The sequence below is a fragment of the Wolbachia endosymbiont (group B) of Pammene fasciana genome, assembly GCF_947251495.1.
GTDB lineage: Bacteria > Pseudomonadota > Alphaproteobacteria > Rickettsiales > Anaplasmataceae > Wolbachia.
Genome location: NZ_OX366360.1, coordinates 461,372 through 519,042 on the forward strand (window position 1 = coordinate 461,372; position 57,671 = coordinate 519,042).

43 protein-coding genes and 3 pseudogenes (2 of these 46 running past the window's edge) are annotated in these 57,671 nt (G+C 33.4%); 23 read left to right on the forward strand and 23 right to left on the reverse strand.

The annotated features are described in order from the left end of the window. Positions 1-68, forward strand: the final stretch of a protein-coding gene (locus tag OPR29_RS02105) for a porin (protein WP_265025370.1). The gene continues 1,093 nt to the left of window position 1, outside the view; only the last 68 of its 1,161 coding nucleotides appear in the window; its start codon lies beyond the left edge, outside the window; the stop codon is at positions 66-68. 273 nt (positions 69-341) lie between these two features. Next, positions 342-1,682 (forward strand): DNA recombination protein RmuC, encoded by a 1,341-nt coding sequence (locus OPR29_RS02110; protein WP_007302846.1) that lies wholly within the window; start codon positions 342-344, stop codon positions 1,680-1,682. A gap of 32 nt (positions 1,683-1,714) precedes the next feature. Here OPR29_RS02110 and OPR29_RS02115 read toward each other — a convergent pair whose 3' ends face one another. Beyond that, positions 1,715-2,821, reverse strand: coding sequence for a D-alanyl-D-alanine carboxypeptidase family protein (locus tag OPR29_RS02115; RefSeq protein WP_254229785.1), 1,107 nt, complete (start codon positions 2,819-2,821; stop codon positions 1,715-1,717). Positions 2,822-3,574: 753 nt separating this feature from the next. Here OPR29_RS02115 and radC point away from each other — a divergent pair. Continuing rightward, positions 3,575-4,255 carry a RadC family protein gene (radC, locus tag OPR29_RS02120; RefSeq protein WP_019078756.1) on the forward strand — a complete coding sequence of 227 codons (681 nt, stop codon included), beginning with the start codon at positions 3,575-3,577 and terminating at the stop codon, positions 4,253-4,255. A 214-nt stretch (positions 4,256-4,469) separates the two neighbouring features. Here the strand turns inward: radC and OPR29_RS02125 are convergent, their stop codons facing one another. Further along, positions 4,470-5,663 carry a hypothetical protein gene (locus OPR29_RS02125; protein WP_265025371.1) on the reverse strand — a complete coding sequence of 398 codons (1,194 nt, stop codon included), beginning with the start codon at positions 5,661-5,663 and terminating at the stop codon, positions 4,470-4,472. A 147-nt stretch (positions 5,664-5,810) separates the two neighbouring features. On the opposite strand from OPR29_RS02125, the gene OPR29_RS02130 reads away from it, so the two are divergent. Beyond that, entirely contained in the window at positions 5,811-7,892 is a 2,082-nt protein-coding gene (locus tag OPR29_RS02130) for a heme lyase CcmF/NrfE family subunit (RefSeq protein ID WP_458694651.1), read from the forward strand. 50 nt (positions 7,893-7,942) lie between these two features. On the opposite strand, the gene OPR29_RS02135 is transcribed toward OPR29_RS02130, so the two are convergent. Then, the gene (locus tag OPR29_RS02135) at positions 7,943-10,084 is read right to left on the reverse strand and encodes an ankyrin repeat domain-containing protein (RefSeq protein WP_265025372.1); all 2,142 of its coding nucleotides are present in this window, start codon (positions 10,082-10,084) and stop codon (positions 7,943-7,945) included. Between the two features lie 181 nt (positions 10,085-10,265). Here OPR29_RS02135 and OPR29_RS02140 point away from each other — a divergent pair, with 181 nt between their 5' ends. Continuing rightward, positions 10,266-11,279, forward strand: coding sequence for an IS110 family RNA-guided transposase (locus OPR29_RS02140; RefSeq protein ID WP_264376686.1), 1,014 nt, complete (start codon positions 10,266-10,268; stop codon positions 11,277-11,279). Between the two features lie 84 nt (positions 11,280-11,363). On the opposite strand, the gene OPR29_RS02145 is transcribed toward OPR29_RS02140, so the two are convergent. Then, complete coding sequence (locus OPR29_RS02145; RefSeq protein WP_265025373.1) at positions 11,364-11,639, reverse strand: ankyrin repeat domain-containing protein; 276 nt, start codon at positions 11,637-11,639, stop codon at positions 11,364-11,366. A gap of 113 nt (positions 11,640-11,752) precedes the next feature. Here OPR29_RS02145 and mutS point away from each other — a divergent pair, with 113 nt between their 5' ends. Beyond that, a complete protein-coding gene (gene mutS / locus OPR29_RS02150) occupies positions 11,753-14,263 on the forward strand; it encodes a DNA mismatch repair protein MutS (RefSeq protein ID WP_265025374.1) in 2,511 nt (836 codons plus the stop codon). A gap of 60 nt (positions 14,264-14,323) precedes the next feature. On the opposite strand, the gene OPR29_RS02155 is transcribed toward mutS, so the two are convergent. Beyond that, positions 14,324-15,700: an ankyrin repeat domain-containing protein gene (locus tag OPR29_RS02155; RefSeq protein ID WP_012481817.1), complete on the reverse strand. Its 1,377-nt coding sequence runs from the start codon at positions 15,698-15,700 to the stop codon at positions 14,324-14,326. A 131-nt stretch (positions 15,701-15,831) separates the two neighbouring features. Here OPR29_RS02155 and aspS point away from each other — a divergent pair, with 131 nt between their 5' ends. Beyond that, positions 15,832-17,634, forward strand: coding sequence for an aspartate--tRNA ligase (gene aspS, locus OPR29_RS02160; RefSeq protein ID WP_265025375.1), 1,803 nt, complete (start codon positions 15,832-15,834; stop codon positions 17,632-17,634). Positions 17,635-17,669: 35 nt separating this feature from the next. After that, positions 17,670-18,932 carry an MFS transporter gene (locus OPR29_RS02165; RefSeq protein ID WP_265025376.1) on the forward strand — a complete coding sequence of 421 codons (1,263 nt, stop codon included), beginning with the start codon at positions 17,670-17,672 and terminating at the stop codon, positions 18,930-18,932. Positions 18,933-18,939: 7 nt separating this feature from the next. Here OPR29_RS02165 and OPR29_RS02170 read toward each other — a convergent pair whose 3' ends face one another. Next, entirely contained in the window at positions 18,940-19,863 is a 924-nt protein-coding gene (locus OPR29_RS02170; RefSeq protein WP_007302901.1) for an RluA family pseudouridine synthase, read from the reverse strand. A gap of 108 nt (positions 19,864-19,971) precedes the next feature. Next, a complete protein-coding gene (locus OPR29_RS02175) occupies positions 19,972-22,329 on the reverse strand; it encodes an ankyrin repeat domain-containing protein (protein ID WP_149168896.1) in 2,358 nt (785 codons plus the stop codon). 173 nt (positions 22,330-22,502) lie between these two features. Here OPR29_RS02175 and OPR29_RS02180 point away from each other — a divergent pair, with 173 nt between their 5' ends. Beyond that, positions 22,503-23,789 carry a Na+/H+ antiporter NhaC family protein gene (locus tag OPR29_RS02180; protein ID WP_265025377.1) on the forward strand — a complete coding sequence of 429 codons (1,287 nt, stop codon included), beginning with the start codon at positions 22,503-22,505 and terminating at the stop codon, positions 23,787-23,789. 174 nt (positions 23,790-23,963) lie between these two features. On the opposite strand, the gene prfB is transcribed toward OPR29_RS02180, so the two are convergent. Further along, positions 23,964-25,065, reverse strand: a protein-coding gene (gene prfB / locus OPR29_RS02185) for a peptide chain release factor 2 (RefSeq protein WP_230440360.1) whose coding sequence is annotated in 2 segments (ribosomal slippage) — positions 23,964-24,998 and positions 25,000-25,065 — 1,101 coding nt in all. Because the reading frame shifts where the segments join, the coding sequence is not laid out codon by codon here. Positions 25,066-25,220: 155 nt separating this feature from the next. Here prfB and mgtE point away from each other — a divergent pair. From mgtE to OPR29_RS02205, 4 genes are all read left to right on the forward strand, one after another. Further along, entirely contained in the window at positions 25,221-26,591 is a 1,371-nt protein-coding gene (gene mgtE / locus OPR29_RS02190; protein WP_265025378.1) for a magnesium transporter, read from the forward strand. A gap of 503 nt (positions 26,592-27,094) precedes the next feature. Further along, positions 27,095-30,622 carry an ankyrin repeat domain-containing protein gene (locus tag OPR29_RS02195; RefSeq protein ID WP_265025379.1) on the forward strand — a complete coding sequence of 1,176 codons (3,528 nt, stop codon included), beginning with the start codon at positions 27,095-27,097 and terminating at the stop codon, positions 30,620-30,622. A gap of 253 nt (positions 30,623-30,875) precedes the next feature. Next, positions 30,876-31,892, forward strand: coding sequence for an ankyrin repeat domain-containing protein (locus OPR29_RS02200; protein WP_213863678.1), 1,017 nt, complete (start codon positions 30,876-30,878; stop codon positions 31,890-31,892). A gap of 476 nt (positions 31,893-32,368) precedes the next feature. Beyond that, complete coding sequence (locus OPR29_RS02205; RefSeq protein ID WP_265025380.1) at positions 32,369-34,057, forward strand: ankyrin repeat domain-containing protein; 1,689 nt, start codon at positions 32,369-32,371, stop codon at positions 34,055-34,057. 486 nt (positions 34,058-34,543) lie between these two features. On the opposite strand, the gene ubiA is transcribed toward OPR29_RS02205, so the two are convergent. The 5 genes from ubiA to OPR29_RS02230 form a co-directional block, all read right to left on the reverse strand. Further along, positions 34,544-35,431, reverse strand: coding sequence for a 4-hydroxybenzoate octaprenyltransferase (ubiA, locus tag OPR29_RS02210; protein ID WP_007302787.1), 888 nt, complete (start codon positions 35,429-35,431; stop codon positions 34,544-34,546). A gap of 3 nt (positions 35,432-35,434) precedes the next feature. Continuing rightward, positions 35,435-35,785, reverse strand: a complete 351-nt coding sequence (locus OPR29_RS02215; RefSeq protein WP_006015187.1) for a ribosome-binding factor A — start codon at positions 35,783-35,785, stop codon at positions 35,435-35,437. A 2-nt stretch (positions 35,786-35,787) separates the two neighbouring features. Continuing rightward, entirely contained in the window at positions 35,788-38,115 is a 2,328-nt protein-coding gene (gene infB, locus OPR29_RS02220) for a translation initiation factor IF-2 (RefSeq protein WP_265025381.1), read from the reverse strand. Positions 38,116-38,122: 7 nt separating this feature from the next. After that, positions 38,123-39,676: a transcription termination factor NusA gene (nusA, locus tag OPR29_RS02225; protein ID WP_149168891.1), complete on the reverse strand. Its 1,554-nt coding sequence runs from the start codon at positions 39,674-39,676 to the stop codon at positions 38,123-38,125. A gap of 87 nt (positions 39,677-39,763) precedes the next feature. Next, positions 39,764-42,838, reverse strand: a complete 3,075-nt coding sequence (locus OPR29_RS02230; protein ID WP_265025382.1) for an efflux RND transporter permease subunit — start codon at positions 42,836-42,838, stop codon at positions 39,764-39,766. 161 nt (positions 42,839-42,999) lie between these two features. Between OPR29_RS02230 and OPR29_RS02235 the strand changes: the two genes are divergently transcribed. Next, the gene (locus tag OPR29_RS02235; RefSeq protein ID WP_007302791.1) at positions 43,000-43,650 is read left to right on the forward strand and encodes a hypothetical protein; all 651 of its coding nucleotides are present in this window, start codon (positions 43,000-43,002) and stop codon (positions 43,648-43,650) included. A 3-nt stretch (positions 43,651-43,653) separates the two neighbouring features. Here OPR29_RS02235 and OPR29_RS02240 read toward each other — a convergent pair whose 3' ends face one another. Continuing rightward, the gene (locus tag OPR29_RS02240; protein ID WP_007302792.1) at positions 43,654-44,391 is read right to left on the reverse strand and encodes a type I glutamate--ammonia ligase; all 738 of its coding nucleotides are present in this window, start codon (positions 44,389-44,391) and stop codon (positions 43,654-43,656) included. Between the two features lie 325 nt (positions 44,392-44,716). Between OPR29_RS02240 and dnaA the strand changes: the two genes are divergently transcribed. Both dnaA and secF read left to right on the forward strand, forming a co-directional pair. Continuing rightward, positions 44,717-46,099, forward strand: a complete 1,383-nt coding sequence (dnaA, locus tag OPR29_RS02245; protein ID WP_213863681.1) for a chromosomal replication initiator protein DnaA — start codon at positions 44,717-44,719, stop codon at positions 46,097-46,099. A 157-nt stretch (positions 46,100-46,256) separates the two neighbouring features. Then, the gene (secF, locus tag OPR29_RS02250; protein ID WP_007302794.1) at positions 46,257-47,132 is read left to right on the forward strand and encodes a protein translocase subunit SecF; all 876 of its coding nucleotides are present in this window, start codon (positions 46,257-46,259) and stop codon (positions 47,130-47,132) included. A gap of 5 nt (positions 47,133-47,137) precedes the next feature. On the opposite strand, the gene OPR29_RS02255 is transcribed toward secF, so the two are convergent. Further along, a complete protein-coding gene (locus OPR29_RS02255; RefSeq protein WP_265025383.1) occupies positions 47,138-47,662 on the reverse strand; it encodes a TIGR02281 family clan AA aspartic protease in 525 nt (174 codons plus the stop codon). Between the two features lie 113 nt (positions 47,663-47,775). On the opposite strand from OPR29_RS02255, the gene yidC reads away from it, so the two are divergent. The 3 genes from yidC to nusB are packed head-to-tail and all read left to right on the forward strand — an operon-like array spanning position 47,776 to position 50,373. Next, a complete protein-coding gene (yidC, locus tag OPR29_RS02260) occupies positions 47,776-49,485 on the forward strand; it encodes a membrane protein insertase YidC (protein WP_019236304.1) in 1,710 nt (569 codons plus the stop codon). Beyond that, complete coding sequence (locus OPR29_RS02265) at positions 49,463-49,891, forward strand: 6,7-dimethyl-8-ribityllumazine synthase (protein ID WP_052264871.1); 429 nt, start codon at positions 49,463-49,465, stop codon at positions 49,889-49,891. The genes yidC and OPR29_RS02265 overlap by 23 nt, the downstream gene beginning before the upstream one ends. Continuing rightward, on the forward strand, positions 49,891-50,373 hold the full coding sequence (gene nusB, locus OPR29_RS02270) for a transcription antitermination factor NusB (protein ID WP_265025384.1): 483 nt from the start codon (positions 49,891-49,893) through the stop codon (positions 50,371-50,373). Before OPR29_RS02265 ends, nusB begins: the two co-directional genes overlap by 1 nt. A 268-nt stretch (positions 50,374-50,641) precedes the next feature. On the opposite strand, the gene OPR29_RS02275 is transcribed toward nusB, so the two are convergent. From OPR29_RS02275 to OPR29_RS02300, 6 genes and pseudogenes are all read right to left on the reverse strand, one after another. Continuing rightward, the gene (locus OPR29_RS02275; protein ID WP_213863789.1) at positions 50,642-51,598 is read right to left on the reverse strand and encodes an IS5 family transposase; all 957 of its coding nucleotides are present in this window, start codon (positions 51,596-51,598) and stop codon (positions 50,642-50,644) included. Between the two features lie 16 nt (positions 51,599-51,614). Continuing rightward, positions 51,615-51,737, reverse strand: a complete 123-nt coding sequence (locus OPR29_RS02280) for a hypothetical protein (RefSeq protein ID WP_265025385.1) — start codon at positions 51,735-51,737, stop codon at positions 51,615-51,617. 100 nt (positions 51,738-51,837) lie between these two features. Next, positions 51,838-52,521, reverse strand: a complete 684-nt coding sequence (locus OPR29_RS02285) for a hypothetical protein (RefSeq protein WP_265025386.1) — start codon at positions 52,519-52,521, stop codon at positions 51,838-51,840. A 112-nt stretch (positions 52,522-52,633) separates the two neighbouring features. Beyond that, positions 52,634-53,052 (reverse strand): annotated as a pseudogene (gene tnpA / locus OPR29_RS02290) (IS200/IS605 family transposase). Positions 53,053-53,140: 88 nt separating this feature from the next. Beyond that, the gene (gene dut / locus OPR29_RS02295; protein WP_052264873.1) at positions 53,141-53,602 is read right to left on the reverse strand and encodes a dUTP diphosphatase; all 462 of its coding nucleotides are present in this window, start codon (positions 53,600-53,602) and stop codon (positions 53,141-53,143) included. 424 nt (positions 53,603-54,026) lie between these two features. Beyond that, positions 54,027-54,440: a transposase gene (locus tag OPR29_RS02300; protein WP_264374475.1), complete on the reverse strand. Its 414-nt coding sequence runs from the start codon at positions 54,438-54,440 to the stop codon at positions 54,027-54,029. A gap of 219 nt (positions 54,441-54,659) precedes the next feature. Here OPR29_RS02300 and tnpA (OPR29_RS02305) point away from each other — a divergent pair. Then, a pseudogene (gene tnpA / locus OPR29_RS02305) lies at positions 54,660-55,078 on the forward strand (IS200/IS605 family transposase). Between the two features lie 62 nt (positions 55,079-55,140). On the opposite strand, the pseudogene OPR29_RS02310 reads toward tnpA (OPR29_RS02305), so the two are convergent. After that, positions 55,141-55,533, reverse strand: a pseudogene (locus OPR29_RS02310) (transposase); the annotation flags it as partial. Between the two features lie 209 nt (positions 55,534-55,742). Between OPR29_RS02310 and gp17 the strand changes: the two are divergent. The 3 genes from gp17 to OPR29_RS02325 are packed head-to-tail and all read left to right on the forward strand — an operon-like array spanning position 55,743 to position 57,301. After that, positions 55,743-56,144, forward strand: a complete 402-nt coding sequence (gp17, locus tag OPR29_RS02315) for a tail completion protein gp17 (protein WP_039833195.1) — start codon at positions 55,743-55,745, stop codon at positions 56,142-56,144. Further along, entirely contained in the window at positions 56,119-56,508 is a 390-nt protein-coding gene (locus tag OPR29_RS02320) for a phage tail tube protein (RefSeq protein ID WP_007302803.1), read from the forward strand. Before gp17 ends, OPR29_RS02320 begins: the two co-directional genes overlap by 26 nt. A 58-nt stretch (positions 56,509-56,566) precedes the next feature. Beyond that, positions 56,567-57,301 (forward strand): hypothetical protein, encoded by a 735-nt coding sequence (locus OPR29_RS02325; RefSeq protein WP_254229603.1) that lies wholly within the window; start codon positions 56,567-56,569, stop codon positions 57,299-57,301. A 56-nt stretch (positions 57,302-57,357) separates the two neighbouring features. On the opposite strand, the gene OPR29_RS02330 is transcribed toward OPR29_RS02325, so the two are convergent. Then, positions 57,358-57,671, reverse strand: the 3' portion of a protein-coding gene (locus tag OPR29_RS02330; protein WP_019236308.1) for a holo-[acyl-carrier-protein] synthase. Its footprint extends 58 nt past the window's final position; the window shows 314 of its 372 coding nt (coding positions 59-372); its start codon lies beyond the right edge, outside the window — the gene reads right to left on this strand; its stop codon occupies positions 57,358-57,360.

The following is a 57,671-nucleotide window of genomic DNA, read 5'->3' on the forward strand; positions in this document are numbered from 1 at the left end:
AAGAACCTGAAATCGAAAGTAATAACTCCGGGTATGTGCTTTTGGCTGGGCTGAAGCTAAGTTTTTAATGAAATAACCGGTTTGTAAGTGTTGTAATGTGGTAAATAGTAAGCAATGAGAGTAAAATCGAGTTGTTAATATATGTGCTATTTGATATGATAAAAATAACTATTATATAAGATTTTTAATAAAAAGACATTATGTCACTAATCCAAGTGTAGGCGATTATTAATTAGTAAACCAAATCCTTCACAAAAGAGTACCTCATTTGATTCTCTTTTTTCTTTTTTATATATAGAAAAATTAGATAGTATTGTGAGTGCGGTTTTTTCTGTATTCTGATGCTTCTCAATTCTATAGTTCTCGGGTTAAATTTTCTTTTTTTACTGTTATTTCTCTTTTTCGTCGTAAAAAAGAATAGAAAGCTAAGTGAGGAGAAAGCAAATCTTGAACTTAAATTAGAGCGTGAGCTTCAAGAGGCAAAGCGAACTTTACTGAATAAGGATGAAGAGATAGTTGGGTTGAAAGTCAAAAAAGCAGAGCTTGAAGTAATTCTACAAAAAGAGCGTGAGGAAAAGAAAAAGGAAATAGAATTACTGACAAAAGCAGAGGAGAGGCTTACAAACACTTTTAAAGCTCTCTCTCTTGATGCTTTGCAGGTAAACAACAATAATTTTCTGAATTTAGCGAAGGAAGTAATCGATAGTAAGCTAAAAGAAACAGAAAGTGATTTCAAAAAAAGGCAAGCAACGATCAACGAAGTTGTCACTCCAATAAAAGAAAAGTTAGAAAAATTCGATAGTGAAATACGTGACCTAGAGAAGGAGAGGGTAGGGGCCTATGAAGGTTTAAGGGAGCAAATTGGAGCATTAATGAGTCAAACTTCTAGCCTTGCTAACGCCCTGAGGAAGCCTCACATTAGGGGAAAATGGGGTGAAATGCAGCTAAAAAGAGTAGTAGAAATGGCGGGAATGATTGAATATTGCGATTTTTTGACTCAAGCTTCAGTAATTGATAAAAATGAGGACAATTTGTTGCGTCCTGATTTGATAATAAAAATGCCATCAGGAAAGCAAATAATAATAGATGCTAAAGTACCACTTGATTCTTACATGGATGCTATGTCGCAAAATGATTTACAGATACAAAAGGAAAAATTGAAGAATCATTCTCTGGCAATAAAAAAACATATAAATGATCTAGGCAGAAAGGAATATTGGAACCAATTTGAAAATACGCCAGAGCTTGTGGTACTTTTTTTAACAGGAGAAGGGGTTTTCAGTGCAGCACTAGAATGTGAACCAGCTTTGATAGAAATTGGAATAGAAAAAAAAGTAATTATTGCAACACCAATCACTTTAATCGCGCTACTTAGGGCAGTAGCCTATGGATGGAAGCAAGAGATGATAGCTGAAAATGCAAAGAAAATAAGTGAACTAGGCCATATTTTATATGAGCGAATCTGCACAATGGGCGAAAATTTTGATAATTTACGCAGAAGCTTAAAAAGTGCTGTTGATCATTACAATAAAACTGCTGGTTCGCTTGAGGCAAGAGTGTTTCCTGCTGCCCGAGAATTCAATAAGCTTGGTATACATGCAAAAAATAAAGAACTCACTGCTGCAAAAGAGTTGGAATCTTTACCACGCAGTTTACATGCTGAGAGGTTGAAAGTAGATTAGTATTTCAGGTCTCCTTAACTTACATTTGCTGATTAAAACAACTTTCTAAAAATTTTTTTTATATAGCTCAATTTCTGCACATCATTTGCTGCATAAACAGGTATAGTTTGTTGCTCAGTACCAGGTATTTCTACAAAAATTTTGCCCACTTCTTGACCTTTTTTAATTGGTGCGGGTACCATATCTTTATACTCAATACGCACTTTAATTTTATCATGTAATCTGCGGTTATAAGTTATGGTAACATCGTTTGCAACTGTAACGGGCACCTTTTTATCTTTTCCATAAACAATATTTATTTCTTCAACTACGCTATCCTTAGCAAATATTTTCTTGGTATTAAAATGATTTAAGGAATATTGTATTAGTCTTTTTGCTTCCTCTATTCGCTCTTTCTCGGTGTCCAAACCATTCACAACAGCAAAAATTCTCCTATCGTTCCGTTTTGCAGATACTATAATTCCATAACCACCAGCACTTGTATGACCTGTCTTTAGACCATCAACTCCAATATCATGGAAAAGTAAAAGATTTTTATTTTTTTGTACAATATCGTTATATGTCAAATATTGTTCAGAGAATAGATCATAGTATTCAGGAAAATCAGTAAAAATCCTTTTTGCCAGTGTTACCAAGTCTTTTGCGCTCATAAAATGGTTTTCATCTGGCCACCCGCTTGAGTTAACAAAATGACTATCATTAAGATTTAAATCTTGTGCAACTTCATTCATTTCAGCAACAAAATTCTCTTCTGATCCTGCGATACCCTCGGCTAGCGCTATGCATGCATCATTACCTGAGGCAATTGTAATTCCTTCAAGTAGTTCTTTTACCGTAACAAATTGACCTTCTTTCAAAAACATAGAAGAGCCTTTCCTTTCCCATGCTTTTCTACTTACTCGAAATTTATCTTCCATTTTTATTATTCCAGCTTTTAGATAGTCAAAAGCTACATATAAAGTCATTAACTTACTCATTGAAGATGGGGCCATTTTTTCCCTGGAATTGTGTTCAAAAATGAACGAGTCTGAAGCTAAATCTAAGACAATTGCTTGCTTTGCTTTGGTTCTAAACTGATATGAGTATGAGTAAAAAGGAAATATAAAAATTAATAGCAAAGTTACTAATTTGCTTAACATATTTATAATTTTAAATTTATAGTGTACTAATTAATAGTATGATTTTGCACGAGCATTTCAATAGATCTCTCGCATAAAACTTCCTTGACAAACTGCGCCAGCCCCCTTATTATGACAATAAGAGTATTTATCCTTGTTTTCGATCCGCGCGGGTTCAACAACAAAAATTCAGTAAAAAACTCAGATATTTATTGGCAAATTACATAAAAATTATAGCGGCTGCATGTCTTTTTTATTTTTTCTACATTCAGCCAAAACGCGCTTATTTTAAGCGTTAGCACATTATTACAGCGCCAATTTACATTATTATAGGGTCAAAACTCGTTACACGGGGATTTTTTTGCCTTTTTTTTTCGCTTGGTAAATTTCTTAACATTTACAGCTAAAGCTTCAGGCCAGCACTTGATGCTGGAAATTTTTTGAGCACAAAAGTTATGCTAGGTTTTTGTTGGTAAGAAACCAGTGTCAAGCACTGGGATGACATAGAAGGAGCACTGGGATGACATAGAAGGAGCACTGGGATGACATAGAAGGAGCACTGGGATGACATAGAAGGAGCACTGGGATGATATATAGAAGGGACACTGGGATGAGGCTACTTGAATGACAAGAAGGAGGGAGCAGGGGATGACAAGAGAGGGGCTACTTTCATTTGCTGTCTTCAAAAATTTACAATTATGCTTCATGTGTTTTATTAAATATTTTACTTAAAAATTCAATTTCTTATTATAAGAGATAAGCAATTCATGAATAATGAAAGATTACAAAAAAGGTCATAGAAAGCGCCTAAGAGAGAGAATTATTTTAGATAACGGACAATCATTGCTTGATTATGAGATTTTAGAACACATTTTATATTCAGCATATAGTAGAATCGATGTAAAGCCAGTAGCAAAGAGTTTGATAGAAAATTTGGGCAGTTTAAATAAAGTTTTTAATGCCGATTTAGAAGCACTGCAAAATATTGAAGGAGTTAATAATGCAGCCATATCTGCTATCTTTTGTGTGAAACAGGCTTTTGTTCGTTCTGCACGAGAAGAAATAAAGGACCTACCTATAATCAATAACTGGGAAAATTTGCTTGATTATTTAAAAGTAAGTATAGGAAGCCTTAATAAAGAAAATTTTCGCGTCATCTATATGAATAAAAGATATCGTCTAATAGCGGAAGATCTGCAGAACTTTGGTACAGTAGATCAAACTCCTATTTACGTTAGAGAGATCATAAGACGCGCTCTTTTGATTGGCTCAACATCGATTGTAATATCCCACAATCACCCAAGTGGAGATATACAGCCTTCAAGTAGCGATATGTTTCTCACTAGACAGCTTGCAGAAGCTTGCAAAAGCATAGGAATAGAATTAATAGATCATATTATTATCACATTTAGTAGCTATTTTAGTTTCAAGGAAAATAGGCTTTTATTAGAGTAGATCTAAAATTGCTTTTGCCATTTTTCTTATTATGAAAGTAAAGCTATACATGAGGTGGTTGCCAGTGGAACAAAAATTTTCCTTCTGGAAGACAATGTGTGATTTAGGTAGTGGCAAATTGAAAGAAATACATGGTATTTGCCACTATTAGAAATCTCCTATTTTGATAAGACTTATGAGGTCTTTATTGGTTTTTTGAATTTTGTTGAAGCACTCACATGCTTACTCTAATATTTTGTTCACAGAGCCTAGTTAGCTCAATTTCAACGTTGATTTGTGAAGCTCTGAGTTCTGTTAGGGGATTTTCTGGTTGAATATCTAGCTTATTCTGTATGTTCGATAAACAAATTAAAGCCGAATCAAAAATTTCATCATACTGCTCTGCTTCATGCACACAATTGATTATTTCCTTAAATTTTTCCACATCTTGCGGCGTATCTTTTAATATTGCTCTTATTTGGTTTAGGTTTTGACGAATTTTTTCCTGATATCCAGCAATTCTCTCTTGATATATATCAATCATTTTTTGACATGAGGTGCCTCTAAATGGGTGTTCTGCTTTTTCCTTTATGTAGGAGCTCTGAAAATTTTTGCAACTAAGGACTGCTTCTCTACATTTTTTTATGTCACTAATTATACTGGTTATTGACTTACTTGCTTTCTCATGTTCTTCTTTTTTGATTATACATTCATCCTTTGTTTGGCTCATTTTATCATACAGATTTCTGCATTCTTTATATGATACCAGCGGTTGTAGTATTCCTTCCTCTACACCTTTATTATAAAAATTCTTCAACTCATCGCTTGATAGTATTCGTATAGCATCTTCCCTTTTACCTTGTGATTTAGGATACTTTTTGTTCAGTGAACTAATATAATTTAATAGGAAACTCTTAGTTAAATCTTCCTTTTTAACTTCTGATAATTTTTCTAGTGTTTCTATATATTTCAAAGTTTCCGCAAAAAGCTGTGCACCAGATGTAGCAAATCCTGGCAGTGGTTTGCTCTGCGCCTTATAAAAATCGGTTTGTAAAAAATCTTCGGCTTGTTTTTTTATTACTGAAAGTTCATTGAAGGCTTTTTCTGGATTGATTTTTTTTAAAATACTAGTAGCTTTTTTAATCGCTCTTTCTCTCTTTTTATTATCTTGTTTTTCGTTTAAGATTAAGCTTTCAGCTTCAGTAAAAGCATTGCCTTGGGCACTTTTGGCAATATTACAAACAACGTTTTTTACAACTTGCTTAGTTGCTACATAATCTATTTCCTTTGTAAAGCAATCAATAAATAGCTGCCAAATTTTTTTGTTAACGGACTTACTTGTCTTATGTTCTAAATCTTCTACATCTTTGAATCCTAAAATAGTATAGAGATTTTTTTCAATTATTGGTTCAGCATGTTGTTTTGCCACTTTACCTTATTAATGTTATATAATATAAAGTATAAAAGCTTAATGCTTAATTTTTACTTACTATTAATATAATTGAAGATTAACTTTGTTCCTATATTAAAACTTTAACTCCCAATTTATTATTAGTAATATCATTATATGAATCTTATGCCTGAATTTGGGAATATATTGTTATTGGTAGCCTGTTTGTTATCTTTAACGTATTTGTTTCTACCGTTTAGTTCTTACCGATTCGTCTCCTCTGCCATATTTTTTTGTGTGTCAGCATCAATGGCTATTTTGATCTACTGCCACATTAAAAATGATTTCTCACTTGAAAACGTATATTACCACTCACACACAACAAAACCTTTAATCTATAAGATTTGTGGTGTTTGGGGAAATAAAGAAGGGTCTATGTTGCTTTGGACCTTAGTGCTTGTCATGTATTTATTACTAATGGATATTTATATACCTTCTGTCATCCCAGTGCTTGACTACTTGGATCCAGACAATTTAATTGCAAATGAGTACATCAAATGGCAGTGTAATAAAAACTGGATTCCAGTGTCAAGCACTGGAATGACACCAGAACGAACTAATGGTAGTAAATTAAAAAAAATATCTCTTATCACCCAAGGCTTGATTTGCTTTTGTTTTTTACTGTTCACTTTACTTGAATCCAGCCCCTTCACTAAAATGCCAGGCATTGAAACAGATGGACTGGGTTTTAATCCGATATTGCAGGATATAGGCCTTGCTATTCATCCACCGGTATTATATTTGGGGTACCTTGGATTTAGCATTCCTTTTTCGCTCTCTATAGCTGGATTAATTTTAAATACTGAAGGAAATGTTTGGGCTAAAATTGTCAGGCCTTGGGTACTTATTTCTTGGTCGCTGCTCACTTTGGGCATCAGCTTGGGTAGCTGGTGGGCATATCGTGAACTCGGTTGGGGTGGATTTTGGTTCTGGGATCCAGTGGAAAACGTTTCTTTGATGCCTTGGCTAATTGCAGTGGCGCTGACACATTTGTTGCTCGTTGTACGAAATTTCAATACTTTAAGGAATTTCGCTATTTTACTTACGCTTACAACTTTTATATTGAGTGTGACTGGAACATTTCTAGTCCGCTCAGGAATACTTACCTCAGTGCACACGTTTGCAGATGACCCAAGATATGGACTGTATATATTAGCTCTACTTGGTGTAATTACAGTCAGTAGCTTAGTAATATTTGTAGTGTTTACGAGAAAGAATCACACATCTTTCCAGTATTCGATATTGGAATCTGAAAAGAAATCTGCTACTCAAGTGACAGAAGGTAGAAGATTCTTTTCACGCCTTACGATGATGCTGATGAACAATTTATTATTCATCACTGCCTTTTTCATCGTGTTCGTTGGCACTTTATACCCTACAGTGCTTGAGTATTTAACCGGTGAATTAATTTCAGTTGGAGCACCATATTACAATTCTTTATTTAACTCTATTGCACTAGCTATTCTAGTACTCACCATGATAGGGCAATACTGCAGTTGGCAGGGAAATAGTCTATTGCCAATATTCCGTGAATATAGATTTTCATTTTGTAGTGCTGCAGCTATTTTGCCGTTTATCTTTCACATGGAGCTAATGATTGTGCTATCAATTACCATCTCCATAGCATTATTAATCTTTGTTTTAGAAGCATATAGTAAAAGAATTTGTTTATTTAAGGTAGCATTTGGTGAATCAATTTTATTAGCAAGAAGAGTTTCTAAGTCCTACTATGGAATGATGCTTGCTCATGCTGGAGTGGCAATTCTAGTGCTTGGTATATCTTATTCCGTTGGTTGGCAGGAGAAAAAAGAAAACTACTTGGGAATAGGAGACAGCATAACAGTCAATAAATTTAAAGTTACTTTACGAAATATTGAGCTAATAAAAGAAAAAAATTTCCATGCAGTGAGGGGTACAATGGATATCAGGAATTTGCTGAATAATAAGATATTAGGTGAAGTAACTCCTGAATATAGATTTTACCTTGCGGAAGGTCAGAAAAATGTTGAAAGCAGTATCTACCACAATTTATTTTCTGATATTTATGTTGTAATTGGAGAGATTGATAAGAGTAAGAGCAAAATCGCAGCTAAAGTGCACTATAAACCTGGAATGTCTATAATCTGGCTAGGATCCTTTCTTATCGCTTTTGGCTCGCTCCTTGCTGCTTTGCCTTCTACCAAAAAAGTAGTTCCTTCAGTATCATAAAGTTTGCATTTTTTGGCAATTTAAACTTAAGCTAAGCAACACTAACCTCGCTAGCGAATTTTCTCTGTGTTCTGTTGTACAATAGGAAATAAAGATATATTTTCTAATGAAGAACTTACATGATATATGGAATCTACTTCCTCAGGCCTTTTAAAATATCCCTGCTTAATAGCGTCGTAGACAGAAGAACCACCAAGCAAGCAGTTCTCACCTAACTCTTCTTTATAATTTTTAAACTTTTCCAATATTTCCTCCTTGTTACTCACTTCTACTATAATTTTTCCTTCATCTTGCACATCAGAATACAATCTAGCATCTACTTTTCCCAAATCAGTATGAAAAGTCAGTACTATATTACCTATAAGGTCAGTATAATTTCTTACCCCACCTTCCGTTAAAATTTCTATCTCGCTTTCACCGATTGCTATCACGTCTCTTCGAAATTCTGTGCTTTCATCTGTTCCATTTATGATTTTTGCAACCTCGACTATACTATTCTTTGAGTATTTCAAGTAGAAAGTGAAGTTGTCCATTTTTGCCTCTTTTACCTTGCCAGTAGTTGCGTTTTTTGCAGCTTCCAAAAACCTTAGAGAATAATGTATATAGCTTTTACGTGCTTCTTTCAGATTAGCTTTGTGGTCTTTAAACTTCTCTAGTTTATCAATTACAATTATACTACTTAGAGTTTCAAATACTGCACCTCTTTTTACCAAATTACATACTATGCGACTAGCAACTTCTATGTCCCTTTCAACTTGAAAAATCTTTAATTCACTAATTCTTCTTATTACATAATCTGTAAAATTATACTTACTCTCATAAGTATTTTCATATATATTTCCCTCACAAGTAAGATTGAACCTTACCTTAGATTTTATAGCTTCATTTACAACCTGTTCTAGCTGATTTATGTCTTGAACTTCATTTAATTTATCAGAATATTTATCTGGATCTTGCTCATCTAGTAGAAAATCCTCTCCCCATAGATTTACACTTTTGCACAAATACTTTTTTCCATTATAGTCAACTTGTGTTTTTTTACGAAAAGTTCCATAAATAACATCATCAGTTAAAAAGTACTCTTTAATATTAAGGTTGGGATTATTAACTGCAAATTCTATTGGGGTTTTACCTTTTTTATCCTTTATATCAAGATTAGCTCCTTTCCTTAGAAGCAATTTGATAATTGTATCACAATGACCAGAACGAGTAGCATAATGCAAAGGCGTTCTTCCTGTGTCGTCCTTTTCATTAGGATCAGCACCTGAATTCAACAGTAAATCTATGCATTCTTTTGAATTGCTACATTCCATACTTGATAGAATATGCAGTATTGTCAGTTTAGATTCTCCTCTTTTAAGGTTGAGAATGGTTTTTAGATCTTGATTACTTTTATGATCTAGTAAAAATTTTTTAATTTTTTCAACATCGTTCTTATAATCCTTATAAGTAACATGTGGAAAGTCTTTAAAAGTACTTAAGAATTTTTTATTCAACTCCTTCTGACTCTCTGTTAAGTTGGACATGTCAACAAGCCACGTAGATATCAGCTTGCCAAATGCACTTCTTTCGACAACATCCGTTAAGGAGCAGTCATTGCGAAGTAGCAACGAGTATTTAATCAATTCATATTCATCATCTTCTTGTTGCTGTGTTTCTTCTGCTTTCTTAGAGTGCTTAAAATCATTTTTTATTAATTCAATTAAAAGCTTTAATGTGTTAAAACTTTTATGTCCCAATAAAGGATCTGCTTTGTTTTCAAGTAGAATTCTTGCTATTTCTGAATAGCCATTTCTAATAGCCCAGCATAACGAAGTACGCCCGTATTCATCCGCTACGTCAACATTAGCCCTTTTCTCTAATAGGAGTTCTACTATTTCTTCATGTCCATTGATAGTAGCACAATGCAAAGGAGTACACCCATTTTGATTTACTGCATCAACATTAGCCCCCTTGTCTAATAGGAGTTCTACTATCTCTTTATTTGCATTGTGAGCAGCACAATGCAAAGGAGTAAACCCATTTTGATCTGCTACATTAACATTAACCCCGTTTGCTATGAGAATCTCTACCACTCCTATACTGCCACTTGCAACAGCAAAGTGTAAAGGATTCCATCCATCTTGATCTGCTGTATTAACATTACCCCCTTGTATCTTGTAAAAAGCATCTAATGTTTTAAGCTTAAGCATTAGGTGGAGGAGGGAAGAACTCTGTTTCCCCTCTTAGATATAAAATCTGTAAGAAAGATAAGAGTTCCCTCCTCAAAAGTATAGGCTGGACGGTATCGTAGAAAGACCTAAATGGCTCTAATTCTGTATCCACAAGGTTAGCCTTACTTTTCGTTTTAAATGGTAACGTATGGGGTTATATATGATCAACAACTTTCTTGGAATTGATGTATCAAAAGATCGCTTTGATGTTTTTCTTTCATTCATAAGTAAAAAAGAAAAGCGTGAAACTAGGAAAAGAAGCTTTAAGAACGATGATCTTGGGTTTCAAGGTCTGCTGAGTTTTCTACAAAAGCATAATGTGGAAGAAGTAAAGTCATGCATGGAGGCTACTGGTTGTTATAGCGAAGCTTTGGCTGAATTTCTGCACAATGCTGGACATTTTGTTAGTGTTGTAAATCCTTATTGTATTAAATCTTATACAAGGAGTAAACTCGTAAGACAAAAGAATGATCAGACTGATGCAGAAATTATTGCTGATTATTGCCAAAGACAGGAACCAACTCGTTGGACACCACCTTCTTCTGAAATGAAAAAATTAAAACATCTTTATCGTTGCTCAGTTGCGTTAAAAGATGAATTAGCATTAGTAAATAACCACCTAGAAAAAAAAGAGAGACTGCCTAAAGAAGTTGCAAATGCTTGGGAAGACCTTGCAATGAATATAGCTCAAAAAATAGAAACAATAAAAAACTCCGTACGTGAACTATTAAAGCAACACAAAGAGTTGTTGGAAAATTTTCAACTTCTACTGACTATTCCAGGCATAGGAGAGGAATCAGCAGTAGCTATTTTAGCTGAAATCCCTGACATAAAAGCTTTTAGAGATGCCAGACAATTGGCAGCATATACAGGAGTTATACCGAAAAATATAACATCAGGTTCATCTGTACATTCTAAACCAAGATTAAGTAAATCAGGTTCACAAACATTACGTAAGGCCCTTTTCTTTCCTGCCATAGTAGCCAAGAATCACAATCCTATCATTGTGAGTTTTTGCCAAAGACTAAAGAAGAAGGGTAAGCATAATATGGCAATTGTGGGAGCTGCAATGCGTAAGCTACTCCATATCATTTTCGGTATCCTGACATCCAAAAGTGCTTTTGATCCAAATCATATCAAGAATTACAGAACTAGGATGTTGACTGTAGTTTAAAATCAAAAAATGCTTCCAATCCATTCAACATATTCACTAACTGTAATCTGTGTACTGTTACACAATCAGAAGTATTTTTTGATTTTATGATACAGCTTGAGTAATTTTTTTGTTGACTAGCAAGACAGTATCTTTTTTTATTAAAAGCTCTGCTATCTTTACAAGATCATTTCTAGCAGCTATATGTAACAATGTACTTTGATCATCGAATGTATAATTTATGTTAAATCCATTATCTTGCCACTTTTTGTACGTGTCTGGATCTTCTTTTTCCAATTCCTCTTTTACCCTTTCGATTATATTGTTCTCATTTAAGTCACTTATTGTCCTTAATATTTTTAACAACCGTTCATATTCCATAATTCTACCTCAAACTATTTGTTTTTGTACTATAGCTAAAAAAAATTATTGATCCATAATAAAATAACCAACACCAGAGTAAGCGGTTTGCTGCTAACATATTTAAAAATGTTATGAACTTAATAAGAGAAAAAAATACCCCTGTAATGGAGCAATATTTGAACCTGAAAGCTCAATACAAGGATCATCTGCTATTTTATAGGCTAGGAGATTTTTATGAGTTGTTTTTCGATGATGCTATTAAAGCTGCGAAATTGCTGAATATAGTGCTAACCAAGAGGGGCAATTCAAATGGGCAAGAAATACCAATGTGTGGAGTGCCAGCACACAGTAGTGAGTCTTACCTGCACAAGCTAATAGATTTAGGATTCAAAGTAGCAATCTGTGACCAATTAGAAACTGCTGATGAAGCAAAAAAGAGGGGCTATAAATCCATAGTAAAACGTGATGTAGTGCGAGTTGTAACTCCAGGTACAATTATAGAAGATTCACTACTGGAGGATAAAAGCAATAATTATCTCGCATCCATAGTTGAACAAAATGATGAATATGCTATTAGTTGGCTTGAATTATCGACGGGAAAATTTTTTCACACTTTAACAAGTTTGAAGGCTCTAGATAGTGATTTATTGCGTATATCACCAAGAGAATTATTAATTTCTGAAAAATTCATTGAGGACGAAAAAATTAGATCGATTTTAAAAAATTATAAAATATCAATTACACAACACGCACAGAGTTTTTTTGAGTATAGTAAATCTCACAGAACGTTATGCGAGTTTTATAAAATCAGGGAACTTGGGAGTATAGGAAATTTCAGCAAAGTAGAAATCATGGCGTGTGGTGCACTGCTTGAATATGTCAGAGTAACACAAAGGGGCTCCATTCCAAGGCTTGAATTCCCAAAAACCTATAAGCAACAAAATTTCATGCTTATTGATGCTTCAGCAAGGAGAAACCTTGAGTTGTTTTCAACTCAATTTGGTGAAAAGAAAGGTTCACTAATTTCAGTTATTGATCACACAGTAACAGCCTCTGGTGGACGCCTGCTCAAACAAATGCTCGCTTCACCCCTTGCTTGCTCTAAGGCAATTAATTTGAGGCTCAGCACCGCTCAATTTTTTGTAAATAATCATGAGCCACGCAGAAAAATACGAGAGATATTATCTAACATTCCAGATATTGAGAGGTCTTTATCGCGCCTAATACTAGGGCGTGGTTCACCAAAGGATATGAACCTATTAAAAATAGGCCTAGGAAAAACTTTAGAGTTGTCTGAGTTTCTGTCTACCTTGCATAATTATTGTTTAAGTGAAAAATCAGAAATTAACTCTCAGATGTCATTCCAGTGCTTGACCAGAGAAAAGGAACCAGTGTCTACTACTCAGGTGATAAGTAGTGACGAAAGTGAACTAAGCACAATACATAAAAGCCTTGGCAATCATAAAGACCTATTTGAACTGTTAAATAGTGCTATACTTGATAATAACCTCAGTTCCGTGAAAGAAGGAGGATTTATTCACTCAAAATACAACTCAGAATTATCTGAGTTATCCTACATATTAAATAATAGTAATAAACTAATAACCAAACTCCGTGAATCTTATCGCGACCTAACTGGTATTGCCGCACTTAAAATATTACATAACAACATACTCGGTTATTACGTTGAAGTGTCGGCAAATCACAAAATAACTTCGGATATATTTATTCATAGACAAAGCTTAGCAAATAGCATGCGCTACACTACTAATGAATTGAAAGAACTAGAAAATAAAATTCTTACGGCACGTGATGCTGCAATCGGCTTAGAAATGAAAATTTTTAGTGAACTGTGTAGTGAAGTCGCTAAAGAATCTGAAAAAATTGCTCTTGCTGCAAATGCTTTGGCAAAACTTGATATTAGAACCGCATTTGCAGAGCTTGCAGTGCAAAATAATTACGTAAAACCCATTATTGATGACAGCAAAGAGTTCAATATCTGTAGCGGAAGACACCCAGTGGTTGAAGTTAACGATAAATTCATTGCAAATAGCATCAATTTAGCTGGTATACATCTAATTACTGGTCCTAATATGGCTGGAAAAAGCACTTTCTTGAGGCAAAACGCTCTCATTGCAGTTTTAGCTCACATGGGGTCATTTGTGTCAGCAGAGAGTGCGCATGTAGGAGTGATTGACAAGATATTCAGCAGGGTTGGCGCAACGGATAATATAACAGCTGGTTATTCTACCTTCATGGTAGAGATGATCGAAACAGCAACGATAGTAAATCAGGCAACGGACCGTTCCTTGGTGATACTTGATGAAATTGGTAGGGGCACAGGGGTGTATGATGGATTATCTATTGCACAGGCGGTGATTGAACATATTCACAATGTAAATAAGTGCCGCGCCATTTTTGCAACTCATTATCATGAATTGACTAAAGTAGGTGAATACTTAGAAAATGTGAAATGTTTTTGTATGAAAATAAAAGAATGGAAAGGAGAAGTCATCTTTTTACATGAAGTAATTGAAGGCATTGCAGATGAGTCATATGGAATACATGTAGCAAAACTTGCTGGTTTTCCTGATTCTGTTTTAAACAGAGCAAGAGAAGTATTTGAGGAGCTAAAGGCTTGAGGAAAGTAACATTATATTACTCCACAATTATGGATTTTAGCAATCTATGGCGCTTTAATTTTAGTCAGCTTTCTGAGTAACTGAATTAACGTAGCATTGATCGATTGCCACATTAGTCAAGATTCCAATTCCACCACCTACAACTGCACCTACAGCTCCTAATGCTAGTTGAGTACCAATTCCAGCAGAAGACCCAATGATTAATGGAGCAAGAAAATATAATGCTAAAGCGCAAGTTATTGCAGCTACACTTATAACAGCCAGCTTTCTCGGACAAAAATTTTCTGGTGCCTCAGCACTAGATATAAATGATGATTTTACTAGATTTTTTCTACTTTCATGATCTAAAAAGCCACTCACTGTTCTCATTATAGGACGGGTAGAGCCGTCACCAGTCAAGTCAATTCTATCTCCCACTATATCATGAAGCTCTTTAACTTGAGCTTTATATTCATCCCAATAGTTTGATAACTCTTGTTGGTCATTGAGAAGATCTGGTTTATTTGAAGTTGTTAACCAGTGTGAGTCATGTTCCAAAATATATCGAATTGTAGCTTTCCCTATATCTATATGCCCTTCAGTAATTGCATACTTTAAAACACCTTCTGCTTTTTTCCTTCCAACATTAAGATCAGCACCAGCTTTTATCAATAATTCTACTATCTTTGGAGAATTATGAAATATAGCAATATCTAAAGGGACCATCTCATTACAATCTTTGATATTTAAGTTTGCTTTGTGTTCTATTAAATAACTTATAAATTTTAAGGTTTTATCAGATTTTTGATCGTCTATGTCTTTATGTCTGTAATATATTCTAATTGCAAAATTCAACGCAGTTTGACCCTTTAACGCACTACCACCAATAATTAAGTTCTGATAGCTTTTTACCTCTTGATTTATTAAGTTAACATCCGCACCGTTTTCTATTAAAGCCTTAGCTCCTTCGAAATTGCCTTGTGCAGTTTGCAGATGAAGTAAGTAACGACCAAGATGATCAGTTGCATTAGGATTTGCACCTTGTTCAATCAAATACCTTGCAATTTTATCATTAAATTTGTGATCATAAGTTGCAGATTCTAGTGGCTCAGGATTTTGCGATAACTCATCTTTAGCTATTAAGCTGTTAATCTGACAGATTGATTTTACTGACTCTAAATCTCTTCTTTTAACTGCCTTTGTGACTGCAGCGCTAAAGCTTATACCCTTTTCTATTAGATATTCGGCCATTTTGTTATTAGTAGAACACTTTAATAAATTTGTACCGCTTTGGGAATTAACCTCAGTGACAACATCTCGAATAATGGAACTATTTTCCTCAAAAATTGACTTTACTTTTTCTAAATCATTTTTGGTGACAGTATCAACAAGATCTTTTATTACAGCATTCACCCTCTCTTTTTTAGCTAAAATTTCTTTTAATTCTTCAGGGTTCATAAATACACCTCAACACACATAATAAAAAAGTATATCTAAATCAGAATTGCTTGTAAAGGATCTTTAGATATTATCTTGCCCAAAGGTTAATTTATTTTATAATCTTTTTGTATTCTAGAAATTTCAATTAAATGAACTGTTATAAAACTCACGAGTGTAATGAATTAAGGAAGAATGATGTAGAAAAGGAAGTTACTCTCTCTGGGTGGCTGTACCGTAAACGTGACCATGGTAACCTAATCTTTGTTGATTTAAGAGATTTTCATGGGATTACTCAGTTGGTATTCAATAACGATAAAGATTTTTTTGATGAAATTTCGAATTTAAAATCAGAAAGTGTGATTACTGTCACAGGAATAGTCAAAGCTAGAACTGAAGATACGGTAAATAGCTCTATTTCCACAGGAGAAATTGAAGTTATAGTTAGTAATTTACAAGTTGAATCTGAAGTTGAGTTCCACTGTGATGAAGAAATAGCAAAAGAAGAAAGGAGTATATTAGCAAGTATCGCCGGTGAGCAAGAATACCCAGAAAACATGAGATTTAAATATCGTTTTCTTGATTTAAGACGTGAAAAGGTTCGTAATAACATTATTCTACGTTCACAGATCATTTCAGAGCTCAGGAGGCTCATGATAGAGCAAGGATTCTTAGATATTCAAACTCCCATACTTACTGCCTCTTCTCCTGAAGGAGCACGTGATTATTTAGTGCCAAGCAGACTAAATCCTGGTAAATTCTATGCATTACCACAAGCTCCACAGATTTTTAAGCAGTTGCTTATGGTTTCAGGGTTTGATAAATATTTTCAAATTGCACCTTGTTTTCGTGATGAGGACGCAAGGGCTGACCGTTCTCCTGGGGAGTTTTATCAGCTAGATCTTGAAATGTCTTTTGTAACTCAAGAAGATATATTTCAGGTTATTGAGTCTACTTTATATAAAGTGTTTGCCAAATTTTCTCGAAAATCAGTTGATAAAGATTTTCCACGTATTACATACAAAGACGCAATGCTCAAATACGGTTCTGATAAACCAGATCTGCGCAATCCACTATTGATCAGCGATGTAACAGAAATTTTCCGTAATTCAGAGTTCAATATTTTCAAAAGCAATATTGAGCGAGGTATGGTAGTCAGAGCCATTCCTGCTCCCAAAACAGCGGAGGAACCACGCAGCTTTTTTGATAAAAAAATAGAACATGCGCAAAAAGAATTCGGTGCTAAAGGTCTTGGATATATAACGTTCGATAAAGATGGAATTGCAAAAGGACCAATTGCTAAATTTCTTGATGACAATAGGTTAAATTCTATAAAAGAAATAACAAATGTAAAGCCTGGAGATAGTGTATTTTTTGCTTCTGATAAGGAAAATGAAGCAGCAATAATTGCAGGGAAAGTTCGCTCTCTCTTAGGATCACAACTAGGTCTTATAGATGACAATATCTTTAAGTTTTGCTGGGTCATCGATTTTCCATATTTTGTATATGATGATAAAAGCAAAAAAATAGATTTCTTTCATAACCCATTTTCCATGCCACATGGTGGCTTGAAGGATTTAGAAGACAAAGATCCACTAGATATCCTTGCTTATCAATATGATCTCGTTTGCAATGGAATAGAGCTTTCAAGTGGGGCGATTCGTAATAACAAACTAGATATTATGTACAGAGCTTTTGCCATTGCAGGCTACAGTAAAGAGGAAGTTGATACAAAATTTGGCGCGCTTGTGCGTGCATTCAGGTTTGGAGCGCCACCTCATGGTGGAATAGCACCGGGGGTTGATAGAATGGTTATGCTACTTGCCGATGAACCAAACATTCGTGAAGTAATCTGTTTTCCTATGAATCAGCAAGGAGAAGATGTTCTAATGGGTGCTCCTTCTAAAGTGGACAATAAACATTTACGTGAGTTGTCTTTAAATGTTATTGAATAAAAATTTTTATAGCGGAGTGTGGTAAGCTGGAAGTCATGAACGATATTCAAAAAGCAATACTATCAAGTATAATCTGCAATATGATTATATGGTATGAAATAACTCTGTTTGGAGTTTTGACGCATATAATAAGTGACGTTTTTTTTTCATCAGAAAGCGACTACATAAAAAAAATCAAATTCCTTGGCAGTTTTGCAATTGGCTTTGGATTTAGACCACTTGGTGCGTTTATTTTTGGTTACATTGGAGATAAGTATGGCAGGAGGAAAATTTTACTGACTTCCGTAATATTAGCTTCGATATCGTCTACTGCAATTGCGGTTATACCAAGCTTTAGAGAAATAGGAATATTTTCTCCTATACTGCTTCTGTTTTGTAGGATAGTACAAGGAATGGCAGCAGGTGGAGAAACAAGTGTTAACTCTGCTTTTTTAATAGAGCATTCAAGCGATAAAAAAAATCTAGGATTCTTAGGGAGCATGAAAGCGTTTAGTGGTGCTCTCGGTTCTATCACATGCTTTGTAATGATAGCTATTTGCAAAAAGTTTACAGGTGAAAATTATGAAATTTGGGGCTGGAGGTTGCCCTTCTATTTCTGCTTCATTATGGGCATAATAGGCTTTTTAACAAGATATATAATGGAAGAGAGCTTAGCATATAAAATTCATGATCAAAATAGAAGCTTATCTGATTCTCCATTTTTAGAATTAATCAAAACCTACAAAAAAGCATTTATATTAGCAATTGGGCTTGGTATCGCTCAAAATGCAATCGTTTATTCGGTAATAATGTTTTATAACATATCTGTAAAAGCGCTTACTCTGTCAGGTATTGATATTAAAAATGTAGTAAGGATTATAGTTGAAATTACATTTGGAACGTCCGCAGTGCTATTTGCAATACTGTCTGATAAAGTTGGAAGAAAAAATGTAATGATTCCTACATTAGTAGCTCTAGCTTGCGCCGGTTTGCCGGTACTTTCGCTATTATCAAATGATAACCACTATATTGTCACGCTCTCTTTTCTGTTGATAAGTGTGCCGATAGGTGCATCTTTTGGAATATATAATTCTCTTGCCTGCGAGTTATTTCCAACAAAAGTTAGGTGCACCGGCTTTAGCCTCGCACATAACATATCTGCAGGTATTTTTGGCGGCCTTTCTCCATCGATATGCATGTGGCTTATAGAAAAAACCGAAACAAAACTTGCCGCAGGGATTTACCTTACTGTTTGTGCATTGATTAGCCTAATATCTGTACTTCAAATTAAAGCCAAAGACAAAAAAATTGATTGGTGAAATCGCTTTAGTCAAAAGATAGCGCTTCAATAGATTTTTCGATATGTTTAGGGACAGGAGCAGTAATAGTGACTTCTTTATTATTTGGCAATTTTAAAGACAAAGAATATGAATGTAGGTGAATCTGATTTGCTACTCCATCAATAAAAGCTTTTTTACCGCCATATTTACCGTCACCAAGAATAGGACAATTTATATGAGCTAAATGTGCACGTAATTGATGAGTTCTGCCAGTAATTGGTTGTAATTTTAAATAAGCAACATTATGTTTTAACCTTGCTATAATTAAAAAATGCGTAGTGGCATTTTGAGGTGAATCTTCATCAACGACTACTTTTTCTTGCCCTGAAATATATTTTTTCACCAACGGATAGTCTATTGTTCCATTATCTTTGCTCGGTATACCAAAAGTTAATGCTAGGTAAGTTTTTTTTATCCTCCGTCCTTTAAATTCTTCCATAAGGTATTTGGCAACGCTGGCATTGCGTGCGAATATTATTACTCCGCTTGTATCCCTATCCAGCCTGTGAACAATTTTAAATATTTCTCTCTCTCTTATTTGGTCAAGTAAATCACTAATGCTAATTTTTACCTTTATGCCGCCTTGAACAATGACCCCTGCGGGTTTGTTTATAGCTAGTATATATTCGTCTTCATATAATATGTTCTCTCTTAGTAGATTCACTAACTTTTCATTATATTTGCAGTCAGAATTAGTGTTCTCAATATAGTCTAAGTATCTTATCATTATAGTTTGCCCAGAGCTTACCCTATCGCTGGATTTTGCCGTGCAATTATCAACCTTGATTAATCCTTTCCTTAAAGACTTCTCAATTGCAGATTGTTTCAAATTGGGAAAAATTCTTCTAATGTACCTATCGAGCCTAACATTATTGTCTTCTACTAATATGGTTTTGATACCTTCTGACATCTTACTTATAAAAATTTTATTGTGTAAACTAAAATCTAACATACCTAATGTACTTCTCAGTTTCAGCTACTTGCATCGAGTGCTACGTGCTGGAATTTAGAGGATTATTTAACTATTTATAACGGCTTCATATTTTCCTACAGCTGAGTAAAGTGGTAACAATGATAGTTTCTCGATCATAGAGAGGTGAGTATTAGGCTCTTTAGTACTAGGGCCTTGACACGCTTCAGTGTTAGGCCCTAACTTCATACACTCAATGCCGTTAGCTAAAGATGTTACTCTTCTTACATTAACATTTTTAGTGCGATATGACCACCTGCAAGGACTATGTAATATTTGTTCTTTTACTCCATCCATTTCAGCTGAACACGCTTTAGTGTTAGTCTCTAACTGCACACATTTAATGTGGTCAGTTATAAATGCTACTCCTTTTTCATTAAGTTTAGCGTTATACTGTAATTGTTCAATTTGATTAGCTTGATCTCTTATCATACGTTCAAAGCTGATAGATAGATTATGTGATTCTATTTCTCTCAACATATGTGATTCTATGTGTTGCACTGTCATTAATTTTTTGTTTCTGAGTATACTTGATTCTAAGTTAAGCCGCGTAAGTATATCTAGTGCTCTTTGTTCTGCTTCCACTAGAAGATTACTTATGCCTTGATGTTCAGCTAAATCTCTTACAGTTTCACCGCAGTGATCAGGCAATAAAGTACTTGCGCCATAACATAGTAAAGTCATTACTACTATCCAGTGTCTATGTTCGAAAGCATAAGCTAAAGGAGATTGCCCTGAGCTATCCTGTGCATTAACATTTGCTCCATATAAAATTAAGGTCCTTACTACTTCCGCATGGCCACCTTTGGCAGCTTTATGTAAAGCAGTTGATTCTAAATCGTCACGTGCATTAGCATTTATTCCAGATTCTAATAGAGCATGTACCATTAGTGTATCACCATGTCCGGCAGCACAACGTAAAAACTCAGCTACCATCAATTTCATCACATCCTTCCATATTCCAAGTTGTGTTATAGTAGTTACTGCTTCTAGATAATTATATGGACAAATAGAAAGTAATATTTTCTGTGGATCATTTGTCTCAATACTTGCTCCATGGGCTATTAGATAATTCATTACTTTTCTATTGCCTTTTGCGGCAGCACAATTAAAAGGAGTCCATCCCCATGCATCCTTATGGTTAACATTTGCTTCATAGTTTATTAAGAGCTCTACTGCTTCCACATTATCATTCGTAGCAGCAATATGTAAGGGAGATCGCCCAATTAACTTATCCTCTATATCAACACTTGCTCTATATCGTGATGTGGCCTGTAATAGGATCTCTAATATTAATGTATTATTCTTTGCAGCAGCCCAATATAAAGGACTCCATCCAAATACATCTACTATCTCAATATTTTCAACAATATTCTTATCATTTTTTATTATACAATTCACCATTGCTTCATCAACATTTGCAACAGCAATATGTAAAGGAGTAAGTTTAAGCGCTCCATTCTTCTTAACATCTGCTCCATTCTCCATTAAGTACTTTGCTACTTCTTCATGGCCATTATCGGCAGCCTTATATAAAGCAGTCAATCTCGCTAGATCCTCTGCATTAACATCTGCATTATTTTTTACTAAGATTTTTGTTATTTCTATATCGCCATTTACAGCTGGCTGATATAAAGTAGTTCGTTGAGATGAATCCAACTGATTAACATTTGCCCCTTTTTCTATTAGCTTGCGTGCTACTTCTGTGTTCCTATCTTCAACAGCCCAATGTAAAGCAGTCCATTCGGAAAACGGACTTGGTGCATTAATATCGATTCCTTTTACTTTAAGCATAGCATTTATTAAATTGTTCAGCTTAAAATCAATAGCTAAATACAATAACGTGTATGAAAAGCGTTCATGCAAACAATCTACTTTAAACCAATGATTTACATCAAACTTATTTTTCTCCCACTCTCTATACACATTTTTACTTGCTCTCTTTAGTGCCTTTAGTGTCTCTAATATCTTTCCTACATCTAGCATCACTGGTACCTTTTCTGAGATCTTTCGTGCATTTAGCACATCCTCTAGCGCCACTGCTTTTGATTCTTCTGATGTCTCTTGTACACCTAACCTTTTTAGCATTCTTTTTACCATCTGTTGAGCATTTGATACCCTTGACTCCTTTAGTATCTTTTTTGCTTCTTCTTTTGTCTGCGGTACATTTACCACCTTTAGTCTCTTTTTTAATGGCTCTTGTGTCTCTTGTACTCTTGGAATCTTGCTTGGTACTTCTAATCCATGCGATATCTCTTCTAACATTCTTAATATTTCTGCTTGCCCTAGTATCTTTACTTCCTTTAATAGCTCTTTTATTCTTTCAATTACATTGTCTTCACTTAAATTTACCTCTTGATCAATTACACCTAATATTATGTTCCACTGTTCATATGTCATTACCATAGCTTTACCTCATACTATAGAGTATTTTTTGATGCTATATATTATGGTAGAATAGTCAACGCATTTTCCATAGCGTAACTTGAGAGTCTAAAAGGACTGTTATTAACTTACAGAAAACCAAGCTTGCCTGAAATCACTTAATTGATTATAATCATAGCTTTTAAGGCAGTAAAATGACAGCTTTTTTTCCTTTGGTTATTTTTTTAATCTTATACCTTGGAAGTGGTGTCTATTTTTTCTTTATTGGAATTGATAATCCGCTTCGCCAAGTTTCACCGGTAATTTGCCTACTACCGGCGCTATTTTTTGCTGTTGCATGCAGTGCAGGTAAAATTCAACGTCACATCGATACTGTCATCGAGGGTATGGGCGATAGAAACACCCTTACTATGTGTTTAACTTTTCTATTTTCTGGAGCATTTTCTGTGGTGACTCAATCAATTGGTAGTGCAGATACTGTTGCTGATTTAATTCTCAAATTCCTTCCAGCAAGATTATTACTGCCTGGAGTATTTTTGGCTTCCGCTTTTATATCAACTGCAATTGGTACGTCTATGGGAGTTGTTGTATTAATGGTACCAATAGCTGTTAACTTAGCAAAAAATGGGGCTTTTGGTCTTGAAATAGGAACTGCAACTGTAGTTGGAGGTGCCGTATTTGGTGATAATCTTTCAATGATATCTGACACTACTATTGCATCTGTTTCTTCACAGGGGGCCACGATAAAGGATAAACTTAAAGTGAATTCTAAAGTAGCATTTGTTGCCAGCATTATAACGCTTGTCTATCTGGCAATTATGGCAGATAGTACAAAAATTATTCCTACATCAAATTTAGATTATTTATCAGTAATAAAGATTATTCCTTATATTTCTTTAATAATCATGGGGTTATTTGAAGTTACTACTTTAGTAACAATAACTATAAATATAATTGTTGCTAGTGTATTAGGGATGGCTTTTTTTGACTATACTATCATTCAACTCTCTCATGACATATATGACGGTTTCAAAAAAGTAAACGAGATAGTGATATTTGCTCTATTTATTGGCGGATTGAGTCATATAATGTACAAGCAGGGTCAAAAGGCATTACACAAACTTATCGATGAAAGCAATATCACAAAAACTAAAGCTGAATTTGTAATAGCGGGCATAGCATCTATGTTTACTGTTTTAGTTGCTAATAATACCATTGCTATTTTATTAAGTGGCGATATTGCAAAAAGGCTCGCGCAAAAGCATAATATTCCGTCATACCGTAGTGCATACTTGTTAGACATTTTTGCTTGCGTTACAAAAGGCATTTTGCCTTATGGTTCCCAGCTGCTGCTAGCAGGTAGCATTGCTTCTGTCTCACCTATTTCTTTGTTAACACAAGTTTATTACTGCTTTATTTTAGCAGCAGTTACAGTAGGTGAAATAATCATCAATGGCAGACGTTGCGCAGCTACAACTTAATGTACGAAGATTTCTCTTCATATTACATTTTTGTGCCCATAAGAAACGAGTTGCCATTTTCATCAGCTACTTGGATAATAGATATATTCACAAAATTGTTCCATTTTTCTCAATAGATTTTGGTTTTCTTTTCCCCTTATTAGCAGAGCATAAAACTTAGCTTTTTAATAAATCTCATTTTAACTCCAATACACTAACTATGAAACAATCTATATTGCCATCAAAAACGGAATTTATATTGCCAACTTCATGTCCAGTCCTTAAATCCTTTACCATTTGATATGGATGCATAACATACGATCTGATCTGACTGCCCCAACCTATATCGCATTTCTTGCCATATTCTTCGGCCATTTTCTGTTCTTTTTTTTCCAATTCAATTTGATATAAACGTCCTTTAAGTAGTTTAAGTGCTTCATCTTTATTTTTATGTTGAGAACGACCATTTTGGCATTGAGCTACAACGCCTGTTGGAATATGCGTAATACGTACCGCGCTTTCAGTCTTATTGACATGCTGACCACCTGCTCCAGAAGCACGGTAAGTGTCGATCTTTAAATCCTTTTCATCCACAACAATATCTATTGAATCTTCAATCACTGGAGTTACTCCTACACTTGCAAAACTGGTATGACGTTTACCATTTGCATCAAATGGTGATATTCTAACCAATCTATGAACTCCACTTTCGCTTTTTGCCCACCCGTAAGCTTTTTCTCCGATGATCTTTATTGTTGTAGATTTTATACCAACTGCATCACCATCTAATTTTTCTACAACTTCAACTTTAAAATTGTGATAAATTTCTGCCCATCTTGTATACATGCGCATGAGCATCTCAGTCCAATCATTGCTCTCTGTTCCACCGGCTCCTGAGTGGATTTCTAAAAAGCAGTTATTGTTATCTGCTTCACCAGTAAATAAGGATTCTGTCTCTTTAAGTTTGATTAATTTCTCTAGCTTTACTAACTCACCTTTAACTTCAGAAAAAAATTCTTCATCATTCTCATCAATAGCAGATTTCATCAAGCTGATAGAATCGTTGTAATCGCTTTCTAGCTTTGAAAACGATTCTATTTCATGCTTAATTTTAGAGCGTTCTTTTAAAATCTCTTGTGCTTTTTGATTATCTTGCCACAGATTATCATTCGACGCTTGAGAATCCAGCTCTTCAAGACGCAACTTCAATTTTTCTATGTCAAAGACACCTCCTGATAAGAGAAATACTTTTATTTAAGCCTTGAAAGTATTCAAGGATTTCTGGATGGGTTTTCATTATACTTTAGACTTTAATATATTTATTATCACTAACAATAACAGCAAACAAAATAGAAATTTAACCATATAATAGTTAATTCAAAATAATTTTATTATACTTGAATGTTCAATAAAATCAAGTGTGTATATTTATTAAAAAAATAAGGTAAAGTAATGAATATTAAAACAAGTTCTCATTATGGTTTAGACAAAAAGGCTATTGATGATTTAATAGAGTCTCTCGATAATCAAGAATTAGAGAATGTTCGTAATATTGTAAAAACGATAGATAGCGTTCAGTTAGCTTATTTTTTATCTACTTCGATCAATGATCACAGGGAGAAATTAGTTAATATCCTCGATCAACATTTGTTAAGTGATGCCTTAGTACATGTAGTACCAGATTTACAAGTAGAGATCATAGAAATATTGGGAATAGAAAATACAGCAAAGTTACTAATGCTTCTTGATATAGAAGACATAGTAGCTATAGTGAAAGATTTAGATAGAAAGTCTATAGAAAATATACTTAACTACTTACCCAATGCAACTCAAAAATTAGTAGAGGAATTGTTATCATACCCAGAAGAAAGTGCAGGAAGGTTGATACATAAAAATATGGTTATAGCTCCATATTATTGGACGATAAATCAGCTAATGGAATTCTTGCGCAACTATAAAAAAATACCAGAAACATTTTATCAAATTTTCATCATTAACTCAAAATTAGAACCCATAGGCATTTTCAACTTAAATAAGGTAATATCTCACTCAGGAGAAACAATAATAAAAGAGATAATGAGTCAAGATATAAAAATAATTAAAACTGGAATGGACCAAGAAGAAGTAGCAAGAATATTTAAAGATTACTCTCTATTATCAGCTCCAGTAGTAAATAAGAATGGTAAAATTATAGGTGTAATCCTTATTGAAGATGTAATCAAAATTGTTCAACAAGAAGCAGAAGAGGATGTGCTTAAAATAAGCGGTGTATCTTCTAAATCTGATATAAATGCCCCTATACATAAAACTATAATTAAAAGACTACCTTGGTTACTGTTTAACCTCTTAGCTGCAACAATATGTTCTATAGTAGTTGGCTTTTTCAATAACGTAATACAAAGTTTTATAGTACTGCCAATAATTATGCCAATCATTGCATCGATGAGCGGAAATGCAGGATCCCAAACAGTAACACTAACTATCCGGGCAATCGCAACAAAATATCTAACTGAGCAAAATGCAAAAAGAATACTGATGAAAGAATTTTTAATAGGTCTTATAAATGGAGTGATTTTATCTACAATTTCGCTCGTAGTATTAGCAATAAGGTTCCATAGTTTAAAAGTAGAGATCATTTTCGTAGTTTCCATGATTGCAATGTCGATCATTGCAACATTTATCGGCACTTTTATTCCTATAATGCTTCATCGTTTAAGATCCGATCCTGCTGTTTCGTCTTCAATCTTAACATCAGCAACAACTGATATTCTCTCAGCTCTTATATTTTTTGGTCTAGCCACGATCTTTTTATTAAATAGCTGAATCTTGCTATATAAAAATTGCTTTACAAGCTTTAACTGCCACGTTATCATTACTCACAGGTGCATTGAAGAAGAAAAATAACAGTCGATAAAGAAGTAAAAGTACATGAAACTGAGCTGCTTTAGTTTTAAAATAAAAACTAAAATAAGATGCTAAAGTATGCAAAAAAATTCTTGCTTTGCTAGATCTTTTTAGCTACAATGCAGTCTAACGTAATGAAAACATGAGGTGTGAGTTAGATGCATTGTATTATGTATATCACTCAGAAAGCAATTCTCGATTTTTTAAGAATATATCTAATTTAGTCAGAAGTCAAAAGAAAAGCACACTGTTACTCAGCAATTAAAGTTACCTAGGATTACCGTAAGGTTTCTACAGTAAATTTGTAGAGCAGTTTAGTACAGCTGTATAAGAATCAAATGAATTAGATATTAAAACCAATCTTCAGAAAAGAGATTTACGGTAAAATAATCAAGTATGAATATTAAAATATAGGGGGTTTTATGTTAGGTAAAGGAAATAAAGGAGAACAAGTAGCAGATGATCGAATTGATTATGTAGATGATGAGTCAACAATAGGAGCAAAAGGAGGTCTTGATCATGAAGATAGATTATCTAGTGGAGAACTTCAGTGTGGACCAAGTCAAGAGAGTCTTGGAGTAACAAGATCTTCATCTATAAGCAGCGGTAGTGTATGGTATAGCGCATCGAATGATACAGCCAATGTTATAAGTCTTACAGATAATGAAGTAGTGGAAAAAGCAACTTTTTTTGTTAAGACTTTTGTTAAAGAATTCGAGGAAAAATTATCTAAATATTTTGAGGAGGCAGAACCAGATTCAAATATACAAAAAATAAGTAAAGTTTCAGCCAGCTTTAATTCTATTTTGAATAATACTATTCCAGCAAGTCCACTAAAATTATTTAGTGTTAAAGTTAATGAGAGTATCAATTATTGTGTTATAGGAAAACAGCATAAGAAAAGAGCGAAAAATATTTTTACAATAATTATACCTTGCTACAAAGCTGAAATGAGAGAGATTTTAGTAAAAGCTGGCTTAGAAATTTTTCACAGGTTTGAGGAACCATTCATAAAGGTTGTAGATATCAATCCCTCTTTTTATCATAGGAGAGTTAAGAAGTTAGCAATAGATGCTGTACATAGAACAATGAATTACCTTTTAACTTCTGAGGAACAAGACTTTTCTGTTGATCTTATAACACAAGGTGTTGTTCTAGATAAGTCAAAAAAGAAAGGATATTTTACGCGTCCTGGATATGAAATAAAAGATGAGCAAGGTGGTGAAAGTTTAGTAACCTCAGAATTGTATGAATGGGTAGGAATAAAGAAAAAAGAAGAAGATGAAACTGTTAATTATTATCAATATAATTCTGAGGAACATAATCTAGAGGAATATAGATGTGCTGAAAAATACGGCTATCGGCTTCCCTTTGAATGGGAGTTAAGAAAGTGGGAAGAGGTAAAACAAAAGTATGTATCCATTAAAGCACCCATAGAAGGATATGTGTATATTTTAAATGATGAAAAAAAAGAAGAATTAGCTCGTTTTATATTAAAGGAGATTAATGGACAAGATCCTGTGAAAAGGAAAGATATAGAAGATGTAAAAGAACATCTTAGAAAACAAGATGAAGATAGGCGTCAATTTTCCTATAGTTTTGGCAAGACACCAGAAAATTTCATTGAAAGAAAAGAGGTGGTAAAAAATTTGAACCTAAGGTTACACAGTAGTAGTCAAGAAGTAAAAATGTCACGAGTAGTCTTAATTAGTGGGAAGTCTGGAATAGGGAAAAGCGAACTTGCTAGAGGCTATGGGTTTAGTGAAAGGCGTAAGGGTACTTGGGCAAGGATTATGTGGATAGATGCCTCGTCATATAACAAGCTTTCAAATTCATTTCATGGGTTGGCTGAAAGGTTAGGGATTTCTAGAAAAAGTGAGCAAAGGAGAGAGAGAAACATTAAATCTATTGTCGAGGATGTATATGAGTATCTTCAAGACACAAAAAGTTTGTTTGTTTTCGATGATGCTAGTAGTTATAAGGAGATTGAAAATTTTTTGCCATCAAGCTTTCCTGTTTTTTCTAATAGAGAAAAACCTTACGTTTTAATTACTTCTCCTAACAAGAATTGGAAAGAAGAAATAGAAGATATAGAAGAAATAAAGTTGGGTAATTTAAAAAAAGAAGAAGCCGAGGAATTTACTCGAAAAGCCTTAGGGGAAGATGAATCACAAGGTAAATCTATATCAGAGTTAATAGAAGAGTTTAATTGTTTTCCATTAGATTTGAAAGCAGCAACATCATGCATTAAACAAAAAGGTCTTAGTATTAGAGAATATCTGGAGGAATATAGAGTAGCTCAGCAATCAAAAACTGATTTTTTGGAGACACAAGTTGTTAATAAAAAATCTTTTAAAGCTTTGAAGGTTAACATTGATAAAATAAAAGAAGAAAAAAATGTTGGACAGCAAGCATATGTTATTTTAGTATTCATGGCTTACCTGGACCCTAATCAAATTAATACAAAAGAAATTTTTTTCAAGAGGGAATCAAAAGAAAATCAACAAAGGGTTTTGAATGCACTTGATCTACTTAATCAGTTCTCATTGATTGGATTAGAGAAAGGGATAGCAAAAATTCATCAAGAAGTACAAAAAATTATAAGGTTAGAGCAAAGAAAAGAAAAAAGAGAAGAAGAATTTTTAAGAAAAATAATGACATCATTGATGAATAATAACTGTAAAAATGTAAGCCATATCATATCCATTTGGAATTATGCAAGTGAATATAAAAAGTTAGTTAATGAATTTATTGAATCTGATTATTATGGAATGAATATCTTACATTTTCTGGCCATAGATGATAATGAAGAAGTTATTAAGCTTATATTCGAGAATGTAGATCTAAGTAAATTAAGTAAAATTGTTAATATCGGTGATAAAGATGGATCTACTCCTTTAGAATATGCTGTTATATATGGTCATTTAGCGTTAGTTAAATACTTTATAGGAAAAGGGGCTAATTTTAAGGTAAGTGATGACCCGAGCCTTACCCTTTTAGACTGTGCTGCTCTCCATAATCGACTAGAAATAGTTAGGTATTTTATTGATAACGAACATTTTCAGTTTGATAGTACTGTTTTATACTATGCTATTGAAAATAATTGCTTAGAGGTCGTTAGATACTTTATAGAGGAAGAAGAGATTTGTATAAATTTACAAGATGGAGAAGGTAAAGGTTATTTGCACTATGCTGTTGAACATAATTCCTTGGAGATTTTTGAGTACCTTCTAGCGTACGGGGCTACAGTAGATTTACAGGATGAGGATGGTATGACTCCTTTGCATTTTGCTGCTATGTATGGTTACCTAGGAATTGTTCGCTACCTCGTAGAGCATGGGGCTGATATAAATTTACAGGATAAGAATGGTATGACTCCTTTGCATTTTGCTGCTATGTATGGTTACCTAGGAATTGTTCGCTACCTCGTAGAGCATGGGGCTGATATAAATTTACAGAATGAAGATCATACGACTCCTTTGCACTTTGCTGATATATATGGTCACTCAAGCACTGTTCGCTACCTTGTAATGAATAACGTTAATACGAATCTAGAGGATATTAGTAATAATATTTCTCAGAACTACGATGTTAAGTTTCATTGCTACGACAGCGCTAGGTCCCTTTTTTCTTTAGAACAAGGAGCTAATGTGAAACTTGAACTCAACGATGATTTGTACCATTATACTAACAATTATTACCCAAGTAGTATTTGTTGCTATCAACCTCAATCTACTGTGTACTCAGCTCCATACTTAAAAACACAATCACATAAAAGAAACCTAGAGACATTTGATGAACATACACTACCTAAAAAAAGAAAATTAAAAAATATAAGTGAAGCATTGCAATTTGAAGATAAAAGCACAGTTAACTTAACTCATAGGTCACCTATATCTTCATTTAACAGCGTCTCTGTACAACCTGCAAACAAGGACTTAAGACTATAATTTTACAGTAAGCTATTTAATTTTATGAGGGGAATTTCAAAAAAACAGAGAAATAAAGTAATAAATTGATATAAATTCGCGTAGAACAAGTGGTAGACCATACGATTCCAAAGAAAACACTTCTCACAGCCCTTGATTTTGGCTGCTGAAAGTAGATATATCGTTTAAATTCTTAACAAAAAGATATACTAAATTAGTAATAATTTATTTAGGAATAGTAAAGAAAAGTCAAGCAAACTTTTAGAGATAATTTATGCCACAACTAGAAGAAACGAAATCAACAGAACTTTTGGATGCTGTTAGAACACTAAATATGAAGGAAATTGTGAGATTGATAGAAGCTGGAGCAGATATTAATGCAAAAGATAAGAATGAACGAACTCCTTTGCATACTGCTGCTGAATATTCCTCTACAAAGGCAGTAAAAGTTCTAATAGAAGCTGGAGCAGATATTAATGCAAAAGATAAGAATGAACGAACTCCTTTGCATATAGCTGCTGTAAAGGGTTATACAGAGATAGTAAAAGTTCTAATAGACTTAGGAGCAGATATTAATGCAAAAGATAAGAATAAAAAAACTCCTTTGCATCGGGCTACTGAAATAGGCTTTACAGATATTTGTGAGGTTATACTAAATCACATAGCAAGACTAGAAGTTGCTGGCTTATATGTAAGTGAGGAAAATTTACAAAAGAAAAATGAATTTATAACCACTTCAACCGAGAGGTATAACAATTATTTACAGCATCTTAAAAATTGTGAAGAAGAAGTTAAAAAGATTAAAGAAAGAAATAAGTCACTATATGACTTTTTGAGGGAAAATGACGTTAATAAAATGGCTGGCATATGGGAGCAAAATGAAAACGTACGTAATGAATTTGATAATGAAGAGAATTTAAAAAAGCTATATCCAGAATATGCACATATTTTAATTAATAAGGCTGATGAAGTAAAAAAAGAAATTTTCCTGCACAATAATAAACCATTGGTGGATTTTCTATCAACACATTATAGATATGATTTTCAAAAGGCGAAATTCTTTGGCATGGAGAGATTTTTTGAGGTGCACAAAAATGACTTTAAAGAAGAAAGAGTAGGAGTCCGAAATAATACACTATTTTACTTTGTAGACTTTAATGTTGAAAAGAGGTACGCTCCTAAACTAAAATTACAGGCGTTTGTAGAGACAATTGGAAACGAGGGTGTAAACAGCAATCTTCATCACCCAAACACTGAACAAACTCAAGGAGCTAGTCAGTCTCTTAATTAAAGAGGGATACATGGAAACCTGCTGCAAAAACAAAAAGAGGTGTTTCTCACTTGTATAAAGTATTTTTAAACGTGATTTTTTAATATCATAATTACTATGAAAACTGGGGCTTTCCTTTTGCAGCAGTTCTTGAGTTCCAGCAACAGACCAATCCATCCCAAAACGAACTCTTCTCTCACTAGCCGGTTTTAGTTGTTGGGAATGGTTGTTTTATTTAAATTTTTAGTAATATATACTATTAAGTCAGTATTAATTCGTTAAGAACTTTCATTAAAGATTATCAAAAAAACTTCTAAATAGGGATTGACAAGTTTTAGAGATGGAGTATTTTATGAAAAGTATATTGAGCTATTAATTTTTTATGTACAATAAATATGATAGTGAAAATATTTTTCTTTATATTATGAGGTAGCTGTTTTATTCAGAAAAAGATTTTTTTCTTACTTTGAAATTGAGTGGTTTTTATCGAGGGTTAAATGATTAATGAATTATTTGCTGCTGTACGTAGTGGAGATGCTAATCAAGTTGCGGATCTTATCAATAAAGGGGATGATGTTAATGCCAGGGACAATAGAGGCAATACTCCTCTACATTTAGCTGTTCTTGCAGATAAATTACAGGTAGTAGAAAAGCTTATAGAGGGAGGGGCTGATGTTAATGCTAAGAATAATCATGGCGCTACTCCTCTGCACTGGGCTGCTCTTAATCAGAATGTCAATATAGTAGAAAAGCTTATAGAGAAAGGGGCTAATGTTAATGAGAAGAATAAATATGACAATGTCCCTCTGCACTATGCTGCAGGTTATGGTAGCTTAAGTGTAATAGAAAAGCTTATAGAGAAAGGGGCTGATATTAATGCTAAGTCCAGTAATGGCGATACTCCTTTGCACTTGGCTACTAAAAATAGTCATTTAGATGTATTAGAAAAGCTCATAAAGGAAGGAGCTAATGTTAATGAAAGAAACAAATATGGTAATATCCCTTTACACTGGGCTGCAAGTTATGGTAGGTTAAGTATAGTAGAAGAGCTTATAGAGAAAGGAGCTGATATTAATGCTAAGAACAATAATGGCAATACTCCTTTGCATTGGGCTGTTAAAAGCAGTCATTTAGAAGTAGCTAAATTTCTTATAAGTAATCATGCTGACGTTAACGCTAAAAATAAAGATGGTTGGACATCTTTGCACTTTGCAGCTGCTTATGGTAATTTAAATATAGTTAAGCTCATTCTTGATAAAAGTGATTATGTTGATGCTAGAGGAGCTTTAGCCATGGCAAATACGCTTAATGAAGAAAACAGCTTAGAAATACGAAACCTTCTAGAAGAAAGAATAAGAAGAAATGAAGAAATCACCCAACATCTTAATTTACAAGAAGAAAGCAGCTCCCTATCAACACGTGTCCATAATCGCCGCAGTATTACACAAGAAGATGAAAATTCGTTGCAAAATGATAAGATAGGTCCTAATAAAATAGGAGTTACAAGCGGAACAAGTAAGCCATCTTCATTTATCAATATTTTTGCTTACACTACGATAGATACTATTAAAGGTATTTTTCAGTTTGTTTCTTCTCCTTTTAAGGCAGCTATAAGTATGGAACCTTCTAAAGCTATTACAGTTCAAGGTATTGATAACAACGGTGTACTTCTTTTATTAGATGTATTTATAAGGAAAATCACAGGTCAGAAGTATATTTCCACAGTAGTTCAGTCTATATCACCATTAGAAGCACAGGGCTATGCATTAAATATTATAGAGGAATTTGAGAAAGTAGTAGAACAAGCTGCATTAAAAAGTGGGGTATCAATGCATCGGTTAAATATTGATTGTGTAGAAATGCAGAAAGAGGTTACTGCAAAAATCACGGGTGGTAAGTTTAATGAGATTTCAGGGTTTTTAAACTCATATGTAGAGCAAGCATGCCACGATAGAGAAACAGGTAAGTTAAGTCCAAAGAAGTTTAACAAATTTATGGTTGTATTTAATAAGGAACTAGATTTAATAGTAAATCAATCAATAGAGCAGATATTACACAATAGAGATAGTACATTAGAAGTTGAAGAACAGCAAATAAACTTAGAGCCTCAAAGTTATTTAAGTAATACTTCTGTTCAAGGTCATTTAATTCAGGATAGAGGTTTAATAAATCAAGGTAAGGCTTAATTCCTTAGCTTTTTGATTTCATCTAGTAAAAGGTTGGTAATTTGATCTTATAACATCAATGGGCACACTAGCCTTTGTTTTGTATGCATTCAACCAATGTGTGACTATTACGCCACCTAAAAAAATAATCATACACTGTCTTCCATAGAGGAAAATCTTTTGCTCTACTGGCAAATACCTTTCATTATGTATTGTATAACATTAATAATTGTTCTTATTTTGTGCTTTCTTGGCCACACCTTGTGCAACTCTTGGCTCAAGAAATTTCCATTCTTTGTCACTTACATCACCTGGTATATATTTTTTACTGATCCTATCATATTATCTTCCTGATTTCCTTTCAAGATATGTTCTAAAAAGTAGAATCCGTTCAGCAGGGTGACAAAATAAGATAGAAAAGACAGCCATAGAAATAAATGGTGTCATCCCCTGTCATCCCAGTACTTGACACTGGAATGACACCATTTTTGCTTCGATATTTACACATTAGCCATGCATCTGAACGGATACAAAAGTAGAATTTAGAATTCTATCTAAAAGGATACCGAAAAAGAGCAGGAGTCCTATCTGGGAATTATTTTTAAATATGGACATGCATTGATTAGAATCGTCTGGATTGAAATTTTTGTGTTGGTGGTGAAATATGAATCCTATGGCAAGTAAAGCAATATAAAAGATGTTATTTAATGATGATAGTATACCAGCGTACAACCATGCCATTAAGGATATTAAATAAAATCTTTTCAACCAAGATTTTGTTGTATTGCCAAAATATAATGCAGTAGATTTCATTCCTAATTTCTCATCATCTTTTTTATCTTGATGAGCGTATATAGTATCATAACTAAGCGTCCAAAAGACGCATCCTATATAAAATAGCAAGGATTCTATGCTAATCTGGTTTGTTATTGCTGCTGAACCCATGAGTGATCCCATGTTGAAAGTAAACCCTAAAAACAATTGTGGCCACCAAACGTAACGCTTTAGCAAGGGGTAGATAACTATCATGCACATTGAAATTATTCCAAGTATAAGAGTAGTTTTATTGGTTAATAATAAGATTACCAGGGCAATAGACAGTAACAGTGAAAGTAAAGCCAAAGCCTGCTTTATGTTTAATGCACCACTTGCAAGTGGCCTATATTTTGTTCGTTCAACGTGCGCATCTATTTCTCTATCGAAGATATCATTGATTATGCACCCTGCGGGTCTCATTAAAAATGCACCTATAGTAAACAAAACAAGGAGAAAAAGAGCCTGATACGATAGAGAAGTTGAGGCTAAAAGAATGCCGCTTAAGCTAGAAAATAGCACAAGCCACAAACCTGTTAAACTGTGTATTCTCATTAATGAGAAATAATGGTTGAAATACATTAATTAAGTGTGATTATGTAATATTTTGCTTACATTGACAAAATTATCGAATGCTAAATCAGGCTTAAAAACTAACTCAGGTATAAATCGCAAATCAACATAACACAATATAGATTTACGTATTGACCATGCAGATTGGTTCATTTCATTAACAACAGTGCTGATATCATCATTATCATTTTGGATGTTTAATGAAGATAACACAATATATACATCTGCTTTCTTCAAATCTTTGCTTAGCTTTACATCAGATACTACTACTTTTTCATTAAGAACATTACCTTCCATTAAGACTTTTGATATTGCCCTATGTAATACCGATGCTACTTTTAGGTTTCTAATTTCCTTTTTCATATTCAACTACTATAACGTCTTTCTTCTTGCACTAATTGATAAGCTTCCAAAATGTCTCCAACTTTAATATCGATATTACCCTCTAGCGATATTCCGCATTCAAAATTTACACCCACTTCTTTAACGTCATCTTTAAATCTACGTAGTGCTTTTAACTTTCCTTCATGCACCAATTTGCTGCCACGTACTACCTTAATTAGAGAATCTTTTTTTATAACTCCATCAGTGACATAACATCCGATGATATTACCGGCTTTGGATGAATTAAATATTTGCCTTACAGATGCAGAACCAACACGAACCTCTCGTGTAACAGGCTTTAACATTTTAGTTAGATACATCCTCATGTCTTCAATAAGCTCATATATTATATTGTAAGTATGTATTTCTATACCTTTTTGTTTTGCTAATTCTCTGATTTTTGAATCCACTTTTACATTAAAAGCTAAAATTACTGCGCTTGATGCTTCTGCAAGCAGCACATCTGAATCTGTTACTCCTCCTACTGCTTTGTGTAGAATATTTAATTTCACTTGATCTTTACCAAGCTTATCAATTGAGCTTGATATTGCTTCAATAGAACCAGTGACATCGCACTTTAAAACTACAGATAGTTCTTCTGTTTCACTATCATTACGACTGAATATATCTAAATTACTGTCGTCTAAATCTTCTTGCTTTTTCTTGATTAATTCTAACCTGTATTCAACAATTTCACGAGCCTGCCTTTCAGAGTTTACAACAACAAATTTATCTCCAGCATTTGGTACACCATTTAAACCAGTAACTTCAACTGGAGTAGAAGGTAGTGACGCTTTTTCTCTTTGACCAAGGTGATTAACCATACTGCGTACTTTGCTGTATGTTGTACCAACTATCAATATGTCACCAATCTTTAATGTTCCTTCTTCAACTATTAATGTAGCTGATATTCCTTTAGCTTTATCTATTTTGGACTCTATTACCCATCCAAGTGCTCGACAATCCTCTATTCCTTCTAGCGTCATTAATTCAGCAATTAATAAAATTGCCTCTTCTAGTTTATCTAAGTTGATTTTCTTTTTTGCTGATACTGGCACAATTATAACATCACCACCAAGTTCTTCGGGGATGAGGTCATACTGAGGCAAACTATTAATTATTCTTTCTACATCGCCAGGTTGTGATTTATCAATTTTATTAATGGCAACTATAATAGAGACATTTGCTGCTTTTGCATGGTTTATTGCTTCAACTGTTTGTTTCATGATTCCATCATCAGCTGCAACTACTATCACAACTATATTAGTAATATTGGCACCACGTGCACGCATTGCAGTAAATGCCTCATGCCCTGGTGTATCAATGAAAGTAATTTTTTGCTTATTTTTTGTCGTTAATTGATAAGCACCTATATGTTGAGTGATGCCACCTGACTCTCTTTCTGCAACATTGGATTCACGAAATGCATCAAGCAATGATGTTTTACCATGATCCACATGTCCCATAAAAGTAACGATAGGTGGTTTTGGTCTTTTAGGTAAGTTTTCTCTGTTGCTTATGAAGAGTAAATTCTTTTCTTTATCAGCATCACTTACTCGTTTAGCCGTATGACTAAATTTTTTTGCTATTTCGCATGCTATATCTGGATCTACTAGATCATCTACTCTATAGCTCTCCCCAACTTCTTCTTTGAGCATTTTTAGCACATTCTTGCTATCTTCTGCCATACGAATAGATAACTCCCTGATAGTTATTTTGTCTGGTATAATAACTTCTCTTGATATATTTTTACCCTTAGTAAACTTTGATTGTTTACTTCTTATACCAAATTTTTGCTTAAATACAGGGAGGTATTCATTTCTTTCATCTATTGCCTGTGTAATTACTAGCTTAGAATGCTTAGAGTATATATCTTTGCTAGCTTTAAAAGACTTTTTATCATTGTTCTCATATTCAATACTATCTTCTTTTTGTTCAACTGAGTTAGTATTACTTAAAACTTCCTTATTTATTTCTTTAGGTACAGAGTGTGATTCATTTTTATCTTCAACTTCTTGATTGCTTTCTTCTTTTTTTATTTTCTCTTCTTGTTCTCTCTGATTCCTTTCTTTCAGCAAAGTAGCATTCTGTACAGCATTAATGCGGGAAATTTGTTCTTTTTTAGTTAAAGAGCCTAATTTACTCTCGTCAAATAAACTATATTCTTCTGCAGAATGAATTTTTCTTCTTTTTTTTACTATTGTAGTACCAGTACTTTGACTATCTAAAGAGTTTAAATTAATGTCTAATTTAAGCTTGCTTAAGCCTTGTAGGGTTAATTTTTTATTACTGATATCTTCATTATTCATATTGTTTTTATATTAATCCAAGCTTTTTACGTGCTTCTATGATTATTAAATCTGCTGTATCTTTTAGATTGTCTTTATTATTAGTTGAGGAAGAGAGTATGCTACAAAACTCATAATTTGATAAATCTGCTATGTCCTCTAAAGTTTTAATATTATGTTTACTAAGAGCAATTTTATTATCTATTGATAAGGCTAAGTTGATTACATCGTCTTCCATACCTAAATTTTTTAGCTCTTCTATTTTTCTATCATTCTCTGCTTTCAGGTAATTATTTGCTCTATTATGAAGTTCATTTGCAATATCTTCATTGAAGCCCTCTATTGAAGCAAGTTCCTTAATTGAAGTGTTAGATATATCTTCTACACTTGAAAAACCTTCTGTTACCAATAATTGGCCCATAATCTCTTCTAAGTTTAAAGCTTCAGCAAATAAAACTGAACATTGACTAAATTCTTTATTTCTTCTTTCTGATTCTTGCTGAGTGCTTAATATCTCAATTTTCCATCCAACAAGCTCTGAAGCTAATCTTACATTCTGACCCTTTTTTCCTATAGCTAAACTCAATTGATCTTCAGCAACTATTAACTCTATACAATTTTCATTTTCGTCAATAATGACCTTTGATACTTCTGCAGGAGTAATGGCTTTAATAACAAATTGACCCAAATCTGATGAGTAATGTATGACGTCGATTTTTTCACCGTTTAATTCGTGTATAATAGTTTTTATTCTATCTCCTTTAACTCCAACGCAAGCACCTACTGGATCGATATTCCTATCAGATGAAAAAACAGCAATTTTAGATCTTGAACCAGCGTCTCTAGCTATACCTTTAATTGTTATCAATCCGTCAGCAATTTCTGGTACTTCTTGATTCAACAATGCTTCTAAAAAGCCTTCATGAGTCCTAGAAAGAATGATTTGACGTCCATCGTCAGAGCGCTTAACAGCCTGTATGTAAGCTTTAACCTTATCGCCTTCACGAAATGACTCACCACCAATTAAGTTTCGTAAAGGGAGGTATGCTCCAATTCCATTTATGTCTATAATAAGATCTGAATATTCTACTTGTTTAACGATGCCATACCTCATTTCTCCTACCTTATCTTTAAATTCCTCATATTGCTTTTTTAACTCTTCATTTTTGATTATTTCAGAAATCTTTTGCTGGGCAATTCTTGCTGAAACAAGATCAGTGTTAAGAGAAATCAACTCACTAATAGTATCTCCAACTTTTGCATCTTCTTTTATTAACTTAGCTTGTGTCAACTTAATTAAGTCACACTCATTTTCATTTGATTCATCATTAATGACTTTTAGTTGTCTATATGAGGTAACTTTGCCTGTGTTTCTATCTATATTAACTACAATTTTACTTTTGCTACCATACTTTTGTTGAGCTACTGCTTCGATAGCACTTTTAAGTGCATTTATTATAATATTAAAATCCAAACCTTTTTGAAGTGAGAGCTCTCCCGCTGTTTTTATTACATCAAGGCTTCCAACTATGTTATTCTTGTTGCCTTTCTGATTAACACTGCTTTTACGATTAGCAATCATATAAATAAATCCAATTTAATTAGTTATAATTATAGCTTCAACAGGTAAAGAACGCTATCTTAAATGTTAAATGATTGCTAATTTAAGTCAAGTTTTTTCATGTCTTTGTATGATAAGCAATGCCGGAGTAAAGAATAAAGTTAAGACCGTTGCAGCTAATATTCCACTTGCTATGGTTGCTGAAATATCAACCCACCACTGGCTTGATGGAGCATCATATGTGATTTGTAGCGTAAAAAAACTGATATTTAACCTAGTAATCATCGGTATTAAACCAAGAACTGTAGTTGCAACGGTAAGTAGTATTGGCCTGATGCGAGAAATTGAAGCGTTTATTATACATTGCTTAATGTTATTTTTGCGCACCTTAATTTGCTGATGAAAGGCATCAAGCAATAGTATATTATTATTCACTATAATTCCTGCTAAAGCAATTATCCCCACTCCACACATGACAACTACAAAAACTTTCTGAATAAGAAAGAAAATGAAAAATACACATGTTGTTGATAAAAACACTGCTGTCATTACGATAAATGTATAGTATATGTTGTTAAACTGTGCCACTAGCACCAATATCATCAATGTAATTGCTAATATAAAAGCCTTTAATAAAAATGCTCCTGATTTTTGTTGATCTTCCTTATCACCTTTGAAATCAATCTTTACTCCTTTACTACAGTCTTGAGTAATCGAATTTTGAATGAACTTAACTCTTTCATCAACAAGATAGCCAGTATCAACGTCAGCAGAGATTGTTACTGTGCGTGATCCATCAATCCTACTTAGTTTATTTGCCTTTTTTTCGGGAACGTATTTCACTATGCTACTCATAGAATATGGTCCATTTACTGTATTAATAAAAAGGTTATCTATAGTTTTCATGTTGCGATTCTTTCTGGGAAAGCGTAGTACAATATCAATTTCTTCATCTGCGTTATTTGGTCTATATTTTCCAATTAATACTCCATTTGTAACCATCTTTATAAAATCACCGATAGTTGCAACACTTACTCCAGAGCTTGTAGCCTTACTCTTATCAATACTCATATTCCACTCTATTTCAGGTGCTGATCTACTATCTTGAATATTTATAAATCCAGATGAAGGTTGGTCCATAATTTTTAGGATTTTCTCTGCTACTGAATTCAAGTTGGATGCACTTCCGCTTAAGTTAATTTGTATTGGCTTGTCAGCTGATGGTCCTGACTTTTGTTCCTGTACATCAATTATTACTCCTTTTATGTTTTGTACACTACTCCTTATATCATTTAGTATTTGCGTAGCTTTGCGCCTGCAGCGCCAATCTACAAGTTCCAATTGAATTTTGGCAATAACGTTGTCTGAAAATTTTCCTGATCGAGCATAAAAAACATAAATTTCCTTTTCAACACCCAAAATACGTTCTTCTACTTTCTTAAGTATCAAATCTCGTTCTTTGGCTGATAAGCTTTCTTTTACTTTAACGCTGATTAAAATGTTATCTGAATCTACATTCGGAAAGAACTTTAATCCAGGACCAAAAGTAAAATATAATATACTAGACAAAAATAAAACAAACACAACAACACATACAAATTTTTTGGGGCGATCTAAGACTTTCTCTAACATACGTACATAAGTTCTTATTATAAGCCCAGTATTTTTTACCTCACCACTTTCTATAGCACTCATTCTTATTATTTCTTTTTTTGAAGTTATTGAAGGTTTACCAAATATTGCACCAAGTGTTGGTATAAAAACCAAAGCCATAATTAGCGATCCAGTTAAAGTTAGAATTATTGTAATTGGTATGTACTGCATAAATTTACCGACTGTATCGGGCCAGAGTAACAGAGGGAAAAACACTGCTAATTTAGTCAATGTTGATGATAAAACTGGATAGAACATATCATGAACTGAGGTGCAAAAGGCTTCTACTTTATCCATGCCACAAATCATCTTTCTATCAGCATATTCGCTGATTACAATTGCATCATCAACCAGCATGCCAACTGCCATAATTAAACTGAAGAGCACAACTATATTTAGAGTAATACCCATGAGGTAAAGAGCCATTATTCCTATTAGAAAGGAGCCAGGTATTGATAGTGCAACAAGAATAGCAGCCCTTGTTCCCATAAAGAGCATTATTATGGTTAATATTAGTAATACGGCAAATATTATACCATTTTCCAAGTCGTCAAGCACATCACGTACATTTTTTGACTGGTCATTCAAATAAACTACTTTTAAATTTTCAGGTAATTGATCTTTTGCTTTGTCCATTAAGTATTTTACTTGATTTACCGTGTCTATTATGTTTTTTCCATTACGTTTTGAAATTTCTAGTACAATGCTAGGTAGTCCATTAATACGAGCAAATCCTTGGTGATCTTCAAACTCAAGGTATACTTTTGCTATATCTTTGATTCTCAAAACTGCATCACTTTGAGATCTAATAGGAATATTCATAATATCTTCTATGTCTTTTAATAACCCTGATATTTTAATCGAATATTTACCGGTATCGTTTTCTAGTGATCCGGCTCCTACCAATCTGTTGTTCTTTGATATAGCTTGAAATATCTCATTTGATTGAATGTTATATTTTGTTAGAACTGTGGGCTCAATTATAACTTCCACTGTTTCTTTACGCATACCTGCTACTTCAACTTTAAGAACATTTGGCAGAGATTCTATTTCTTTCTTTAGTTTGCGTGCTATTTCAGTTAAAGTTCTTTCCGGCAAATTACCAATCAAGCCAACGTTTAGTATCGGAAATAAGCTCAAGTTTATTTCATTGATTATTGGAGATTCTGCTTCAATAGGTAATTTTGATTTTATGTTTAAAAGCTTTGAACGGACATTATCGAGCACTTCTTTATTATCATACTCTGTTCTAAATTCGAGTATCATGTGAGCACCATCATTAGTTGCAAAAGCTCTCAATTCTTTTACACCTTCGATGGATCTTAGTTCATTTTCTATAGGAAGCACTAATAGCTTTTCACTATCCTCGACAGAAATACCAGGAAACCCGACAAATACACTAATTATAGGAATCTGTATATCAGGATTGCTTTCTCTTGGCATCTTTATATAAGTGTATGAGCCGAAGGTAAAAATCACGATAAGCAATAATATTACTGTTCTATTCCTCTCTACAAGTAAGCTTTTCATGCCAAACATTATACGTATTTATATCATATTATAGCTAAGATAAATTATATATTAATTAATCCTCATATAGCTTTATGTAAATGATTAAAATTTTTACAGTTTTGCAAGCGTAAGAAAATTTCTATATAATATGACTTTAGTATGGTATTTGAGGGATTATTATGGTAGCAGTTTTAAGTGTGATAGAAGGCAAGAATAAAGCGATCGTATCTGGGTTGGTTGGTGTTTCATCAACTTTAGTATTTTTAACAATGATTCACATTGCTGCAAAGATAGCCATTATAGTTACTGCTGCTGCAGTTACTTACGCATTACTTTCATTGCTTAATAAAGCAAGACCTAAGTCTGTTAAAACTGATGATATGTCAGAAGATGAAGGGTATAGCAGTGTTGATGAAGGTGAAGAAAAAGATACCGTAAAAGAACCAAAAAGAACTGAAACTGAGCTAGAAGAAGAATTAAAAAATAAAAGAGCAGAAGAAGAAATGAAAAATGGACTACCTAAACATATGGATTTCAAAGGTAATTCACTTTCTAAAAGTGCTGATACTACAGATAGTCATTTCGTTTCTAGTGCTACAAATATTGTTATGGAACCTTTACCTAAACACATGGATGCACTTGGTAATCCACTTCCTGAGCAGCCACCGAGCAACCTTACCAATATAGGGCTTGGATCATCTAAAAGTACGCAGAAACTATCTGCTGCAGACTTGCTATTACAGTATGGGAATGTAAATAATGATGTGAGGAAAGTGCTAGAATGGCCAATTACCTCAAAGGAGTTTAATGGGTTAGGGTTTAACAGGTAGTTGCTATATCAAACTCTCCATCTTATATTGAGGATCAGATGCAATGCCATACACTCTATTTGGCGGAGCAATTTTGTTCTCTATACCAAAAACTATACCTTCAATTATTGCTGTGAGTACTTTTTCAAGGTTACAATCTGCTCCAGGAACACGGTGCTCTAGGCGGCATCTTTTGGAATCGTTGCCAAAATAGGGAATTCTTATCGCAGCAGTTCTGTTATTCACTCCCCAACTAATCGTAGTTGGAGTATGAATATCTGGGTACTGAAATCTTAAATATGAATCATCATTTGGAGCAAAAAACAACATATGTTTTTTCATCATTGCACATAATCCACCTATGCTGTGAATCAGGTGGTCACTATATTTTTGCTTATTGCCATAAAATAAGTTATTATTATTTGAATCCATGAGGCTAACATGTACATTTAGTGCGCTGCCTGCTCTATCCAAATAAGGTTTTGCTTTAAAAGAAACATTACCATCGAACTCTTGTGCTGTTCCAATCAGTAATTTTTTTACTAACTCAAAATGCATAATTAAATTATCAGGACTCGTATAACAATCACTTTTTATCTCGTATTGGTTTAAAGAACTCTCTTTCTCACAAAAAAATCCAAGAGAAGCTATTTTATTTTTGATGCTATTCAGAAATAAATATTCTTTTTTTATTCCCTCAGTGTAAAACTCCAGTTCAATACCGAATACAGTATTATGACTCAAATTACTTAATATAATCACAAATTTACTTCAATAAATTTATACTAAATCAGCTATATTTATACAAGTACTTTACTTATTTATCAGTAAATTTAATATCTTATTTATACATAATATATTACTATTTTTTAATAACATACTTCTAATCCTCGGTACAAGCGACATTTACAAATTGATTGTTTTTATTTCAAAAAAATGATCAATTTTAGTGCTTTTATACTCTTTACAACTCGTCAAAAAATCCTCATAATTTTAGATATGTATTAAGTAGTTTAGCTTTTTATCTTACAGTAAGCTATTGATTATCTTGCATCTTTCTGATTATTGTTCTTTCTTGGTGTGGTATATGAACTTAACTAACCCTAAGGTTTTTACTATGTTTTTTGATCAGATTATTACAGTAACGGACCACAATGTTACTTGGGAAAAAATCCAAAATTATCTCCATAATCTCTATGGAGAAGCAACATATAACAGCTGGCTGAGTTCACTAAGATTTATCAGCAACAGAAATGGGGAAGTTTTGTTGTCTGTACCAACAAGATTTATAAAGGAGTGGATTACAGTTCACTACATGGAAAAAATATTGTCATTATGGCAAAGCGAAGATCAAAGTGTATGTTCTATTGATATTCAATTAATTGAAGAAAGAAATTCAAATTCTAATACGATACTAAAAAATAGAGAGGAAAATAATCATAATCTTGGTTCACCACTAGATACCAGATTCACTTTTGATAATTTTGTGGTAGGAAAGTCAAATGAGTTAGCATTTACAGCGGCAAAGCGTGTAGCGGAATCTATAGATCCAATATCAGGAAGCAACCCTTTATTTCTATATGGTGGAGTGGGACTTGGTAAAACACATTTAATGCATGCTATAGCTTGGGACATAGTTAATTCTCCGTCAGCAAAAAGAAAAGTGGTATATTTATCAGCAGAGAAATTTATGTATCAATATATTACGGCGCTGCGGAGCAAAGATATTATGTTATTTAAAGAGCAATTTAGATCAGTAGATGTATTGATGGTAGATGATGTGCAATTTATCAGTGGTAAAGATAGTACACAAGAAGAATTTTTTCACACTTTCAATGCATTGATAGACCAAAATAAACAATTGGTTATATCAGCTGATAGGTCTCCTAGTGATCTTGATGGAGTAGAAGAAAGAATAAAATCACGACTTGGTTGGGGATTAGTTGCAGATATTAATGAAACAACTTTTGAATTAAGACTTGGTATATTGCAGGCGAAAGTGGAACGAATGAATATGTATGTTCCAAAGGATGTCCTAGAATTTTTGGCAAGGAATATAAAATCCAATATAAGAGAACTAGAAGGAGCATTAAATAAGGTTGCTCATACCTCTTTAATTGGAAGAAGCATGACAGTAGAATCAGCTAGTGAGACCCTAATTGATCTTCTTAGGTCAAATCATAGGTCAATCACAATAGAAGAAATACAGAAAAAAATAGCTGAATTTTTCAATATAAAGATTGCAGATATGCAATCTAATAGAAGGCTCCGCAGTCTTGCGAGGCCGAGACAAATAGCTATGTATTTCGCAAAGAAGTTTACGCAAAAAAGTTTACCAGATATTGGAAGAAATTTTGGTGGTAGAGATCATGCTACTGTTATACACGCAGTCAAACAAGTGGAAAATTTCATAAGAACTGACCCAAAATTTGCTGATGAAATCAATCGATTAAAAAAGATGTTTAAGTAGCACTTTATTAATGACAACCAGGCTGTTTTCATTTTTTTGATCAAATATCTTTTTCAAGTAGATTAAGTAAATCAAAGATCATTATTAGTATAAGCTAAGAGAAAATAGCTAGTCGATTGCTTAAAAAGTATATAAAATCACAATTTAAGTAGGAAATATGGCAATTAGACTTATTCCAGATAATCTTGATATAAGATTTAGTAAATATAGAAATTTGACAGCACTTGTTAGCGTTATTCTTATCATTTTTTCAATGCTTACTTTTATGCTGCGTGGAATGAATTTGGGTATAGACTTTACAGGTGGAATTTTGATAGAGATAAAATCTTCAAGCAAGGATGATGCTATTCTCGGTATATTAAAAGAGAGTGGATTTACGATACAGAGTTCAAAAGCTGGTGATAACTTAGTTGTGCGGTTTAAAGATGAGGGAGATGAAGATAAAATTAAAAAGGTTAAAAGTATATTAGAAAGCAAATTAGGTAATTTAGTAACTTATCGTAAAATAGATTATGTTGGTCCACAAATAGGCTCAACGCAGATATTTGAAGGGATATCAGCCATGTTAATTGCAATTATTGGAATATTTTTTTATGTTTGGCTTAGATTTAGCTGGCAGTGTGGACTTGGTGGAATAATGGCACTGATCCATGATGTGATTTTAACTCTTGGCTTTATCAGCTTAACGAGTATTGAGTTTAATATTTCATCAGTTGCAGCTCTACTTACCGTGATTGGCTATTCAATCAATAATTCAGTGGTTATATACGATCGGATTCGAGAGTATAAAAAAAATAGAAAAGATGTAGAAATGGATGAAATAGTTGATGCTAGCATTAATTCTACACTATTTCGTACTATGTTAACTTCAGGTACTACTCTTCTTGCTGCTCTTCCTTTAGTGCTGATTTGTACAGGTGTGGTCAGAGACTTCTGCTTAATCATTTCTTTTGGCATTGCAATCGGCACCTGTTCCGCAATATTTATCTCTGCTCCTATATTGACCTGCAGAGCGTTGATAAGTAGAGTATAGAACGTTTAACTACGATATAATATTAGCTTATTATCCCTAATAGTGAAATGAAAATATCTCAAAAAGCTCATACCAAGTAATGAATGGGACATAGAGTGAGTATTAACACTAGCGTGTACATCATTAATTAAAAAATTTCCTATTTTAACTTCAGGGATGTGAACAACACCAGCTTTTATTTGACCTTTTGCAGTTTCATATATTTTAAAGTCTTGAATGTTTTGTAAGTTAATACCAGCATGTAACGCATCTTTTTGCGATAGAACAATATCAGTTGCTCCGGTATCAAGCAAAAACGTTATATTACGATCATTGACTTGAGCTTGAATATAAAAGTGTCCATCGTATGACTTTGTAAATTCAATACTTCCGCCATTTTGAACCCTTCCTTTGTACGGTAGAAAAGTGCTCAGAAACCTATTGCTTAGTTTATCCCCTTGTGAATCAATAAACATTGCAGTAATGACTATTATCAGTAGCCAAATAACTAGATTTTTTGCTGCATTCATATTATTAAAATTTGAAGCCATAAGAGTAAATTTTTAAGATTAGCGTTAAAAGCTATTATTAAAAATAAGTAAATTTTATTGTTTTAGTACAATATTTAATATATACTTTAAGGAGGTATGTTCGATTTAATTTCATGTCAGAAGCAAAAAATTTAATTTTAGCAACAATTCTTTCTATATTGATTATAGTATTATGGCATATTATTTATGATAATTTTCTTAACACGAGCCAAAGCCAACCATCGATTGAAAATATTGAACATATCGAATCTTCTAACGACCTTGCTCCTATGATATACCAAAATCGTTCTGAAATTATTAATTCTACTAGAGAACAGAGAGTTAATTTAACCAATAACATGCTTGAAGGATCAATTTCTCTGAAAGGTGCAAGGTTTGATGACTTAATCTTAACTAACTACCACTTAGAACCGAGTTCTTCTTCTCCACAAGTGGTGTTACTGTCACCTGCAGAATCAAAAGATGTATATTTCGCAGAATTTGGGTGGCTCGATCCGAATGAAAAGATTAAAGTTCCAGATTCTAAAACAGTATGGCAAGCAGATAAACTCAATCAAAAAGAGGTCAATTTATTTTGGGATAATGAAAATGGCATTTTATTTAGAATGAAAATTAGCCTTGACGATAACTACATGTTTAAAGTTGAGCAAATTATTGAAAACAATACAAAAGATAATGTAGTTTTGGTTCCCTATGGTAAAATCAATCGTAAACGTGATAATATTAACGAATCCTATTGGATATCACATGAAGGAGTACTAGGTGCATTTAACAATAAACTAGAGGAGTGGACATATAAGGATATTTCCAAGAAACGTTTAATAAAGGCCAGCACAAGTGAAAAAAGTTGGTTTGGTTTTGCTGATAAATATTGGTTTACAGCTATCATACCTGAAAAATCTGATCAAATAAATGTAAGTATTAAGCATACGAATGTTAATAACATTGATAAGTTTCAAGTAGATTTTGTTAAACCTTACAAACACATACTCCCTGGTGCAAGTGTTTCTACTCTGAACTACTTTTTTGCTGGGGCAAAGAAATTGAATTTACTTGATTCTTATAAAGACACTCTCAATATACCTTTGTTTGATAAGGCTGTAGATTTTGGTGTTCTTTATTTTATAACCAAGCCGGTGTTTTTACTGCTTGAATATTTTAACTTTGTTTTGAAAAATTTTGGCTTAGCAATATTATTGCTAACTTTAGTAATCAAACTTTTGATGCTTCCCTTATCTAATAGATCATATATTTCGATGTTCAAGGTGAAAAGCCTGCAGCCTGAATTAACTCGTATAAAAGAGTTGTACAAAAATGACAGCTTAAAGCAGCACAAAGAGACAATTGCGTTGTTCAAGAGAAACAATGTAAATCCAATGTCGAGCATTTTCCCTATGCTCATACAAATACCAGTATTTTTTGCTCTGTATAAAGTATTATTTGTTACTATAGAGATGAGACACGCCCCTTTTTATTTATGGATTAAGGATCTTTCAGCTTCTGATCCAACAAACATTTTTACATTATTTGGGTTGTTTAATTATAACTTTCCTATTTCTATAGGCATTTTACCTATAATTTTCGGCGCTACCATGATAATTCAGCAGAAGCTAAGTGAGAAAGATCAAACCAGTAAAGATGATATTCAAGTAAATGTTATGAAGTTTTTACCTTACATTTCCGTCTTTATTTTTTCTTCTTTTCCTGCCGGCCTGGTAATATATTGGATATTTAGTAATATTATAACTCTGGTTCAACAATACTTAATAAAGTTCTTCTTAACAAGAAAAGTCGGGATAAATGTCGAAAATACTAATAGTTAATTCAATTTATTATACCGAAATAGCGAACCTTTTGCTTGAAGGTGCAGTCGATAGATTAAAAGAAAGTCATGCAAGCTATGACATAATTGAAGTTCCTGGTGCATTTGAGATACCAGCTACAATTCTCTTTGCAGTAAAAAGCAAGAATGCTAATTATGACGGTTATTTAGCTCTTGGGTGCGTGATTCGCGGTGAAACTGATCATTATAAATACGTTTGTAAAGGAGTAATCGAAGGCTTAAATGAAGTTATTATGCATTATGCAATACCCCTTGGTATGGGCGTAATTACCGCTGACAGCAAAGATAAAGCACTAATTAGAGCTGACAAAAATAAAAAGAACGTTGGTGGCCATGCAGCCTCAACTGTTTTGCATATGATAGATCTACACAATAAATTAAAATAATGGAGGAAAAACCAGTAGATAAAAAGTGGCGCATAAAAAGAAGTACGGCAAGATTTCTTGCTGTACAAATTGCTTATTCAAATATTTTTGTAAGTTACAACAAAAGCACTTTTAAATTGGAAAATTGTGAGCTTAAGGACTACATAAGTACGTTGAAAGATATATTTGAATGTGAAGAATTTGAACATCAGTTCTTAGAAAACTTGTTATGTAAGGTTATAAAAAGCAGTGAAGAATATGATAAAATAATAGAGTCTTATTTACACCCAAGCTGGTCACTTTCACGATTAAATCTTATAAGCTTATCTATTTTGCGTATTGCAGTATGTGAGTTAATTGATTTTGATACACCAGCACCAATTGTTATTAATGAATATACTAACATTGCATCTGATTTACTTGATAAACCAAGCGAAATTGGTTTTATTAATGGGTTATTGGATAAGGCAAAAGATGCAGTTAAATTAAATAAAAATCCTTAGTAACTTCTCGTAAGGTATTCGTTCAGTAGGGTGGCAAAATAAGATAGAAAAGACAGCTATAGAAATAAATGGTGTTATCCAATATGATGGCAGTGCTCCTTTTTCTGTCATCCCAGTGCTTGACATTGGGATCGAGATTGCAAGTAATGCATTCGGTTTGGTAAGTATGGATTTTGCGTTATAGAATGAAACACTTTTGGTAAAGAAAACTGGATCCCAGTGGGCTTTGTTGCACAGCTCTTCGGATAGTGGGTAATGTATAATAAATTCATGAAGCTATATCAAACTTAGCCATGCCTATTTCAGTAAATTTGTTAAGCAAATAACACTTGAGTAGCAGTTCCTTCTCACGATTAATCTCAGATTTATTCCTAAAACTAAATCCAAATATTTGCTTCAGTCGCGAGAAAAAACTTTCTATATAAGATCTCTTCCAATAATTTATCTCTTTTTTCCACCTCTTCATACCATCTTCATCATATGACTTTATGAGCTTGATTGTAGAATTTCTCTCATTCATATAATCCAACTTTGGATGCTCTACTGCATTATTTTGCGGAGGAATCCTTGTCTTTATGTCAAGCTCATCGCACAGTTTGTATAACTTCTTTCGATTATATGCCCTATCTGCATATATCGTGCTTATGTTATACTTGGTATCCACTCTTTCAATAAGATCACAGGCTCCATAGTGGTCGGAATAAACTCCACTACTGTATTTTGCAGCTATAACTTTTTTACTACCTATCTCTAGCATTACATGTAGCTTTCTTGTTTGCTCATAGCGGCGATACTTTCTATCTGTACCATTTGCCTTACTATGGCCTGGAATATTATTGTAGATGCTGATACCTGTACTATCTATAGCAATTTCAATATCTTCCATATCGTTCTTATCAACTCTGCAGTCGTTGATTTTGATATTAAGCTTTTTAAACCTTCTTGAAGCCTGCGAATAGCTGATAATTTGCAAAATTTTCCCTATTTGCTCAAGATATTTCTCTATAAATCCCACTGTTTGCCTAAGACCAATCCTGAATAGATAGGTTATTATGTGAATTAGAATCACTACTTTGTCGCTGTAGACATTGTTGCCACCTGCTACTTTTGGACTATTTTCGTACCAATTTTCAATGGCATCGTTGATATAATGAAAAACATTTCCCCTTTCTTGAAGAAATTTGTTATATTCATTGCAGTTACTGACTTTCATTCTTATTGGCATATTTTTCCTTTGTCGGCTAAATATCTATTTTATAACAAATTCCATCAGTAACTGCCTGTTCTTTCCTTGAGTGGTGCAACAAAGCCATCCCAGTGTCAAGCACTGGGATGACACCACTTTTGCTTCGATATTTACACATTAGTCATGCATCTGAACGGATACTTTGAGACAGCTTCTATAATAAGCTTAAGTAACCTAACACTAAAAAGTGAAGGGCAGACTTATTTAGTCTGCCTATTTTATACTAAAATTTTTAATGGTTTTCCTTCCTCTTGTTGTTGTTGTTCAACTTTTGATGATTTAACAGTTGAGCTTGGCACAAATTCGATGGTTAGTTCTTGAACATTATTTTCTTCAACGTTTAAACCTAACGTTTTTAACTCCTGTCCACAATTTATCTGTTCAAATGTACTATCCCCTTTCTTCTTGTATAGCTGATGTATATCAAGGAGTTTAGTGTTGCCAAGCAAGATTGGATCAGGATTACCAATATATCTGATCTGACCATAACTCTCAGCTTTGAATACTTCGCCTTTTGAGTTAGTAAAATCTATAGTATATTCACCATTTTCGTTCTTATAGTTCTTTTCAATAAATTCAAGATCTTTATTTGTTACCTGCAACATCAGGTATCTTTGAGAGCTACCAGCAACAATTCTCGGAGCTTTAAGTTCAGATATTTCATTATTTTTCATGAAGGAATATATTGCTAAACTAATCAGTGCAACAGTAACAAATGCTAAAACACTCATTCCAAGTGGTGTAGCTGCAAAAGCTGCAAGTGGAGCAAGTATATAAGTTGAAGACATCAAATATGGTGATGAAAGTGCTACTGCTGCGCCTATAACATACAGAGAAGTAAGTACTAAAAGTGCAGTATTTGTTTTGTGGAGCTGGCCACGGTGGTTTTTAAAAATTAACATAATTGCCTCATTTAAATTAATTAAAGTTGTATGTAAAGAATTATTATTGTCAACTTATAAACATTCAACCACTATGGATTAAAATCCAAAGATTGAGAGAGAGCATAGAATGCTAACTTTCGACTTGAAAGTCACCAAATTTATCTTCTTTTTTAGAGTGATTTTCAATATAATTTTTTATCATTTCGTCAGTTACATTTCCGCTAGTCCTGACAAAGTAGCCTACTGCCCACAACCCAATATCTCTTTTTTAGCTCTGGAAAGTTTTGCTGGATTTTTCTGGAACTTTTTCCTTTTATTAACTGCACTAACTTACTAATACTTAAGTATGGGGGTACAGAAACGTATACGTGTACATGACTTGACGCAACTCTACCTCTGATAATTTCTACTTGATTATTTGCACATACTTCTTGTACAACTTCTTTAGCTTTCTGTCCAATATCTCCAACTAGTACTGGATATCGATATTTTGTTATCCACACTATGTGATATATATACAGAGTGACTGCTTTTTCTATAATATTCCACATTCTTTCAGATTTTTCACCTTAAAATTATATTCTTAAAAGGATGGACTTCAAGTCCAGGGTTTTTCTCCCAAATTTGGGACAATAAATTATCTACCACTTGAGCCAAAGCCTCCTTCATTGCGAGCAGTTTCTTTTGCATAGAATTCTTCTATGTTGTTCCAAATTATCTCAGGTACAGGAGTGATAAGAATTTGTGCAATTCTATCTCCTCTTTTTATTTCATATGGCTGATTACTTAGATTGATTAGGCAAACTTTAACTTCACCTCGATAATCGGAGTCTATAGTGCCCGGAGAATTTAAGACAGTGATTCCATGTTTTGCAGCAAGCCCAGAACGTGGGCGGATTTGCCCCTCAAAACCGTTTGGTATTGCAATCACAATTCCAGTTGGAACAAGTAATCTCTCAAGTGGATTTAAAACAGCAGAGTCATTCAATGCAGCATAAAGATCCATGCCAGCACTCTGCATAGTTGCATAACAGGGAAGAGGCAGGCTTTCGCCATGTGATAACTTTTTTATTTCTACTTTAATTTTGTCTCTTTGCATTTTTATTCACCAGTTATGAAAATTTGATTGTAGCATGTAAATTATGCCTGTAAAAGATAAGAAAACTACTTGACAAATGTTGCGAGCTTTCCTTATCATGACATTGAGGGTATTTATGACTCAAAACTTGTTTTTGACCTGCAGACAAAAACTCAGTAAAAAACTTAAGGTACTTATTGGCGAAATTATAGTGGCTGCATGTCTTTTTTATTTTTTCTACATTCAGCCAAATCGCGCTTGTTAGCACATTATTACAGCGCCAACTTAAATTATTAAAACTCACTACGTGTGGGTTCTTTTGCCTTTTTTATAATTAGTAAATTTATTAATATTTTGGATTAGTGAGGAGTCCTATAGAGATAGCACTTGATGCTGGAATGGCTTTGTTGCATAGCTCCTGATAAGGCAGGTAGGTACAGTAAATTCATGCAGCTAATTCGAACTTAGCCATACCTATATCAGTAAATTTATTAAGCAAATAGCACTTAATTAGTAATTCTTTTTCACGATTTATTTCAGATTTATTCTTGAGACTAAACCCAAACGTTTTTTTCAACCTATAGAAAAAACATTCAACAAAGGATCTTAGTCCATATTTTGTTTCTTGTGTCCATTTCTTTATACCGTTCTCATAGTTTTCACATAATTTAATCACATTAATGTTGCTATTTCTTTCTAATTGATAATCAATTTTCTCATAGATTTTCGCACCTTTTATTGGTCGAATGATTGGTTTTATATTATGTCCTTTACACACTTTATACATACTAGCTTTATCATAAGCTGCATCTGCGCGAACAGATGAAATATTATATTTATCTACTGTTCCCTTTAACATATCGCATGATAATCAAGTGTAGTACCATTAGTGTACTTCATATCTATAACTTTTTTATTATTTATACTTAAAATAATATGTAACTTTCTTACTTGATCATATCCATTATATTTTCTTACTTTTGCATTTTCTTTATTGTCCCAAATTTGGGAGAAAAACCCTGGACTTGAAGTCCATCCTTTTAAGAATATAATTTTAAGGTGAAAAATCTGAAAGAATGTGGAATATTATAGAAAAAGCAGTCACTCTGTATATATATCACATAGTGTGGATAACAAAATATCGATATCCAGTACTAGTTGGAGATATTGGACAGAAAGCTAAAGAAGTTGTACAAGAAGTATGTGCAAATAATCAAGTAGAAATTATCAGAGGTAGAGTTGCGTCAAGTCATGTACACGTATACGTTTCTGTACCCCCATACTTAAGTATTAGTAAGTTAGTGCAGTTAATAAAAGGAAAAAGTTCCAGAAAAATCCAGCAAAACTTTCCAGAGCTAAAAAAGAGATATTGGGTTGTGGGCAGTAGGCTACTTTGTCAGGACTAGCGGAAATGTAACTGACGAAATGATAAAAAATTATATTGAAAATCACTCTAAAAAAGAAGATAAATTTGGTGACTTTCAAGTCGAAAGTTAGCATTCTATGCTCTCTCTCAATCTTTGGATTTTAATCCATAGTGGTTGAATACGTTGATGGGTGTTGTTATAGATACAAATACTGGTGCTATCTATAGCTATTTCAATGTTTTCCATACCATTTTTATCAATTCTACAATCATCAATTTTCAAGTTAAGCTTTTTGAATCTTCTAGAAGCTTGAGTATAGCTAATGACTTTGAGGTCTTTTCCCATTTGCTCTATACAACCTTTTACGAAACCAACTGCTTGTCTTAAGCCAATCCTAAAAAAATGGACTACTATATGTATCAAAATTACAACTTTATCACTATAAATGTTATTGCCACCTGCAACTTTTGGACTATTTTCATACCAATTTTCTATGGCTTGATTAACAAAATGAAAAACATTTCCTCTTTTTTGAAGAAATTTGTTATATTCGTAGCAGTTACTGACCTTCATTTTGACTGGCATATTGGTGGTTAAATACCTGTTTTATAATGATTTCTGTCAGTAACTTCCAGTTTTTTTTACTTGAGCCATGCAACAAAGCCATCCCAGTACTGGGATGACAAGAAAGAGCTACTGGAATGACATCATTATAAAGTGAACCAGTGTCTGGGCATGTGATGACACCATCTGTTGTACCTACAAATTGCAATGTTCTTAGCCGTATCTGTGAGATGGAAAAAATTCAAATTATAAATGAGTTGTATAATAGTATTTATGCAGCATTAAAAGCAAACTCTGATTTAAAGAAATATGTTACTAACATCTATGATTACCTGCCTAAGCAGGTTACTATTCCTTATCTGAGATTGCGCATAGTAAATTATGTTAACCTGCATATGCTATCTAATTTTGCTACAAAAGTAAGATTTTCATGCGACATATATACTTATCATATAAGCAGCATGCTTGCTGCTATAAAGCATGTTGGCTTGGTGGTAAAGAGCATTAGTAGTGAGACCATTTTGGAAAGTAATTGTGCTATAAATCAGCATGATGAAGTTTTACATTCAACAATTAATTTTGATATTTTAATACAAGGAGGTAGCGATGAGCAAATTACAGCTGAAAATTAAAGGTCATGACAATAATTTTGTTGTGCTGAATAATATACGAAACTTAAGGTTTACTTTGCGTAATAACAAAGAGGAGATGAAAGATATTTCCTCTTTTGGCTGGAGAAAAGTGCTTGATTGTGCTGGAAGTAGAAAGATTACAATAAAGATTAATGGCATTTTAAATTCAGTATTGGCTGATGAATTATTGCGTAATTCTGCAATGTTAAACTCTAATAATGATTATGAGATTAGTTTTAATGCTAAGGAGAAGATAAAACTCAGGTGTTCGGTTGAATTGTATGAGAGATATTATGATCCTGCCACTTTTGACAGCTTCACTGTAGTTTTAGCCAGTGCTGAAGTTGTGAACACTTTTCATTAGTGTTAATTTAATTTTTTCATATACAATAATAATAAGTGGGAATAAATTAAAAAAAATTATGAACGATGAGGATCTTTTCGAAGAAGGTGATGATAATGTTGAAGAGAATAGCGATGACAGAAGAGAAAGGAATTTGAAGAATGAAAATCAGCTCGAAGAGCAATTTAAAGAGTATTTAAAACCTTTCGAGGATATTTTAAGTCAAATTGATGAAGGAGTTGATAATTTAGATAGTTACGAAAGGACTATGCAAGTAAAGCGAAGTATAGATAGGCTCATAGAAACCTTATATAGCCAAGCAGCATCTGAGGATATTGATGTAGAACTTGAAACCACAAAACACACTCGCGATAAATCAGAGTCCAAGAAAAGAGTTCTGGAAAAGAGAAAGAAACAACTGATGGAAGAGATCTTAAGTTTTCAACAACAAAAGGAGCTAATGAATAGTAGGGAAAAACATGAAGTAGCAAGTGATGGGGATGTTCAGAAGGCAAAAGCACGAGTGAAGTCTTCAATTAGGGGGGTGTTGTTTTCAGTTATTGCTCATAGAATGGATCCACGAAGGAGGGCAGGGGAAACTGCTGATGATAATGAAAAGCAAGCTCGTATATATGGTAGGGAAGCAGTTGGTGGAGCTCTAGGTGCACTTCTGAAAGCATTTTTAACCGCAGTTACTGCCGTTGTACGCGAAATTGCTAAACCACTTCAACATATGAATACACAAGAGACGTCTTTTGCAAAACAAGTTGAAGAAAGCAGAAACCAGGATTCACAAAAAGGTCGATCTGTGTAGGTCAAAGTATAATTTCAAAAAAAATTTTTGAAATCATATGTACTAAACAATATCTACTAAACGCAAATTACAACAAACGCAGTAGCATAATCTTGATCATCACTTAGAGAAAGGTGTATCTTGTAGTCTTTTGAGATGAAATCCTTTGTGATAGCAAGATGTGGTTTTCCCCTGATATTACTGTATATTTCTATATCTTTCATTATAATTCCCTGGCTGAATCCAGTGCCTAGCGCTTTAACAAAAGCTTCCTTTGCAGCAAAGCGTTTAGCAAAATATTTTGCCCTTACTTCTTGGCTATTATATTTTTTGCTTATCTCTATCTCCTTCTTAGTATAGATTTTATTGAGAAATTTTTCCCCGTATTTTT

What these genes read in the sequence shown, in the direction of transcription:
- OPR29_RS02110 (WP_007302846.1), top strand. Translation starts at nt 342, where the DNA reads ATGCTTCTCAATTCTATAGTTCTCGGGTTAAATTTTCTTTTTTTACTG.
- OPR29_RS02115 (WP_254229785.1), bottom strand. Translation starts at nt 2,821, where the DNA reads ATGTTAAGCAAATTAGTAACTTTGCTATTAATTTTTATATTTCCTTTT.
- radC (WP_019078756.1), top strand. Translation starts at nt 3,575, where the DNA reads ATGAAAGATTACAAAAAAGGTCATAGAAAGCGCCTAAGAGAGAGAATT.
- OPR29_RS02130 (WP_458694651.1), top strand. Translation starts at nt 5,811, where the DNA reads ATGCCTGAATTTGGGAATATATTGTTATTGGTAGCCTGTTTGTTATCT.
- OPR29_RS02135 (WP_265025372.1), bottom strand. Translation starts at nt 10,084, where the DNA reads ATGCTTAAGCTTAAAACATTAGATGCTTTTTACAAGATACAAGGGGGT.
- OPR29_RS02140 (WP_264376686.1), top strand. Translation starts at nt 10,266, where the DNA reads ATGATCAACAACTTTCTTGGAATTGATGTATCAAAAGATCGCTTTGAT.
- OPR29_RS02145 (WP_265025373.1), bottom strand. Translation starts at nt 11,639, where the DNA reads ATGGAATATGAACGGTTGTTAAAAATATTAAGGACAATAAGTGACTTA.
- mutS (WP_265025374.1), top strand. Translation starts at nt 11,753, where the DNA reads ATGAACTTAATAAGAGAAAAAAATACCCCTGTAATGGAGCAATATTTG.
- OPR29_RS02155 (WP_012481817.1), bottom strand. Translation starts at nt 15,700, where the DNA reads ATGAACCCTGAAGAATTAAAAGAAATTTTAGCTAAAAAAGAGAGGGTG.
- aspS (WP_265025375.1), top strand. Translation starts at nt 15,832, where the DNA reads ATGAACTGTTATAAAACTCACGAGTGTAATGAATTAAGGAAGAATGAT.
- OPR29_RS02165 (WP_265025376.1), top strand. Translation starts at nt 17,670, where the DNA reads ATGAACGATATTCAAAAAGCAATACTATCAAGTATAATCTGCAATATG.
- OPR29_RS02170 (WP_007302901.1), bottom strand. Translation starts at nt 19,863, where the DNA reads ATGTCAGAAGGTATCAAAACCATATTAGTAGAAGACAATAATGTTAGG.
- OPR29_RS02175 (WP_149168896.1), bottom strand. Translation starts at nt 22,329, where the DNA reads ATGGTAATGACATATGAACAGTGGAACATAATATTAGGTGTAATTGAT.
- OPR29_RS02180 (WP_265025377.1), top strand. Translation starts at nt 22,503, where the DNA reads ATGACAGCTTTTTTTCCTTTGGTTATTTTTTTAATCTTATACCTTGGA.
- mgtE (WP_265025378.1), top strand. Translation starts at nt 25,221, where the DNA reads ATGAATATTAAAACAAGTTCTCATTATGGTTTAGACAAAAAGGCTATT.
- OPR29_RS02195 (WP_265025379.1), top strand. Translation starts at nt 27,095, where the DNA reads ATGTTAGGTAAAGGAAATAAAGGAGAACAAGTAGCAGATGATCGAATT.
- OPR29_RS02200 (WP_213863678.1), top strand. Translation starts at nt 30,876, where the DNA reads ATGCCACAACTAGAAGAAACGAAATCAACAGAACTTTTGGATGCTGTT.
- OPR29_RS02205 (WP_265025380.1), top strand. Translation starts at nt 32,369, where the DNA reads ATGATTAATGAATTATTTGCTGCTGTACGTAGTGGAGATGCTAATCAA.
- ubiA (WP_007302787.1), bottom strand. Translation starts at nt 35,431, where the DNA reads ATGTATTTCAACCATTATTTCTCATTAATGAGAATACACAGTTTAACA.
- OPR29_RS02215 (WP_006015187.1), bottom strand. Translation starts at nt 35,785, where the DNA reads ATGAAAAAGGAAATTAGAAACCTAAAAGTAGCATCGGTATTACATAGG.
- infB (WP_265025381.1), bottom strand. Translation starts at nt 38,115, where the DNA reads ATGAATAATGAAGATATCAGTAATAAAAAATTAACCCTACAAGGCTTA.
- nusA (WP_149168891.1), bottom strand. Translation starts at nt 39,676, where the DNA reads ATGATTGCTAATCGTAAAAGCAGTGTTAATCAGAAAGGCAACAAGAAT.
- OPR29_RS02230 (WP_265025382.1), bottom strand. Translation starts at nt 42,838, where the DNA reads ATGAAAAGCTTACTTGTAGAGAGGAATAGAACAGTAATATTATTGCTT.
- OPR29_RS02235 (WP_007302791.1), top strand. Translation starts at nt 43,000, where the DNA reads ATGGTAGCAGTTTTAAGTGTGATAGAAGGCAAGAATAAAGCGATCGTA.
- dnaA (WP_213863681.1), top strand. Translation starts at nt 44,717, where the DNA reads ATGAACTTAACTAACCCTAAGGTTTTTACTATGTTTTTTGATCAGATT.
- secF (WP_007302794.1), top strand. Translation starts at nt 46,257, where the DNA reads ATGGCAATTAGACTTATTCCAGATAATCTTGATATAAGATTTAGTAAA.
- OPR29_RS02255 (WP_265025383.1), bottom strand. Translation starts at nt 47,662, where the DNA reads ATGGCTTCAAATTTTAATAATATGAATGCAGCAAAAAATCTAGTTATT.
- yidC (WP_019236304.1), top strand. Translation starts at nt 47,776, where the DNA reads ATGTCAGAAGCAAAAAATTTAATTTTAGCAACAATTCTTTCTATATTG.
- OPR29_RS02265 (WP_052264871.1), top strand. Translation starts at nt 49,463, where the DNA reads ATGTCGAAAATACTAATAGTTAATTCAATTTATTATACCGAAATAGCG.
- nusB (WP_265025384.1), top strand. Translation starts at nt 49,891, where the DNA reads ATGGAGGAAAAACCAGTAGATAAAAAGTGGCGCATAAAAAGAAGTACG.
- OPR29_RS02275 (WP_213863789.1), bottom strand. Translation starts at nt 51,598, where the DNA reads ATGCCAATAAGAATGAAAGTCAGTAACTGCAATGAATATAACAAATTT.
- OPR29_RS02280 (WP_265025385.1), bottom strand. Translation starts at nt 51,737, where the DNA reads ATGTGTAAATATCGAAGCAAAAGTGGTGTCATCCCAGTGCTTGACACT.
- OPR29_RS02285 (WP_265025386.1), bottom strand. Translation starts at nt 52,521, where the DNA reads ATGTTAATTTTTAAAAACCACCGTGGCCAGCTCCACAAAACAAATACT.
- dut (WP_052264873.1), bottom strand. Translation starts at nt 53,602, where the DNA reads ATGCAAAGAGACAAAATTAAAGTAGAAATAAAAAAGTTATCACATGGC.
- OPR29_RS02300 (WP_264374475.1), bottom strand. Translation starts at nt 54,440, where the DNA reads ATGTTAAAGGGAACAGTAGATAAATATAATATTTCATCTGTTCGCGCA.
- gp17 (WP_039833195.1), top strand. Translation starts at nt 55,743, where the DNA reads ATGGAAAAAATTCAAATTATAAATGAGTTGTATAATAGTATTTATGCA.
- OPR29_RS02320 (WP_007302803.1), top strand. Translation starts at nt 56,119, where the DNA reads ATGAGCAAATTACAGCTGAAAATTAAAGGTCATGACAATAATTTTGTT.
- OPR29_RS02325 (WP_254229603.1), top strand. Translation starts at nt 56,567, where the DNA reads ATGAACGATGAGGATCTTTTCGAAGAAGGTGATGATAATGTTGAAGAG.